Annotated in this window: 52 protein-coding genes (2 of these 52 cut by a window edge); 2 read left to right on the top strand and 50 right to left on the bottom strand. The window is 41.6% G+C overall.

Annotated elements, in window-relative coordinates; all coding sequences use genetic code 11:
* The 22 genes from groES to truA form a co-directional block, all read right to left on the bottom strand.
* Positions 1–80, bottom strand: the 5' end (the start) of a protein-coding gene (gene groES / locus DWX96_RS04420; protein ID WP_022242508.1) for a co-chaperone GroES. The gene continues 205 nt to the left of window position 1, outside the view; only the first 80 of its 285 coding nucleotides appear in the window; it begins with the start codon at positions 78–80; its stop codon lies off the left edge, out of view.
* A gap of 232 nt (positions 81–312) precedes the next feature.
* The gene (locus DWX96_RS04425) at positions 313–1,101 is read right to left on the bottom strand and encodes a Cof-type HAD-IIB family hydrolase (RefSeq protein ID WP_118056848.1); all 789 of its coding nucleotides are present in this window, start codon (positions 1,099–1,101) and stop codon (positions 313–315) included.
* 213 nt (positions 1,102–1,314) lie between these two features.
* Positions 1,315–2,808: a glutamate synthase subunit beta gene (locus DWX96_RS04430; protein ID WP_118056849.1), complete on the bottom strand. Its 1,494-nt coding sequence runs from the start codon at positions 2,806–2,808 to the stop codon at positions 1,315–1,317.
* Between the two features lie 14 nt (positions 2,809–2,822).
* Entirely contained in the window at positions 2,823–7,376 is a 4,554-nt protein-coding gene (gene gltB / locus DWX96_RS04435) for a glutamate synthase large subunit (protein WP_118056850.1), read from the bottom strand.
* A 537-nt stretch (positions 7,377–7,913) separates the two neighbouring features.
* Positions 7,914–8,453: a thioester domain-containing protein gene (locus DWX96_RS04440; protein WP_118056851.1), complete on the bottom strand. Its 540-nt coding sequence runs from the start codon at positions 8,451–8,453 to the stop codon at positions 7,914–7,916.
* A 298-nt stretch (positions 8,454–8,751) separates the two neighbouring features.
* Positions 8,752–9,525, bottom strand: a complete 774-nt coding sequence (locus tag DWX96_RS04445) for a hypothetical protein (RefSeq protein WP_118056852.1) — start codon at positions 9,523–9,525, stop codon at positions 8,752–8,754.
* A 54-nt stretch (positions 9,526–9,579) separates the two neighbouring features.
* A complete protein-coding gene (locus tag DWX96_RS04450; protein ID WP_022242502.1) occupies positions 9,580–9,915 on the bottom strand; it encodes a type II toxin-antitoxin system HicB family antitoxin in 336 nt (111 codons plus the stop codon).
* Positions 9,912–10,163 (bottom strand): type II toxin-antitoxin system HicA family toxin, encoded by a 252-nt coding sequence (locus DWX96_RS04455; protein ID WP_118056853.1) that lies wholly within the window; start codon positions 10,161–10,163, stop codon positions 9,912–9,914. Before DWX96_RS04455 ends, DWX96_RS04450 begins: the two co-directional genes overlap by 4 nt.
* A gap of 92 nt (positions 10,164–10,255) precedes the next feature.
* Positions 10,256–10,645: a hypothetical protein gene (locus tag DWX96_RS14230; RefSeq protein ID WP_118056854.1), complete on the bottom strand. Its 390-nt coding sequence runs from the start codon at positions 10,643–10,645 to the stop codon at positions 10,256–10,258.
* Positions 10,608–10,862, bottom strand: coding sequence for a helix-turn-helix domain-containing protein (locus DWX96_RS04465; protein WP_118056855.1), 255 nt, complete (start codon positions 10,860–10,862; stop codon positions 10,608–10,610). The genes DWX96_RS14230 and DWX96_RS04465 overlap by 38 nt, the downstream gene beginning before the upstream one ends.
* Before the next feature lie 266 nt (positions 10,863–11,128).
* Positions 11,129–11,872 (bottom strand): CPBP family intramembrane glutamic endopeptidase, encoded by a 744-nt coding sequence (locus DWX96_RS04470; RefSeq protein ID WP_158561814.1) that lies wholly within the window; start codon positions 11,870–11,872, stop codon positions 11,129–11,131.
* Positions 11,859–13,322 (bottom strand): 2-amino-4-hydroxy-6-hydroxymethyldihydropteridine diphosphokinase, encoded by a 1,464-nt coding sequence (gene folK, locus DWX96_RS14800; protein ID WP_330416145.1) that lies wholly within the window; start codon positions 13,320–13,322, stop codon positions 11,859–11,861. The genes DWX96_RS04470 and folK overlap by 14 nt, the downstream gene beginning before the upstream one ends.
* On the bottom strand, positions 13,315–14,133 hold the full coding sequence (gene folP / locus DWX96_RS04480; RefSeq protein ID WP_117840851.1) for a dihydropteroate synthase: 819 nt from the start codon (positions 14,131–14,133) through the stop codon (positions 13,315–13,317). The genes folK and folP overlap by 8 nt, the downstream gene beginning before the upstream one ends.
* Positions 14,134–14,199: 66 nt before the next feature.
* Positions 14,200–14,706, bottom strand: a complete 507-nt coding sequence (locus DWX96_RS04485; protein ID WP_117840850.1) for an HD domain-containing protein — start codon at positions 14,704–14,706, stop codon at positions 14,200–14,202.
* A 13-nt stretch (positions 14,707–14,719) separates the two neighbouring features.
* Positions 14,720–15,274, bottom strand: coding sequence for a GTP cyclohydrolase I FolE (gene folE / locus DWX96_RS04490; RefSeq protein ID WP_022242494.1), 555 nt, complete (start codon positions 15,272–15,274; stop codon positions 14,720–14,722).
* The gene (locus tag DWX96_RS04495) at positions 15,264–16,586 is read right to left on the bottom strand and encodes a bifunctional folylpolyglutamate synthase/dihydrofolate synthase (RefSeq protein WP_117698167.1); all 1,323 of its coding nucleotides are present in this window, start codon (positions 16,584–16,586) and stop codon (positions 15,264–15,266) included. The genes folE and DWX96_RS04495 overlap by 11 nt, the downstream gene beginning before the upstream one ends.
* Position 16,587: 1 nt before the next feature.
* Positions 16,588–18,825 (bottom strand): DNA gyrase/topoisomerase IV subunit A, encoded by a 2,238-nt coding sequence (locus DWX96_RS04500; RefSeq protein WP_118056858.1) that lies wholly within the window; start codon positions 18,823–18,825, stop codon positions 16,588–16,590.
* Positions 18,826–18,920: 95 nt separating this feature from the next.
* Complete coding sequence (locus tag DWX96_RS04505) at positions 18,921–20,843, bottom strand: DNA gyrase/topoisomerase IV subunit B (RefSeq protein ID WP_118056859.1); 1,923 nt, start codon at positions 20,841–20,843, stop codon at positions 18,921–18,923.
* A 479-nt stretch (positions 20,844–21,322) separates the two neighbouring features.
* Positions 21,323–22,432: a DUF1002 domain-containing protein gene (locus DWX96_RS04510; RefSeq protein WP_242988733.1), complete on the bottom strand. Its 1,110-nt coding sequence runs from the start codon at positions 22,430–22,432 to the stop codon at positions 21,323–21,325.
* Between the two features lie 13 nt (positions 22,433–22,445).
* The gene (locus DWX96_RS04515; protein WP_118056861.1) at positions 22,446–23,384 is read right to left on the bottom strand and encodes an alpha/beta fold hydrolase; all 939 of its coding nucleotides are present in this window, start codon (positions 23,382–23,384) and stop codon (positions 22,446–22,448) included.
* A 122-nt stretch (positions 23,385–23,506) separates the two neighbouring features.
* On the bottom strand, positions 23,507–25,267 hold the full coding sequence (gene recJ, locus DWX96_RS04520) for a single-stranded-DNA-specific exonuclease RecJ (RefSeq protein WP_118056862.1): 1,761 nt from the start codon (positions 25,265–25,267) through the stop codon (positions 23,507–23,509).
* Positions 25,268–25,286: 19 nt separating this feature from the next.
* Positions 25,287–26,027, bottom strand: coding sequence for a tRNA pseudouridine(38-40) synthase TruA (truA, locus tag DWX96_RS04525; protein WP_117840843.1), 741 nt, complete (start codon positions 26,025–26,027; stop codon positions 25,287–25,289).
* An 89-nt stretch (positions 26,028–26,116) separates the two neighbouring features.
* Between truA and DWX96_RS04530 the strand changes: the two genes are divergently transcribed.
* Both DWX96_RS04530 and DWX96_RS04535 read left to right on the top strand, forming a co-directional pair.
* Positions 26,117–27,379, top strand: a complete 1,263-nt coding sequence (locus tag DWX96_RS04530) for a peptidoglycan-binding protein (RefSeq protein WP_118056863.1) — start codon at positions 26,117–26,119, stop codon at positions 27,377–27,379.
* Positions 27,380–27,490: 111 nt separating this feature from the next.
* Complete coding sequence (locus DWX96_RS04535) at positions 27,491–27,997, top strand: flavin reductase (RefSeq protein WP_118056864.1); 507 nt, start codon at positions 27,491–27,493, stop codon at positions 27,995–27,997.
* Positions 27,998–28,175: 178 nt separating this feature from the next.
* Here DWX96_RS04535 and DWX96_RS04540 read toward each other — a convergent pair whose 3' ends face one another.
* From DWX96_RS04540 to lepB, 28 genes are all read right to left on the bottom strand, one after another.
* Complete coding sequence (locus DWX96_RS04540) at positions 28,176–28,832, bottom strand: FadR/GntR family transcriptional regulator (protein ID WP_118056865.1); 657 nt, start codon at positions 28,830–28,832, stop codon at positions 28,176–28,178.
* A 46-nt stretch (positions 28,833–28,878) separates the two neighbouring features.
* Entirely contained in the window at positions 28,879–29,571 is a 693-nt protein-coding gene (locus tag DWX96_RS04545; RefSeq protein WP_118056866.1) for an LrgB family protein, read from the bottom strand.
* Positions 29,564–29,929 (bottom strand): CidA/LrgA family protein, encoded by a 366-nt coding sequence (locus tag DWX96_RS04550; RefSeq protein WP_118056867.1) that lies wholly within the window; start codon positions 29,927–29,929, stop codon positions 29,564–29,566. Before DWX96_RS04550 ends, DWX96_RS04545 begins: the two co-directional genes overlap by 8 nt.
* An 83-nt stretch (positions 29,930–30,012) precedes the next feature.
* Complete coding sequence (locus DWX96_RS04555; protein WP_118056868.1) at positions 30,013–30,843, bottom strand: delta-lactam-biosynthetic de-N-acetylase; 831 nt, start codon at positions 30,841–30,843, stop codon at positions 30,013–30,015.
* A gap of 80 nt (positions 30,844–30,923) precedes the next feature.
* Positions 30,924–32,231: an O-acetylhomoserine aminocarboxypropyltransferase/cysteine synthase family protein gene (locus tag DWX96_RS04560; RefSeq protein ID WP_022242480.1), complete on the bottom strand. Its 1,308-nt coding sequence runs from the start codon at positions 32,229–32,231 to the stop codon at positions 30,924–30,926.
* Between the two features lie 74 nt (positions 32,232–32,305).
* Complete coding sequence (gene cysK / locus DWX96_RS04565) at positions 32,306–33,238, bottom strand: cysteine synthase A (protein WP_118056869.1); 933 nt, start codon at positions 33,236–33,238, stop codon at positions 32,306–32,308.
* Between the two features lie 154 nt (positions 33,239–33,392).
* A complete protein-coding gene (locus DWX96_RS04570; RefSeq protein WP_117698181.1) occupies positions 33,393–33,827 on the bottom strand; it encodes an RrF2 family transcriptional regulator in 435 nt (144 codons plus the stop codon).
* 78 nt (positions 33,828–33,905) lie between these two features.
* Positions 33,906–34,343 (bottom strand): Fe-S cluster assembly scaffold protein NifU, encoded by a 438-nt coding sequence (nifU, locus tag DWX96_RS04575; protein WP_022242477.1) that lies wholly within the window; start codon positions 34,341–34,343, stop codon positions 33,906–33,908.
* Between the two features lie 24 nt (positions 34,344–34,367).
* Positions 34,368–35,546, bottom strand: coding sequence for a cysteine desulfurase NifS (nifS, locus tag DWX96_RS04580; protein WP_118056870.1), 1,179 nt, complete (start codon positions 35,544–35,546; stop codon positions 34,368–34,370).
* A 254-nt stretch (positions 35,547–35,800) separates the two neighbouring features.
* Positions 35,801–40,375, bottom strand: coding sequence for an alpha-amylase family glycosyl hydrolase (locus DWX96_RS04585; protein ID WP_242988734.1), 4,575 nt, complete (start codon positions 40,373–40,375; stop codon positions 35,801–35,803).
* A gap of 307 nt (positions 40,376–40,682) precedes the next feature.
* Complete coding sequence (locus tag DWX96_RS04590; protein WP_118056871.1) at positions 40,683–41,753, bottom strand: PucR family transcriptional regulator; 1,071 nt, start codon at positions 41,751–41,753, stop codon at positions 40,683–40,685.
* A gap of 239 nt (positions 41,754–41,992) precedes the next feature.
* Positions 41,993–43,105, bottom strand: a complete 1,113-nt coding sequence (locus tag DWX96_RS04595; protein ID WP_118056872.1) for an ABC transporter ATP-binding protein — start codon at positions 43,103–43,105, stop codon at positions 41,993–41,995.
* 229 nt (positions 43,106–43,334) lie between these two features.
* Entirely contained in the window at positions 43,335–43,976 is a 642-nt protein-coding gene (locus DWX96_RS04600) for a phosphoribosyltransferase (protein WP_022242471.1), read from the bottom strand.
* Between the two features lie 24 nt (positions 43,977–44,000).
* Positions 44,001–44,435 carry a dUTP diphosphatase gene (locus DWX96_RS04605; RefSeq protein WP_118056873.1) on the bottom strand — a complete coding sequence of 145 codons (435 nt, stop codon included), beginning with the start codon at positions 44,433–44,435 and terminating at the stop codon, positions 44,001–44,003.
* A 22-nt stretch (positions 44,436–44,457) separates the two neighbouring features.
* Positions 44,458–45,468 carry an NAD(P)H-dependent glycerol-3-phosphate dehydrogenase gene (locus DWX96_RS04610; protein ID WP_118056874.1) on the bottom strand — a complete coding sequence of 337 codons (1,011 nt, stop codon included), beginning with the start codon at positions 45,466–45,468 and terminating at the stop codon, positions 44,458–44,460.
* Positions 45,469–45,483: 15 nt separating this feature from the next.
* The gene (gene plsY, locus DWX96_RS04615; RefSeq protein ID WP_022242468.1) at positions 45,484–46,140 is read right to left on the bottom strand and encodes a glycerol-3-phosphate 1-O-acyltransferase PlsY; all 657 of its coding nucleotides are present in this window, start codon (positions 46,138–46,140) and stop codon (positions 45,484–45,486) included.
* 4 nt (positions 46,141–46,144) lie between these two features.
* Positions 46,145–47,467 (bottom strand): ribosome biogenesis GTPase Der, encoded by a 1,323-nt coding sequence (der, locus tag DWX96_RS04620; RefSeq protein ID WP_118056875.1) that lies wholly within the window; start codon positions 47,465–47,467, stop codon positions 46,145–46,147.
* The gene (locus DWX96_RS04625; RefSeq protein WP_022242466.1) at positions 47,460–48,788 is read right to left on the bottom strand and encodes a DUF512 domain-containing protein; all 1,329 of its coding nucleotides are present in this window, start codon (positions 48,786–48,788) and stop codon (positions 47,460–47,462) included. The genes der and DWX96_RS04625 overlap by 8 nt, the downstream gene beginning before the upstream one ends.
* A gap of 89 nt (positions 48,789–48,877) precedes the next feature.
* Positions 48,878–50,791, bottom strand: a complete 1,914-nt coding sequence (locus DWX96_RS04630) for an ABC transporter permease (protein ID WP_118056876.1) — start codon at positions 50,789–50,791, stop codon at positions 48,878–48,880.
* Complete coding sequence (locus tag DWX96_RS04635) at positions 50,766–51,665, bottom strand: ABC transporter ATP-binding protein (protein WP_118082969.1); 900 nt, start codon at positions 51,663–51,665, stop codon at positions 50,766–50,768. Before DWX96_RS04635 ends, DWX96_RS04630 begins: the two co-directional genes overlap by 26 nt.
* Positions 51,649–52,035, bottom strand: coding sequence for a GntR family transcriptional regulator (locus DWX96_RS04640; RefSeq protein ID WP_117840827.1), 387 nt, complete (start codon positions 52,033–52,035; stop codon positions 51,649–51,651). The genes DWX96_RS04635 and DWX96_RS04640 overlap by 17 nt, the downstream gene beginning before the upstream one ends.
* Before the next feature lie 250 nt (positions 52,036–52,285).
* Complete coding sequence (locus DWX96_RS14725; RefSeq protein ID WP_117840826.1) at positions 52,286–52,867, bottom strand: methyl-accepting chemotaxis protein; 582 nt, start codon at positions 52,865–52,867, stop codon at positions 52,286–52,288.
* Positions 52,868–52,952: 85 nt separating this feature from the next.
* Complete coding sequence (gene pgeF / locus DWX96_RS04650; protein WP_118056877.1) at positions 52,953–53,813, bottom strand: peptidoglycan editing factor PgeF; 861 nt, start codon at positions 53,811–53,813, stop codon at positions 52,953–52,955.
* Between the two features lie 114 nt (positions 53,814–53,927).
* Positions 53,928–54,287 (bottom strand): YraN family protein, encoded by a 360-nt coding sequence (locus DWX96_RS04655; protein WP_022242460.1) that lies wholly within the window; start codon positions 54,285–54,287, stop codon positions 53,928–53,930.
* 68 nt (positions 54,288–54,355) lie between these two features.
* Positions 54,356–54,700: an EscU/YscU/HrcU family type III secretion system export apparatus switch protein gene (locus DWX96_RS04660; RefSeq protein WP_117698192.1), complete on the bottom strand. Its 345-nt coding sequence runs from the start codon at positions 54,698–54,700 to the stop codon at positions 54,356–54,358.
* Positions 54,701–54,703: 3 nt separating this feature from the next.
* The gene (gene fliK / locus DWX96_RS04665) at positions 54,704–56,416 is read right to left on the bottom strand and encodes a flagellar hook-length control protein FliK (RefSeq protein ID WP_158561815.1); all 1,713 of its coding nucleotides are present in this window, start codon (positions 56,414–56,416) and stop codon (positions 54,704–54,706) included.
* 38 nt (positions 56,417–56,454) lie between these two features.
* A complete protein-coding gene (locus DWX96_RS04670) occupies positions 56,455–57,225 on the bottom strand; it encodes a ribonuclease HII (RefSeq protein WP_118056879.1) in 771 nt (256 codons plus the stop codon).
* A gap of 35 nt (positions 57,226–57,260) precedes the next feature.
* Positions 57,261–57,671 carry the 3' portion of a signal peptidase I gene (gene lepB / locus DWX96_RS04675; RefSeq protein WP_117840820.1) on the bottom strand. Its footprint extends 153 nt past the window's final position, so only the last 411 of its 564 coding nucleotides appear in the window; the start codon falls outside the window, past its right edge; the stop codon is at positions 57,261–57,263.

Consider the following 57,671-nt stretch of genomic DNA (forward strand, 5'->3'; position numbering starts at 1 on the left):
AAGATAATTCCGGATTTGGTTTTTTCCTCTGCTTTTAACTGTTTTAATACAACTCTGTCTGATAATGGTACTAATTTCATGATTCATTGCCTCCTTGATTCGGTCTCTTTGTTTTCTTTCTTTTTTATTAGCACTCATTCAAGCCGAGTGCTAACCGATAGTCATATAATAGTTTCTGCGTCTCTTTTTCGCAAGCCTGACCATTTTTTATTTTTCTCTTGTTTCCTTATATTTACTCTTAATATCTCGTTTTTTCTCTCGTTTTCTCACTTTCTGCAATTTGTAACGATTTAATACTTTTTTTAGATTTGTTTATGAAATCAGTCCAAAATGCTCCAATCCCTTATAAATGCCGTCTTCGTGCAATGGTGCTGTGATATAATCCGCTGCTTCTTTTGCTGCTTTGGTACCATTTCCCATGGCAATTCCATGCTGCACATGCTTTAACATTTCCACATCATTGATACTGTCTCCAAATGCATAGGTATCTTCTTTCTCAATACCAAGAAGCTCACAGGTTTTTTCGATGCCGGACGCTTTGGAAAATCCTTTTGGAACAAACTCTGCGCATGCCGCATCATGCACCAGCGGTGTGAAATTCTCTTCCAGATGGGAAAGTACCTTAAGATAAGCATCATCCGGTGTGGAGCAGGAAAACTTACTGATTTCCATAATTGCTTCATTTCCCGTTACCGGCAGCAAATCCTCTCCCAATGTCTCTTTTAGTCTCAAGCCATAAGGGTCTTCTTCAAATTCTTCCAGATCCATATACAAATTCTGGCTTCCCTCATATACCGTAGGAATTCCATACTCTTTTAATATATGTATGGTATCCTCTATCAATTCCTGTTCTAATTTTTTATAAAAAAGTGTTTTTCCATCCATCTCTATCCAGGTACCGCAGCCTGCCACAATTCCGTCGAATCCCAGTGCCAGCAGTCTTTCATCCTGAATAAATGCTCTGGTTCTTCCGCTGCAGAGAAATGCCAGATGTCCATTTTCCCGCAGCTTCCGGATTGCTTCCTTTGTGCTCTCCGGTATCAAAAAATGTTCGTCCCACAATGTTCCGTCAATATCAAAAAATACTGCTTTCCTGCTCATTCTCTTTATGTCCTTTCGCTGTTTCTTCTTCTCGTTCTTTTTGTCACAAGGATTATTTTATGCCCCGGATACAAGATATGTCAACTACGGGAAACACTCTTTGTGATTTTCTCTCGCTGCTAACGTAAATTCAAAAAAGCCGCCTGCCACAGCTCACCTTCCGGCGTCACCATAGTCAGACGACTTTCTTCTATCATTATATTGTAATTTTCATTACTGTACGGAAAGATAAGAATATCCCATCAGACTTTCGTCTACTTCACGGGCTGCTTCTCTTCCTTCACGGATTGCCCATACAACCAGGGACTGTCCACGATGCATATCTCCTGCTGTAAAGACATTTTCCACGTTGGTCTTGTAATGACCGGCTTCTGTTGCCACATTGGTTCTGGCATTTAAGTCTACGCCGAATGCTTTGGCAATGTAATCTTCTGTTCCAAGGAAGCCTGCTGCAATCAGAACCAGATCACAATCTAACTTGCTTTCAGAGCCTGGTACTTCCACCATCTGCATCCGTCCGGTCTTTTCATCCTTTTTGCCCTCTAATTTTACGGTTTTTAATCCGCAGAGCTTACCGTTCTTGTCTTTTAAGAACTCTTTTACGGTTGTCTGGTAAATACGAGGGTCGGAGCCGAACATGGCAATTGCTTCTTCCTGACCGTAGTCTGTCTTGCAGACTCTCGGCCACTCCGGCCATGGATTGTTCTCAGCACGTTCATCCGGTGCCTTTGGCATCATTTCAAGCTGGATGACACTGGCTGCGCCGTGACGGATAGAAGTTCCGACACAGTCATTTCCGGTATCTCCACCACCGATGATAACTACTTTCTTTCCCTTGGCAGAAATATATTTGTTATCTTTAAGCTCGGAATCTAAAAGGCTCTTGGTAGTTGCCTTTAAGAAATCTACTGCAAAGTAAATGCCTTCTGCATCTCTGCCCGGAGCTTTGATGTCTCTTGGATTCTTTGCTCCACAGGCTAAGATGACACGGTCATATTCTTTTAAGAATTTTGCCGGCTTGATGTCTTTTCCAACATTGGCATTGGTAATAAACTCGACACCCTCTTCTTTCATTATATTAATCTTACGGTCAATAACCCATTTTTCCAGCTTCATATTCGGGATTCCATACATCAAAAGTCCACCGACACGGTCATCTCTTTCAAATACGGTAACGGAATGTCCTCTTTTATTCAACTGGTCTGCTGCTGCAAGTCCGGCAGGACCGGAACCGATGATTGCAACCTTCTTTCCGGTACGGACTCTTGGCGGTTTTGCTGCAGCATATCCTTTTTCATAGGCATTTTCAATGATTCCATGCTCATTTGCCTTACAGGTTACCGGGTCTTCCCAGTGTCCACAGGTACAGGCTGCTTCACAAAGTGCCGGACATACTCTTGAGGTAAATTCCGGGAAGTTGTTGGTCTTAGTCAGACGGTTATATGCCTGCTCCCAGTTGTTGGTATACAAAAGGTCATTCCACTCCGGTACCAGATTATGCAGCGGACATCCGCTGGTCATTCCCATGATATTCATACCAGCCTGGCAGAACGGCACGCCGCAGTTCATACAACGTGCTGCCTGTACTCTTTGTTTCTCTTTTGAGAGAGGGGTATGGAACTCGTTAAAGTTCTTGATACGCTCCTTTGGTGCAACCGCTGCTGCATTCTCTCTGTCATATTCCATAAATCCTGTTGGTTTTCCCATTTTGCGTCCCCTCCTTAATTTCTTGTATTCGCATAAAATGCTTCAATCTGTGCCTGTTCGGAAGACAATCCTTTTTCTTCCATCTGAACAATTGCCATTAACATACGGTTATAATCGTATGGAATTACTTTCTTGAACTTCGGCAGATACTCACTGAAGTTATCTAAGATTTCTTTTCCCTTTTCAGAATTGGTCAATGCTACGTGTTCTTTAATCATATCTTTTAATTCCATAACATCATATTTGTTTCCGACTTCTTCTGAGAATACCATTTCCTTATTGATTCTGGTATAAAGGTCGTTGTCCTCATCTAATACATAAGCGATACCACCGCTCATTCCGGCTGCAAAGTTTTTACCAGTCTTACCAAGGATAACCACACGGCCACCGGTCATGTATTCACATCCATGGTCACCGACACCTTCTACTACTGCAGAAGCTCCGGAATTTCGTACGCAGAAACGTTCTCCTGCCACACCACTGATAAATGCTTTACCACTGGTTGCACCGTAAAGTGCTACGTTACCGATGATAATATTTTCATCCTTCTTATATTTCACACCTGCCGGAGCGTAGACAACCAGTTTTCCACCAGAAAGTCCTTTTCCGAAGTAATCGTTGGAATCTCCTACCAGCTCTAAGGTAAGTCCCTTTGGAATGAATGCGCCAAAGCTCTGTCCGCCGGCACCGGTACATTTTACGATAAAGGTATCTTCCTCTAAAGTATCGTCATATTTCTTTGTAATCTCGGAACCAAAGATGGTACCAAAGGAACGGTCTGTATTGCTTACTTCTACATCAATGCTTCTCTTCTGTTTCTTATCCAGTGCAGAAGAAAGCTGTTTTAACAGTACAGTTTCGTCCTTGGTCTTCTCCAGTTCGAAATCGTATACATGTTTTGGATCAAATGTAACTTTCTCCTTTGGTCCTGCAAACGGGTTATTCAAAATCTTGGAAAGGTCGATTTCTTTTTCCCGGTCTGTCAAATCCTCTCTTACCCGGAGAAGGTCACTTCTTCCTACCATTTCATCAATGGTACGGCAGCCTAACTTCGCCATGATTTCTCTTAATTCTTCTGCAATAAACCGCATGAAGTTCTCTACATATTCCGGTTTTCCCGCGAAACGTTTCCGAAGCTCCGGATTCTGTGTTGCGATTCCGGCAGGGCAGGTATCCAGATTACATACACGCATCATCACGCATCCCATGGTTACCAGCGGTGCAGTTGCAAATCCGTACTCTTCTGCTCCAAGCAATGCAGCAATTGCTACATCACGACCGCTCATCAGCTTACCATCTGTCTCGATTCTTACCTTATTACGAAGTCCGTTCATAATCAGAGTCTGGTGTGTCTCTGCAAGTCCAAGTTCCCAAGGAAGTCCTGCATTATGGATAGAACTGCTTGGTGCTGCACCGGTACCACCGTCATAACCGGAAATTAACACTACCTGTGCTCCTGCCTTGGCAACACCGGCTGCGACTGTACCAACGCCTGCTTCTGATACCAGTTTTACGGAAATTCTTGCATCACGGTTGGCATTCTTCAAATCGTAAATTAACTGCTCCAAATCCTCGATGGAGTAGATATCATGATGAGGTGGCGGTGAAATCAAGGATACACCCGGTGTGGAAAGTCTTGTCTTTGCAATCCAAGGATATACTTTCTTGCCCGGAAGGTGTCCACCTTCACCAGGTTTTGCACCCTGTGCCATCTTAATCTGAATCTCTTCTGCACTGACTAAGTAACGGCTGGTTACACCAAACCGGCCGGACGCTACCTGCTTGATTGCAGAACATCTGTCTAAGCTTGTATTTTTACTTGCGATACGGTCCGGATCTTCTCCACCCTCACCGGTATTGGATTTACCATGTAAATGGTTCATGGCAATTGCCAGTGTTTCATGGGCTTCCTTGGAAATAGAACCATAGGACATCGCACCTGTTTTAAATCTTGTTACAATAGAATCTACGCTTTCTACTTCTTCAATCGGAACACCTTTTTTCGGGAAATTGAAATCCATCAGTCCACGAATATTGGCATCACGTTCTTCACTGTTCACAAGGTCTGTGTACTGTTTGAACAGGTTGTAATCTCCACGTTTGGTTGATTCCTGTAAAAGGTGGATGGTTGCCGGATTATAAAGGTGAACATCTGCGCCACTTCTCATCTTGTGACGTCCCTTGCTGTCTAAAGTAAGGTCTGTCTCTAATCCCAATGGATCATAGGCTGCAGAATGCAGAGTATCTACATCTTTTGCAATGTCTTCCAGTGTAATTCCACCGATACGGCTTACGGTATTTGTGAAATATTTATCAATTACTGCGGAGTCAATACCAATTGCCTCAAAAATCTTAGAACCCTGATAAGACTGAATGGTTGAAATACCCATTTTGGAAGCAATTTTTACGATACCACTGATAATTGCCTGATTGTAATCATGGATTGCTGCATAGTAATCCTTGTCTAACATATGCTCGTCTACTAACTGCTTTACGGTATCCTGTGCCAGATATGGGTTGATTGCACAGGCACCATAACCAAGCAATGTTGCAAAATGATGTACTTCTCTTGGTTCACCGGATTCCAGAATCATGGCAACTGCAGTTCTCTTCTTGGTCTTTACCAGATGCTGCTGCAAACCGGATACTGCCAGAAGGGATGGGATTGCCACATGGTTCTCATCAATGCCACGGTCGGAAAGAATCAGGATATTTGCACCGTCACGGTATGCACGGTCTGCTTCTACAAACAGATGATCCAATGCTTTTTCCAGGCTTGTATTCTTATAATATGTAGTAGGAAGAACCACAACCTTGAATCCTTCTACTTTCATATTTTTAATTTTCATCAAATCTGTGTTGGTAAGAATCGGGTTATCTACCTTTAATACCTGACAGTTAATCGCCTTTTCTTCCAGCAGGTTACCATCTTCTCCGATATATACGGTAGTGGATGTAACCACTTTCTCACGAATGGAATCAATTGGCGGGTTTGTTACCTGTGCAAATAACTGTTTGAAATAATTAAACAGTGGCTGATGGTCTCCTGCCAGTGCTGCCAGCGGAGTATCAATACCCATTGCAGAAGTTCCTTCTCCTCCGTTTAATGCCATCGGAAGGATTGCTTCACGCAGTGATTCGTAAGTATAACCGAATGCTTTCTGCATTCTCTGACGCTCTTCTTTGGTATATTCCGGAACACGCTGATTTGGAATCTTTAAATCCTCCAGTTTAATCAGGTTACGGTCAAGCCATTCACCATAAGGCTGTTTGCTTGCGTAATACTCTTTTAATTCATCATCATTGATGACTCTTCCCTGAATAGTATCTACCAGAAGCATTTTACCCGGGCGGAGTCTTTCTTTTACGACAATCTTGGTCGGATCAATATCAAGCACTCCAACCTCGGAAGAAAGAATCAGCTGGTCATCATCGGTAATATAATATCTGGAAGGTCTTAATCCGTTACGGTCAAGAACGGCTCCCATGACATCTCCATCTGAGAAAAGTATGGATGCCGGTCCATCCCAAGGCTCCATCATGGTCGCATAGTACTGATAGAAGTCTTTCTTCTTCTGGGACATGGTATTGTTATTTGCCCATGGCTCCGGAATCATAATCATAACTGCCAGTGGTAAATCCATTCCACTCATTACCAGGAACTCTAAGGTATTATCTAACATTGCTGAGTCAGAACCTTCGGAATTAATAACCGGAAGGACTTTCTGCAGTTCCCCTTTCAGTTCTTCGGACTCCATGGTCTCTTCACGGGCAAGCATCTTATCTGCATTACCTTTGATGGTATTAATCTCTCCGTTATGTACAATGAAACGGTTCGGATGTGCTCTCTCCCAGCTTGGATTGGTGTTGGTTGAGAATCTGGAGTGTACGGTTGCGATTGCAGATTCATAATCTTTATCCTGAAGGTCTGCAAAGAACTGACGCAGCTGGTCTACTAAAAACATTCCTTTATATACAATAGTACGGCTGGAAAAGGATACTACATAAGTATCATCATTAGACTGCTCGAATACCCGTCTTGCCACATACAACCGGCGGTCAAAATCAAGTCCCTTGGCTACTTCAGCTGGACGTTTTACAAATCCCTGCATGATATATGGCATACAGTCTACTGCTTTCTGTCCCAGTTTATCCGGGTCAGTCGGAACTTTTCTCCATCCTAAGAATTTCATTCCTTCCTTTTCCACGATAACCTCAAACATTTTCTTTGCCTGATTCCGTTTCAGCTCATCCTGTGGGAAGAAAAACATTCCGACACCGTAATCTCTTTCTCCACTAAGTTCAATATCTGATTCCTTTGCTACTTTAGAGAAAAATTTGTGTGATACCTGAAGCAGAATACCAACACCGTCACCGGTTTTTCCTTCTGCATCTTTACCAGCTCTGTGCTTTAAGTTTTCTACAATCTTTAAAGCATTCTCTACTGTAGCATGGGATTTGATACCTTTGATGTTTACCACAGCTCCGATACCGCAGTTATCATGTTCAAAATTCGGATCATACATACCCTGTGCTACTGCTGTACTTTCATTCCACTGTTCTGTCATAATCGTTCCCTTTCTGCTTTCTCTTTATTTTCTGTCTTACTTTGTTACCTGCACTCTGCTGCTTTAAAGTGCTTTTATTTTCTGAACTAAGTTTACACCCGGCGTAATATACTTTGCAATAGTTTTTTTCTTGCTATTGTCTGATTATTAGACAATTCATTTTATATTCTTTTATTGTATTTATATTTATCATTTTTTTGCATATAAAAAAAGCTTATGAAAACAATTCAACGTGTTTTTTGTTGAAAATATTTTTTCATAAGCCTTTTGAATTTGCCTGTTATTTTAAATTGTGTTTGAATTGTTTCTCAGTTGTACTGGGATTTCTTGGGAAGGTTTTGAGTGTATCTGCCTTTTCATCGAATACGGATATTACATAAGGACTGTAAGGGGCACTGGGAATTTCGATATACTTTTTTGCCTATCCGGCAACCGGTGCAAATTCACATCCATGTTCATATGCACCTCGCCGGCACATCCCTGTGCCAGCGTTGCCAGTATATCAAACGAAATTCCAAGTGCCCCTAACAGCCCTTATTATATATCTGTATTTCGATGAAAAGGCAAATAAGCATCAATATCCATAAGATTTACCATGTTTTTAATACCCTTATCGCTTTCATATCGCGGTCCACCATATCCATAGTAGGCTACTGCTGAAAGCAATGCATCATTGGATACCGAAGCGGTATATTGTCCATTGCTCGGATTTGCTTTACCTGGTTCCAGACAATAAACTACGGTTCCATCCGAAAGACTATACTGGTGTGTCTGATAACCATTGTAGTTAATCGTCTTTCCTACGGTTAAATCTACATTAAAATCATAGTTTCCAGAACTATAAGTCTTAACCATCAGCCCTTCATCGGCACTGGTTAACGCTGCCTGTTCTTCTGCATGCTTCTGATTCTCTTCTTCTGCCCTGCGTACCAGTTCATCAAAGTTATCAGAAAGAATTGATTCTTCCTGTTCCAGTAAACTCTCCGCAAACGCAGTCAGCGGACTGGCTGCCATACAGAAACATAATGCTGCAGCCATGAACGCTTTTAATTTCTGTTTTACTTTAAATCTCTTCATACTTTCTGTTTTCCTCCTTCCATCTGCTAAAAGAAAGCATATCCTTGTGAAAATACTTTTCACAAGATGTTACGGTATTCGTCAAAGTCCTATACAAGTACAGACTTTTCCTCATTACACGCACAAAAAAAGAACCGATATCATTATCAGTTCCCAGTTGCCTTTATATTTTGTTTTCTATCCTCCCTTCCACTAAACTATATGTACCGAATTCCGGTACAAGTATCTATAAAAAAAGGACTCAAAGTGAACTTACCTTGAATCCTTCTCTTACCATCTTTATACAAAATTTATCTCATTAATTAATGGATATGCCGGAACCTACCGGTCCGATTTCTCCACATCCACTGCACTGTGCATAAGGTGCCACATCCTGTACCCATACCTGCTTTGTTTCCGCATCATGGTGTTGTGTTCCCGTTTGAACTTGTACCCAATCTGTATGATATCCTCCACAATCCAGTCCATTTTTTATTGCATTTTTAAAATGACCAGTTGGGTCATCCGTTATATCTGCTCCACACTGATTGCAAATATCTCTAGCCTGCATCTCATATACCGGCTCGTCCCATGCTTCCTTAACAACCTGTGTCTCATAATGACCGCTGCCCTCATGCAGCACCCAGGTATGAACATGTGCCGGAGCTACACTATTGTCAGAAGTATTGGTGTTATTGCTGCTTCCAGTTGTTCCACCGGCATTACTGGTCGTTGTTCCGGCTGATGCAGTGCTGCCTGCACTTGCCTTATTGCCGGAATTGCTGTTGCTCTTATTTGATTTGCTTGTATTATTGTCAGATGGCTGTGCTGCAGTATTCTCTGCACTGGAAGTATTACTCTCCAGTTTTCCAGTGGTCTCCTGCTCTGCTGCTTCCTCTATTACCGGCTCTTCTGTCTCTGTAACTTCTTCTACTTCTTCGGTTTCCGGCTCTTCTGTTTCTGCCACTTCTTCAGCAGCTTCTGTATTTATAATAGTTTCTTTATCTGCGGTCGTATCTTTTTTCCCGCCACAGGCTGCCATACTTACTGTTATTATCAACATTGTTGCAATCATCGCTAATCTTTTCTTCATAATGATTTCCTCCCATCAGCTTTTCTTTTTTTGTCAATTATAATATAACAAACTCTACAGCTTAACCATATTGTCGATTGCCTCTTCCACCGCAGCATTTAAACTTTTTCCATGCTCCATAGCATAGATTGCAATAGTTCTATGCAATTCCGGACTAATTCTTACATTAAAAGTCCCCTTATAAGGTTGCTCTGGCTCAATATTTCTCTCCTTACAATCCTCAAGATATTCATCCACTGCATTATGGAAATCCTGCTCTAATTCCTTTACGGATGCCCCTTCATAGGAAATCAGCGATTTAATACCGATTACTTTACCAAATAAGCAATTATCTTCTTTCGAAAACTCTACTGTACCATTATAATTTTTGTATGATAGTAAGTCACTCATAATACGCCATCCTTTCTTAGTTTTTCAATCACCTGGTCTAAAATATAGTGTTTTAATGTCCCATTAGGATGAGGTCTATGAAAATTTATCACTTCATTAGAACCATCCTTTATAAATTTTACCCCTGAACCAGTGCCTCCCTGTTTTAATTCATATCCCAAATAGGAAAGTAATGATACCATTTCATCAAAGGTAAAATCTTTTGGCTTCTGCAAAAGTTTCTCTAATAATTTATCCTTTCTGCTCATAAATTTCTTCTCCTTTTATATTATACTCCCTGCTCACAGCAGATGCAACTAAAATTAGTTGCGCTCACATATATACCTTTTATACCTTGCCATTAAAAACATTCTGTTCTGACATCATCCCAGCAAAACTCTGGATGTATTCTTTTCTGATGTTCATCTATTTCACATATTCTTAAATAGATTTTATTACGTACCTCGGCTATAAGTGTATTAATATTCTTTTCTAATGGATATTTGTTTTGCGTATCCGAAAGATATGCTGTTTCGTTATTAAATATCGGGCAATATATATAACATCCATCCTCTTTCCGAATTAACGAAATATCGAAAAAATTTCGGTTCACATTTAATGTATAAATATTTAATTCCAATAAAAAAGTTAAATACTTTCCAAAATCATCCAATCTTGTAATACTTTTTACATCATCCACAAATTTTTCTATTCTATTGGACCTCTGCAACATCTTTCCCCGGTTCTTCATACTTAGAAAGTCTCTCCTCCAGCTCCTTTACTCTTTTCTCAAGATGAAGTATATAACTCATCATTTCCGGAATATATGGAGCTGGCGTATTTTCTTTCTGTTCCCATTTTTGATACGTTCTTGTTGGTATTCCAAAGTATGCGGCAAACCGGCTCTGACTTAATCCTGTTTCCTTTCTCATCTTTGTTATCTCCACCAGTATTGTATCTTCTTTCATAATATAGTGTACCTTCCAGTCCTATTATTTTTTCTATCTAGACTATACCCTATTAGGGTACATTCGTCAACAAGCAATCCAGGATTGTTATCATATCCATCAACAAATATCTTCTACCTTTTTAGCTTCTCATATTTCCAGTTTCTCTCCATTTTTTCAAAAAAATTCCCCTTAAGCAGACTAAGAACATTTACCTTATCTACCAAAGGGGAATTTTATCAAATTAGATTCCTTTTATTTTTACATTTTATTCAATTAACCAGATTTTACTTCTCTTTTCCACTACGGAAAGCCAGCAGCAATAACACCACAATCAGCACGCTCTCCACCACGGTGCATATGACACTTCCCGTCATGGATGCATCCATGAAATGAAACAGCTTTGTCTCACTTCGAAGTACCGATACCAGATTCGTTACCATATGGGCTGCCATGGCTGCGCCAAGCCCTTCCTGTTCCATGATGACTGCCAGCAAGAGTCCTACCGCTGTGGCATATAGGAACTGCACCAGATTAAAATGCATGGCTCCAAATAATACTGCCGATAATACAATTGCCGTCTTCACTCCCAAAAACGCTTTCAAACGCTGGTAAACGATGCCGCGGTAAAGAAGTTCCTCTAAGAACGGAATTATGATACAGGTTCCAAGTATTTCCAATGCCAGGCTGCTGCCGTAAAATGCAGCACTTACTTCCTGATAGCTCTGCGATGTTTCTTTTAAGCCGGTATATCCGATAAGATTATTTAACACTACACCAAATAAGCCTGCAGCTGCTGCAAATAAAAAGGTTCGTAGCAGATTTGCCATTTTCCCGCCATCCTCTTTCCGATAGAAAGCATAGATAAAGGGAAATGCTATCACCGTTGCAATAATCTGATAAATCATATAATTTTCATTGGTCATTGCATGGATGATATTTAACACAAACATCACAACGTTGGTTACTACAAAATAAATACCAATGGGATAAATCACTTCCCAGATGCGAAGTAGCTTATAATCTTTCAATATATTCTGCCGCCTCCTCAATACTGTCACAGATTGCTTTTGCACCAGCCTCCTGCAACTCTTCTTTCGTTCCGAATCCATAAGTGATGCCGATGCAGTCCATATGTGCTTCTTTGGCTCCTGATACATCAAATCTGGTATCTCCAATCAATACTGCCTCGGTAGTATCATAAATATGCATCCGCTTTATCGTTTCCTGCAACACCTCATATTTGCTGTCTATTCTGCCATCCATTGTGGCTCCCACCACTTCATCAAAATAGGAGAGGATGTGGAAATGCTCCAAAATACGCCGGCAGGATTCTTCCGGCTTGCTGGATGCCAGTCCGATACGATAGCCTTTTCGCTTGAGAGATTTCAAAGCATCCTCAACACCATCAAAAAGGCTGCATTCAAAGATACCGGTTGGATGATAGCGTTCCCGGTACTTGGCTACTGCCGCTACTGCGGTCTCTTCATCCATGCCATAATGTTCCATAAAAGTATTTTTAAGTGGCGGTCCGATAAAGAATTCAAGCTTATCTGCATCCGGTTCGTCAATACCATATGCCTTTAGGGCATACTGGGCACACTTTGTTATTCCTTCCTTGGAATTGGTAATGGTTCCATCCAAATCAAATAAAACAATGTCTTTTCTGCCCTTCAGTTCCTGTTTCATCTGAAGCACCGTCTTTTTTAACACCGGATGCCAGAGATATGGTGCGATTTCACACAACGGTTCTAACACAAACAGGCGGTTTGCCATATCAATATGCGGAATCGTAAGTTCCGGGGTAGATATCACTTCATCATCATAAAATAAAATATCAAGGTCTATCGTTCTTGAGCCCCAGCGCATCTTACGCTCCCGGTTGCCATGAGCTTCTATAGCATGAAGCTTCTCCAATAATTCTTCCGGTGTATACAGGGTTCGAAGTTCCAGACATCCATTAAAAAATGCGCCTTCTGCCACGCCGCCATAAGGTTCTGTCTCGAGGATATCAGATACCTTTCCTACCTTGCAGTCTTCTAAGTTCCGCAGTTCTTCAACGGCATCTTCAATATATTTTCTCCGGTCGCCCATATTGGAACCAAAGGCAAGATATACCTTATGCCAGCCCCGTTCTATTTCCACTGCCACATCTGATAAAGGCAGTCCCACCGGTGCCCATGGTTTATGTATGGAAAATTTTAATTTCTGAATCAATGGAAAATGCAATAACACTGCCCGTGCTGTCTGCTCTGCTGCAGCTTCAATCAGCTTATAGGTATGTGTCGTCAGAAATTCTGTTACAAAATGGCTGACTTCTCCATAATTTACCGATTCTGTCAAATCATCCGAATATCCGGCTTTTCTGGTTGGTAAATAAAGTTCCATATTGATTAGAAACTTCTGTCCAAGCTTTGTCTCCTCCGGAAACACTCCATGATTTGCAAATAGTTCAAGATTTTCTATGATAATCTTATCCATGTAATCCTCCATCCCTGATTGCTTCTGCCATCTTAATTGCCTCTGCATTGGCACGCACATTGTGTACGCGGACAAATCCGCAATGTGCCCATACGGCATAAGCACTGGTTACTGCTGTGGCTGTATCACGTTCCTTTGCCGGAACATCCAGTGTCAGACCGATTACTGACTTCCGGGATGTGCCAAGCAGCACCGGATAGCCCAGTTCATTCAGTTCTCCCACACATCGGATGGCTTCTAAATTATTCTCATAAGTCTTGCCAAATCCTACACCCGGGTCTGTCATGATGCCATCTTCACGAATCCCCGCTTCCTTTGCAAGACGTAATGTTTCCCGTAAATCATTTTTCATATCTTCCATAAAGTTCTTATAATCTGCTTCGTTGCGGTTGTGCATCAGACAGCATGCGGCATCATATTTTGCAATCACGCCAGCCATTTTATCATCTGCTTTCAGTCCCCAGATGTCATTTAAAAGATGTGCTCCTGCCGCAAGGTTAGCCTCTGCCACCTTACTTTTATAGGTATCTACGGAAACCGGCACATCAAAACGGCTTACAATTGCTTCTACCACCGGAACAGTACGCTCAATTTCTTCTTCATCAGAAATCTTTGTATAACCCGGTCTTGTGGATTCTCCACCCACATCGATGATATCTGCCCCCTGTTCCATCATTTCTTCTACATGCTTTAATGCAAGGTCTAACTGGTTATAACTTCCCCCATCCGAAAAAGAATCCGGTGTTACATTTAAGATTCCCATTACATAAGTATGATTTGCTGTGTCAAATGTCCGATTGCCTATTCTCATTTTTCTTCTCCTTTTATGCTGTCTGTAGAACCTGCTACCAACAGCTTCTTGCGGATGCCTGGCAGCTTAAAACCAGGTCTCCGGTTTATTTTTCTCTTCTTCACTCCACTTGCAGCTGTCTGCTGCTTCACAGGCAAAGCACATACGGGATGCCTTATCCGCCCATTTCATAAGCTGTGTAAATGCTGTCTGCCATAATTTCTCCCCGTGCAGCTCACTGCAGGTCTCCCTGCGGTGAGCCAGAATTGCCTGGCAGATGATAGCTCCTTTTTCCTTCGGATAGCCTATAGTCGCAAAAATCTCTCCTGCAAATTCGGCAGATGCCGCTGCATGAGAGATTCCCTGTTCATATTCTTTCATACGACCGATATCATGAAGCAGGGCATAAAGATATATCATCTCTTCATCCAAACCAAGCTGCTCCTTTAAATTGCGAATCTGTGCCAGACGTGCCACATCCATAAAATGTTCCATATTATGTCTGCAATAGATTCTGTCCGCTTCCAGACGGGCAATTTTCTTTACGGTTTTCCGGTATTGCTCCTGATGCAAAAGTCTCGCTACATATTCCATTTCATCACCATATCTAACGCACCATCTGGAAAAATTTATTTACCAGACGCTCATCCTCATTAAAGATACCACGGGTCACATAAGTAACCGTCCTGCTGCCCGGCTTCTTAATACCACGCATCGTCATACACATATGCTCTGCTTCCATCATGACCATAACACCCTTCGGCTTTAACTGCTCCATCAGTGCATCTGCCACCTGTGCCGTAAGCTGCTCCTGAATCTGAAGCCGTCTTGCATAGATTTCCACGGTTCTTGCCAGCTTGCTGATGCCGACTACTTCTCCATTTGGAATATAAGCAACGTGGGCTTTTCCATAAAATGGAAGCATATGATGCTCACAGGTAGAATAAAAAGTAATATCCTTTTCTACTACCATCTCATTGTTGCTGGCATGAAATCTTTTCTTTAAAGGCTCTGCGGCATCCATGTCCATTCCGCCAAAGATTTCTTCATACATCCGTGCAATACGATCCGGAGTCTCAAGTAAGCCCTCCCGGTTCACATCTTCGCCAATGCCTTCTAATATCAGCCGTACTCCTGCTTCCACTTTCTCTTTATCTATCATTCTTCTGTCCTTCCCGATACTGTATGACAGCCTGCTTTGCCTCTGCAAGATATGACAAGGAGCCAAATATCAGCACCACATCTTCTCTCGAGCTCTCAGCAATTGCATGTCTTACCGCATCTTCAATCAAAGGTTCTGTTATTACTGTTTGATAGCCTGCTGCCTTCGCTTCCTCCGCCAGCTTCTCTGCCGGAAGTGCCCTGCCATTATGCGGCGTTACCGCATATACAGTTTCCGAATAAGGACGCATTATCTTTAAAATCTTCTCATGTGCCTTATCAGCAAGCACCCCTATTATATAGGTTATCTTACGATTTGTAAAACAGTTTTCCAGCGTTTTTGCAAGTTGCAGTGCTGCGCCCTCATTATGGGCACCATCCAGAATGCATAATGGTTCCTCTAAAACACGTTCAAAACGCCCATTCCAGCAGACCTTCTGAAAGCCATTTTGTATCACCGATAAGGTAAGCTGCGGAAATGTTTTCTCTTTCAATACTTCTATTACTTTAAGCGCACAGGCTGCATTGGCTGCCTGATAGGCTCCGGTCAGCGGAAGCTTTATCTTCCACTGTGAATTATCTTCTCTTACATAATCAAACTGCATTCCATTCATATCATACAAAAGATTTCTTATGGCATCCTTCCTCGGCTGGTACAGCTGTGCTTTAAGCCGCTCTGCCTCCTTGACAAGAACCTCTGTCACAGCATCTTCCTGCCAGGCAGATACCACCGGGCAGTTCTCTTTTATGATTCCAGCCTTTGCAGATGCAATCTCTGATAACGTATTTCCCAGGAACTGCATATGATCCATGCTGATAGAAGTAATGACACTGCAAATGGGATGGGTAATCAGATTGGTTGCATCCTCTCTTCCCCCCATGCCGGTTTCCAATAACACCACATCACAGGCTTCTTCTTTAAAATATAAAAACGCTGCTGCAGTCTCTACCTCAAAGGAGGTCGGATGCGGAAGTCCTTTTTCTGTCAGTGTAAGACAGGCTGTCTTTACTTTTTCCATCAAGGCAGCGTATGCTTCTTCGGAAACTGCTTTTCCGTTTATCTGCCAGATTTCCCGATAGGAAAAGACTGCCGGCGAGCTGTATCTTCCCACTTTTAATCCTGCTTCTGAAAGCACCGCCTGAAGCATTGCACCCACAGAACCTTTTCCATTAGTTCCTGCAATATGAATGATGGTAAGTTCTTCCTGCACATCCCCCAGTTCTTTCATCAGTGCACGGATACTGTCCAGTCCTAATATACTGCCATATTTTTTTGTTTCTTCTACAAATGCAAGTGCCTGCTGATATGTCAATTTATTTCTTTACTCCTTTGGTTGCACGGTTTCCAATATGAAGCCGGTTCAATGCAATTTCTTTATCTTTTACCATGACCACCGGCGGTTCTTCCTCACCCAGTGCATAGATGTTGGTCAGTTCATCCCCTGCTGCAAGCTTCATTCCGCAGACTCCGATTGCCCCCTTCTTCTTCTCAGGAATCGTATCTGCTGCGATCCTAAGGAACATGTCCTTTGCCGACTGCATAACAATAGTCATATTTTCTTCTACCGGTGCTACGAATATAACTGCATCATCATCTGCAAGCTTCGTGGCAGCTGTGGTACGTTTTGCTACGTCAAATTCTTTTCCATCCACCTGTTTTAACATGGCTGTCTTCGTTCCAAATAAAAGCTTCTGCGTACACAGTGCTGCCAGATCCGTGATATAAATCAACTGCTCTTTAGAGCTGTCATAATTACTTACATTATCAATCGGCTGTCCCTTGTCACGGAATTTTCCAAACGGCAAATCGACTACCTTCAGCAGATGCATCTGTCCGGTATTGGTAAAGATGCAGATTTTTCCGGTATTCATACAATGAAGTACATAACGGTTCTCGCTGTCTGCTGCTTCTTTATTACGCTCATAAGCCGCCACATCAATGGTTTTCGCATAGCCAAAACGATCCATCAAGAAGACTACTTCCATCTCTTCCATCTTCTTTTCTTCATAAACGGCAGCTTCCACATTGTCGATATGGGTACGGCGTTTTCTGGAATAGTTTTTCTTAAGACCATCCAATTCCTTCATAATTACCTTCGCCATTGTACTGCGGTTGGTAAGAATATCTTCGTATTCTGCGATATTCTTTAATGTGGTATTATGCTCATCCATCAATGCTTCCACTTCCAGACCAATCAGCTTATAGAGGCGCATCTCTAAAATTGCTGTTGCCTGACGTTCTGTAAAGTTTAACTTCGAAGCTTTCTTTTCGGATTCTTTCGTTTTGAATTTAATATTTTCGGTCACACCGTTCATCAGACAGTTTTTCGCATCCTTGATATTACGGCTTCCTCTTAAGATTTCAATAATTAAATCAATGACATCGCAGGCACGGATTAAGCCTTCCTGAATCTCTTTCTTATCCAGTTCTTTTGCCAGTAATGTCTTATATTTTCTGGTAGCAAGCTCATACTGGAACTTTACATGGTGGCGGATAATCGGAACCAGTCCCAGAGTCTCCGGTCTTCCGTCTGCTACTGCCAGCATATTGACACCAAAAGTATCTTCTAATTTTGTCTTCTTATAAAGGAGATTGCAAAGATTCTGTGCATCTGCTCCTTTTCGAAGTTCGATAACAATGCGGATTCCCTCCTTGGATGACTGATTGGAAATATCCACAATATCATTTGTCTTCTTGGTCTCAACCAGACTGTAGACATCATTTAAGAATTTTCCAATATTGGCTCCAATCATGGTGTATGGAATTTCCGTAATAATCAGGTGCTCTTTTCCGCCTTTTACTGCTTCAATTTCTACTTTTCCACGAACCTTAATCTTACCGATTCCAGTCTCATAAATGGAAAGCAGTTCATCCTGGTTGGTCACAATTCCACCGGTCGGGAAATCCGGTCCCTTGATGTATTTCATCATTTCTTCTGTTGTAATATCCGGATTCTTCATATATGCTTTGACACCATCAATGACTTCGCCAAAATTATGCGGTGGAATGCTGGTTGCCATACCAACGGCAATACCCTCTGCTCCGTTTACCAAAAGGTTCGGCACCTTTACCGGAAGTACTTCCGGTTCTTTTTCTGTCTCGTCAAAGTTTGGCACAAAATCTACTACATCTTTATCCAGATCCGCAAGGTATGCTTCCTGGGTAATCTTCTGCAGGCGAGCCTCGGTATATCGCATCGCCGCCGCTCCATCTCCCTCGATGGAACCAAAGTTACCATGGCCATCTACCAGTGGCAGGCCTTTCTTAAATTCCTGAGCCATTACCACCAGTGCATCATAAATGGAGCTGTCACCGTGCGGATGATATTTACCCATGGTATCTCCCACGATACGGGCACATTTACGGTAAGGTTTATCATAACGGATGCCAAGTTCGTGCATATCATAAAGTGTTCTTCGCTGTACCGGCTTCAGACCATCTCTGACATCCGGCAATGCTCTTGCGATAATAACGCTCATGGCATAATCGATATAAGATTTCTGCATTACTTCCGAATACTCGGTGCGGATAATCTGTTCTTTCGTTTCCATAATCTATCCAATTCCTTCCTGATTTTCTGCTTCTATCATTTCCCATACATCCATAAAAATATGCTGTCAGCAATTCCTTACGGATTCATAGAAATTTATATGTCAAGTTCTGCATCCTTTGCATTATCATAGATGAATTTACGACGCGGCGGTACATCCGTTCCCATCAGCATCTCTGTTACATCCGATGCCATTCTGGCATCTTCGATTTCTACCTGTTTTAACATTCTTGTTTCCGGATTTAAGGTTGTCTCCCATAGCTGGTTTGCATCCATCTCTCCAAGACCTTTGTAACGCTGCAGGGTAAAAGAACCTTTATGTGTTTTACGATAACGTGCCAGTGCTGCATCATCATAAAGATATTCTTCTTCCCCTTTGCTTGGCATCGCCTTATATAATGGCGGCATCGCAATATAGACATGTCCTTCGTAAATCAGTTCCGGCATAAACCGGTAAAACAAAGTCAGAAGCAGCGTTGAAATATGTGCTCCATCCACATCTGCATCTGCCATGATAATTATCTTATCATAACGAAGCTTGCTGATATCAAAGTCATTTCCATATCCTTCGGAAAATCCGCAGCCAAATGCATAAATCATAGTTTTTATCTCTGCATTAGCCAATACTTTATCAATACTTGCTTTCTCTACATTTAATATCTTTCCACGAATCGGAAGAATTGCCTGGAACATTCGATTTCTTGCAGTCTTTGCAGAACCACCCGCAGAATCTCCCTCTACGATGAAAATCTCGCATTTGGATGCATCACGGCTCTCACAGTTTGCCAGTTTGCCATTGGAATCAAAAGAAAATTTCTGCTTGGTCAGAAGATTCGTTTTGGCTTTCTCTTCTGTCTTACGAATCTTGGCAGCCTTCTCGGCACAGCTGATAATTGCCTTTAAAGTATCCAGGTTACGGTCAAAGTACATCTGAATTTCATCATTGGTTACTTTTCCGGTGGCTCTTGCCGCATCCTGGTTATCAAGCTTGGTTTTCGTCTGCCCCTCAAATCTTGGGTCCGGATGTTTCACAGAAATAACGGCAGTCATTCCATTTCTTACATCTGTTCCGGTAAAGTTTGCATCCTTTTCTTTTAAGATGCCAAGCTCTCTTGCATAGGAATTAATCACCTGGGTAAAGGTTGTCTTAAAACCGGTCAGATGGGTTCCGCCCTCTGCATTGTAAATATTATTACAGAAGCCCAGCACATTCTCATGGAATTCTGTTGTATACTGGAATGCCACTTCAACAGAAATGCCCTCAGATTCTCCTTTGTAGTAAATCACATCATGAAGGCACTCACTGTTCTGGTTCATCTCCTTTACAAAGCCAATGATTCCATCCGGTTCATGATATTCAATATGTTCTGTTTCTTCTCCGCGCTTATCTTCGTAAATAATGGTCAGTGCCGGATTCAGATAAGCAGTCTCATGCAGACGGCTCTTTACCTCATCCTCTTTGAATCTTGTTTTCTCAAAGATTTCCGGATCCGGCAGGAAATTAATCTTTGTTCCGGTCTTTTTCGTCTTCCCAATTGTCGGCAGAAGTCCATTTATCAGCTCTACCGTTGGCACGCCACGCTCATAGCGGTCATGATGCACATAACCATCTCTGCTTATTTCTACATCCATATAAGTAGAAAGTGCATTTACAACAGAGGAACCTACTCCATGAAGACCACCGCTGGTCTTATATGCTGCATTATCAAATTTTCCGCCGGCATGCAGAGTAGAAAATACCACACGGGCTGCCGATACGCCCTTCTTATGCATTCCCACCGGAATTCCCCGTCCGTTATCTTCTACGGTACAGGAGCCATCTGCCTCTAATGTAACACGGATGGTATCACATACACCAGCAAGATGCTCATCTACCGAGTTATCCACGATTTCATATATTAAATGGTTCAATCCTTTTCTTGAGACGCTTCCAATATACATTCCCGGTCTCTTCCGGACAGCTTCCAGTCCTTCCAGTACGGAAATACTGCTTGCATCATATGTTTCCTGTTTCGCCATTGTTCCATTCCTTTCTTTCTAAAAACTGCTTCAAAAGAAGCCCTGCGGCTAGTATAACACATGGAGATTTTTTTGGCAAACATGTGTTTTCTATTTTGTTTGATCAGGAAGGAAATGGGCTTCTCATATATTTTATTTGGCAAATTGGTCAAAAGCATATCTATTTGTTCCACTGTATGCAAATAAGATGTTCTAAATGTACCTGATTAAATATAGAAATATCACGCAACTGTCCTAAACGAGCCATCCGGGCTCTTTAGGACTCATTCTGACATCCATGTCAGAATGTTGCTGTATCATGGCAGGTACATTAAGAACTTCTAATTTGCTTCCAAAGTCACAAATAGATATGTTTTTGTACAATTTTGCCATATCCAAAATTTGATTTCTCCATTTGGCACCTGACCTTTCAAAAAAAACAACTACCGGGTGAACCGGTAGTTGTCTGAAATCTCTTTTATAAAATTGTCCTGTCTTATTTAATTGAACAGATTCTTAAAGAAATCTGCAATAGAGGAAAACAGGTTGGAGAAAAAGCTTCCTATCTTATCAAAGATGCCGTCTGCACCAAGGTTTTCAATCTTGTCATAAATGGATTTTGCCTGATTTACAAGGCTGTCTACATCAAGATCCAGATTGCCAATCTTCTTTAACAGGTCTAATAACTGCTCTTTCTGCTCTTCTGTCAGTGCAACATCAAATTTATCTGCTGCTTCATCAATGGCATCACGGATACTTGCATCATCCGTAAGATTGTTTTCTGCCATCTGCTGTTTTAAGTATGCAACCAGTCCTTCTACGGATTCTGCATCTGCACCAGTGCTGCTCTCTAACTGTCCGGTTAAAACCAGCTCATTTAATGCAGTATCTACATTTTCCTGTGGAAGTTCTTTTCCGGTAATCTCCTGGTATGCCTTAAACACACCTACCAGAGCTGCTGTTCCGGAAATATTCTGTGGTCCTGCAACAATTATGTCCGCATCTTCAATTCCGGCTGTTACCAGTGCATTCTTATACATACCAACTGTACAGTATGAAATATTCTTGGTGGAAATATTGATTCCATTTCCTTTATCTTTCTTTACGATTACTACAGAAGACCAGGATTTACTTCCAATCTGTGAAGATGGAATATATGCATCCAGATACTGGTGTTCTTCGGAATTGTTTACTGTAACTACATCATAATTATCAAGCTGTGCAGGATCAATGCCCATCAGACTTAATACTGTATTCTTCTGCTCCTCAGACAGATCAGCACCCAGTGCCAGATATGGTTTATCGCTTTCTTTGATCACGACATTGTCATCTGCCTTATCTTCTGCCGCTGCCGGATTATCTGCAGCTGCTCCACTTTCCGGAGTGCCGGCTGCTGCTCCACTTTCCGGAGTGCCGGCTGCTGCTCCACTATCTGTATTGGCTGCTGCATCGGAACCGTTGTTCTCTCCGCCTGCTGCAGTACCATTTTCCGATGATGTCTCTGTAGACAGTGTTCCTGTCACTTCTGCTGCGGATGCCTGAAATGGCACTCCAAGAAACAGCATACATGCCAATCCCATTCCCATTATTTTTTTGATATGTTTTTTCATTTTTTCCTCCTTTTCAGGCAAGGTGAACATTCATCCATGCCAGAATATCATGATATACAACATCACGGTCTGTCTCATTTAAGATTTCGTGACGGTCGTTGTCATATAATTTCCAGGTAATATCCTCTTTGCCGGCTGCGTCAAATTTATTATATACCTTCTTTACGCCGCTGCCGCAGCCTCCCACCGGATCCATTGCTCCCGATACAAAGAATAACGGAAGACTCTTTGGAACTGCTTCAATATTTTCCTGCTGGTTGTCAAAAAGAACTGCCTCAAACAGTCCCATATAAGCATTTACCGTAAATACAAACGTGCATTTCGGGTCTGCATAATAGGTTTTTACTATTTCTTCATCCTTGGTCAGCCAGCTATTGGAAGCATCTTTTCCTGTCAGGTCAAACTGATGATAGTATTTATCATAAGATAATTTCTGTAATAATTTACTTCTGTGATGCCAGCCGAAAAATGCTGCCTGCAGCTTTGCAATAAACATGGCAAGCTTTGTGGTATTGTCCGGAATACAGCCAGTTCCCATAATTATAGCACCGGTAAGCCCCTCTCCATGTATCGCCAGATATTTCCGAAGCATATAAGAACCCATGCTGTGTCCTAACATAAAATAAGGCACACCCGGATGCTCTTTCCGTGTTATCTCCCGGAGTGTATGCATATCAGCAACCACCGTATCGCTGGGATGCTCTGCAAAATATCCCCATTCATCCTTAGATACAACGGATTCGCCGTGTCCGATATGATCATGACCTACCACCAGAAAACCATTGTCATTTAAAAATTCTGCAAAAGCCTGGTAGCGCTCAATATATTCCACCATACCATGTGTTATCTGTAAAATTGCACGATACTTTCCATCTTCCGGAGTCCATCGTACTGCATGAACTGTGGTTCGTCCATCTGCGGAAGGGAAAGAAAATACTTCCTCTTTCGTCATATAATATACCCCCTGTATGTTATAAATCCCTTATATTTTACAATGATTCTGCACTTTTTACAACCGAAGCGTCCTGCAAAAACCATAATACTCTATTAAATTTTTCTTAAATCCCTAAAGTTTTACCTAAAACGCCGTATTATTGCCTGCACACTTTCTCTTCCACTGTAAGTGTCCACTGCCGGCTCATAAACGGCTGCAAACTGTATGCTGTTTTCTTTTCCATGCATAGCTGCATCCACTTCTTCACTGCCAAACTTTTCACTGAGAAATGTAAGAAATTTTTCCACTTCTCCAAAATAGACTCCTGCCACCGGATTCCCCTTTGAATCCAACAAATGAAGCTTTAACACATTCCGGTTTACGCCCACTATACCGGCTCTCGTAATCTTAATATTACGGTCTGCAAATACCGGTCTGGTATTGGACTTTCCGCAAGGCTCCAGCACACTTAACTGCCGGATGGTATCTACCGTAAAATAGGACATCGGAAGCACCGCATCCAGCCTTACCACCTCTGCCATATCTTCTTCAGAAAGTTCTGCCTTCTGATTAAGCTGTTCCCGCAATTTATCAATATCTTCTTCCCGCATGGAAAGTCCTGCTGCCATAGGATGTCCGCCGTATTTTGTAAACAGCTCCACCACTTCCGTCATTTTATCAAACATGGAATAGGCTTCGATGGAACGACCGGAGCCTTTGACTCCTTCTTCTCCTCTGGTCAGTACAAATACCGGTCTCTGATAGGCTTCCCGGATTCTTCCGGCAATGATTCCTGCAAGACTCTCATGGCATTCCGGCAGGTAAACCACTAATACTTTATCTTTTTCCCGGCCTTCATTTTCAATCTGTTCCAATGCCTTCTGTGTCTCCTGCTGTGTCATATATTTCCGGCTTTCGTTAAGCTCCACCAATTCGCCTGCCAGTGCAGAAGCCTTTACTTCATCCCGCTCAAGCAGCAGCTCCAGGGAACGTTTTGCCGTATCCAGTCTGCCGCTGGCATTGATACATGGTCCCAATACAAAGCCGATATGATATGCACTCAACGGCTTGTCGGATAGCTTGTTTTTTGCAATCAACGCTTTCATGCCGGGATTCTTCGTATGCTCTAACGCTTTTAACCCAAGCTTTACCAAAATGCGGTTCTCTCCGGTTAAATCCATGACATCCCCCACCGTTGCAAAGCCTGCATTTTCAATAAAAATATCCGCTTCTTCCACCGGAATATCCATTCTCTCATAAAGCACCTGCACCAGCTTCCATGCCACTACTGCTCCGCAGATTCCTTTGCATGGATACAGGCAGTCTTTCTGTTTAGGATTTACAATGGCATCCGCATTACTCTGCAGAAATTCCTTTCCCTGCTCTGTATTGCAATAAGGAATCTCATGATGGTCCGTTACTACAACCGTCATTCCTTTTTCCTTTGCAAAATTAATCTCGTTGATTGCAGCAATTCCATTGTCGCAGGTAATCAAAAGTTCTTTTCTATCGGACAATGCCTGCTCGATTAAATGCTCATTGATTCCATAACCATCCTTCATCCGGTCCGGGATTGCAGCATCCACATTGCCGCCGCACCGGCGGATTCCCTCTAATAAAATATAAGTCGCATTGACACCATCGATATCATAATCACCAATGATACGCATGGCCTTTTTCTCTGCAATGCCCTCTGCAATAATTTCTGCAGCTTTATCCGCATCCTTTAATAAATGGGGATTATGTAATGCCTCTTTTCCACCATACAAATATTCTGTAATTTCTTTTTCATCTGTTATATCCCGGTTTCTTATAATCCGGGCAATCAGCGGGTCAATTCCATATTTCTTTGCCTTTTCCATGAAATTGCCGCCTTTTCTGATTTCAATCCATTTCTCCATGAAGCTTTCTCTGCCTTATCTATTCATATTCCACATTTATGAGCACCAGTCCCTTTGCTGCTGCCATTGGTCCTGCCAGACTGCGGTTTCTGCCCTCTAATATTTCTTTCATCTCACGAACTTCCCGCTTTCCCGTTCCAACTTCTAACAGTGTTCCGGTAAGGATTCGCACCATGTTCTGTAAAAATCCATTTCCGGTAAAAGAAATGTCAAGTTCATCCTTTTTCTCTTCCAAGCGAATCTCATAAATCGTCCGTACTGCCGATTTTTTGAAATGACGGTTGCCGCAAAAAGAAGTAAAATCGTGGGTTCCAATCAGCACTTCCGCCGCTGCCTTCATTTTGTTAATATTCAGGTTTTCTGCCACCGGTGTTACATATTTTCTCCGGAATACATCCGGCTTCTCTCCTAAAAAAATGCGATAGCAATAAGTCTTTTTTACTGCGTTTAATCTGCTGTGAAACCGGAGTGGTACTTCGGATACCTCCAATACCACAATATCCTCCGGCAGATACTGGTTGCAGTACCTCTTTATCTCTTCCGGTTCATATGCACTCTGAAGTTTAAAATTTGCCACCTGTCCCATGGCATGCACGCCCGCATCCGTTCTTCCGGAGCCATGTATCTCTATTTCTTCTCCTGTCATTTTCTCCAATACCGACTGCAGCTTTCCCTGAATGGTCTGCTCCGTATTTCCCTGCACCTGCCATCCGCTGTATCTGCTGCCATCGTATTGCAATATCATTTTATAATTTGTCATGTTATTTCTCCATTCATTATGCAACAGTATAACACGTTTTTCTCCATTCCGGCATATACTTTATGGAATAAATATCATGAGGTTTCCATATGTCAAACCTTTCTTATATGCAAAAAACCACGGACATGGGGCAACTGCGGATTCATGTCACCACAGAGCGTGGCTTTTTCCCTATTAAAGATGCCTCCATCCGTCTTTCCTATACGGGAAATCCTACTGAAATCATTGAAGAACTATCAACTGACATTTCCGGTCAGACTGCAGCAGTTGAACTGCCGGCTCCCCCCTTAGAATATAGCATGGAACCTTCTGAATTCCAGCCTTACTCGGAATATACCATTCAGGTAAATGCGTCCGGCTACCGTCCCATCAACATTTCCGGAATCTCCGTTCTGCCGGATAAAACTTCCATCCAAAATGTCCGGATGGAAACTGCCACCGTGGAAAATCCCCCGGAACGAAATATTGTTATTACTGCCAACACTCTCTATGGGAATTTTCCGCCGAAAATCCCAGAGGATGAAATCAAGCCGATGAATGAAAGCGGCGAAATTGTCTTAAGCCGTGTTGTCATCCCGGAATATGTTATTGTCCATGACGGACCGCCAAGCGATTCTTCCGCCAACGACTACTATGTCCGCTACCGGGATTACATCAAAAATGTTGCCTCCAGCGAAATCTATGCTACCTGGCCGGATGCAGCTCTCCGTGCAAATATTTTAGCGATTATGTCCTTTACCCTGAACCGGGTGTATACGGAGTGGTACCGGAACAAAGGCTATGATTTTACCATTACTTCTTCCACCGCCTTTGACCACAAATTTGTCTACGGCAGAAACATCTTTTCCAACATTTCCAATATCGTCGATGAGATGTTTAACAGCTACCTTTCCCGTCCGAACGTCCGCCAGCCGATTCTGACACAGTACTGTGACGGGCAGCGGGTAAGCTGCCCGAACTGGATGACTCAGTGGGGGTCGAAATACTTAGCCGACCAGGGATATTCCACCATTGAGATTCTGCGCTACTATTACGGCAGCAGTATGTATATCAACACGGCGGATGAAATCAGTGGTGTACCTGCTTCCTGGCCGGGCAGCAACCTTGAGATTGGTTCTATCGGGGATAAGGTGCGGATGCTACAGGAGCAGCTGAACCGGATTGCACGTAACTATCCTGCGCTTCCGACTATTACCGTGGATGGCATTTATGGTCCTGCCACCAAAGCTGCCGTAGAAAAATTCCAGTCCATCTTTGGGCTTCCAGTTACCGGAATTGTGGATTTCCGTACCTGGTACCGTATTTCCGAAATTTATGTGGCAGTTTCCAGAATTGCAGAATTGTATCAATAAATTTCATAACTTAAACCTTTTCGGGAATTCTTTTTACCGCAAACCCATAGTAATTATAAAAATACAATGCTATACTAAATTCATATTACGAATTTACTGGAGGGAAAAATAATGCATACATTTCAACCATATCCAATTGACCTTATGGAAATGAATCCATTTACTAAAATCGGCAAAGAATGGATGTTAATCACAGCAGGTGATGCGAAGAAAGCAAATACAATGACTGCAAGCTGGGGCGGTGTTGGTGTCCTCTGGGGAAAAAATGTTGTCTACATCTTTGTAAGAGATACACGCTATACCAAAGAATTTATTGATAATGGAGAGACATTCTCACTGACCTTTTTAGATGAGTCCAATAAAAGAGCTTTAAAATATCTTGGAGCTGTTTCCGGACGTGATGAAAATAAAATTGAAAATGCAAGAATGCATCTTGATTACTGCAAGGACACACCTTATATTGACGAAGGAAATCTGGTATTTATCTGCCGTAAATTATCTGCTACAAAGATGACTCCGGACCAGTTTATTGATTCTTCTATCGAAAGCAGCTGGTATGCCGATGGCAACCTTCACACCATGTATGTGGGTGAAATCTTAGAAATACTTGCCCGCTAAGCTACTTGCGTAACCATAGGAAACATGATTTGCAAGTTTCTACAGTTATCGCGGTGCTCGCCAAATCTGCATATGCAGGCATGCGATTTTTCTCGCTACTCATGTAAAATACCCGGCGGCGGTTCTTTTCAGACTCATCTAAAAAGGAACCACTGCCGGGCATTTTTTTACCATCATTTTACTTATGAATAATATCATAATGTGCCTGTACGGCAGCATCGATTTTTCTCTGATCTCCCGTTTCGATTGCTTCTGCAATTTCTACATGAAGCTTCCACATTTTTTCAAATTTCTCGGCATCTGCATTTTCCCAGCCTTTTCGGATACTTTCCTTATAAATTTCAGAAAATACCTGCATAATCGCAATCATGAAGCGGTTGCCGGAACCTAATATTAATTTCTGATGGAACTCCCGGTCAATCTCATAACTTCTCTGCTGGTCAGCATTCTGCATAGATTCTGCCAGTGCTTTTAACTCCGCAATATCCTGTTTACTCATGTTTTTAGCTGCCAGAAGACCTATCGCATGTTCTAAAAGGCAGCGTGCCTCTGCAAGCTCATCCTTATCTATCTGCTGCAATAGCAGCATCATATTAATTACTTCTGAAAGGCTTTTTTCCATGTTGCAGCAGATATAATTGCCGGAGCCCTGCTGGCTTTCAATCAATCCGATATTCTCCATACTCTTTAATGCTTCCCGGATAGATGGACGTGACATACCAAGTGTTTCTGCCATTTCACGTTCTGTTGGCAGCTTGCTTCCTACCTGAAACTCCCCACTCCGTATTCCATCTTTTACGAATGCCATTACCCTCTTATACTCTCTGTCCTTCATCTGAATCTCCTTTCATCCCTTGCAAAATTATTGCATCATAGATACATCAATAAAAATTAGCAAATACAGTTGCTGCTGCTACCGTCAGAAGTCCTGCTACTGCAATGGCAAGACTGCTCATTGCTCCTTCTACTTCTCCCATTTCCATGGCACGGGCGGTTCCGATTGCATGGGCGGAAGTACCGAGTGCCAGTCCCTTTGCCACCGGCTCTTCTATATGAAATACACGGCATACCACTTCTGCGATCATATTTCCCAAGACTCCGGTAATGATAATTACTGCCACCGTAATCGTTACGATTCCTCCAAGTTCTTCAGATACTCCCATTCCAATTGCTGTGGTAATGGATTTTGGCAGAAGGGTTACATATTCCTCATGATTCAGATGAAATATCACCGCAAAAAGAAGCACACTTCCCACACTTGCAATGACACCGGATATAATTCCTGCTACAATGGCACTTTTATGTTTTTTTAACAATTCCAGCTGCTCATACAACGGAACAGCAAGACATACCGTTGCCGGGGTTAAAAGGTAGCTTAAATATTTTGCACCTTCATAATAACTGTCATAGTCAATCCTGCATACACTTAATACAGCAATAACAAAAATAATAGAAATCAAAAGCGGATTAAACAGTGCCAGCTTTAATTTGCGCTTTAACAGCGCTCCGATTTCATATCCAATGAGACTGATCACCACACCAAAGAAAAGGGTATCTCCTGCAAAATTATTCATTTTCTTCTTTCTCCCTTCCCTTTCGTATCACATGCTGCGTCACTCTTCCGGTCACAGCCATAACAATAATCGTCGTAAGTACTGTAATGACAATCACCGGCACAATAGTCGGACGCAGAACGCTCCAGGAGTCCAGAAGTCCTACTGCTGCCGGAATAAACATCACCGGCATAATTTCAATCAAGAATACCGCAGTGTCCTTCACCTGTTCTATCTTAACGATACCTGTTACCAGCGCAAGCAGCATTAACACCAGTCCGTAAATGCTTGCAGGCACTGGTAACGGCAGCGCCATATGCAGAATTTCTCCAGCAAAAGAAATTGCCAGAATTAAAAAAAACTGTCTAAAATACTTCATTTCTAAATCCTCCGATTGGTATTACCAATCAAAGAGTATAATACAAAAGAAGTAAAAAGACAAGTTTTATTTAAGAATTTTTTCTAAGAATTAGAACCTGCGATTAACTCATCCAGAGTACCAAAATGGTAGCCCATCTCTTCCCACTTTGTAAGTAGTTCATCTAATATTTCACCATTGGTCTTCGAAGTATTGTGCAGCAGCACAACAGCTCCCGGATGAATACGTCCGGTGAGTTTTTCAAAGGCCTCTTCTTTTGTTGGCTGATTATCCGGATCCCAGTCCACATAGGCAAGACTCCAGAAAAAAGTATAATAGCCTAATTCTTTTGCCATTTTCAGATTTGATTCACTGTATTTCCCCTGAGGCGGCCGGTAAAATTTAACCATCTCCTTGTCTGTAATCTCTTCATAAAGTAACTTGACATCTTCAACTTCCTTTTGAAATGACGATACATCTGCAATTTCTGACATATCCGGATGATGATAAGTATGGTTTCCTACGGTATGACCTTCTTCCACCATTTTCCTTACCAGATCCGGACTGGTCTCTAAGAAATGCCCTACTACAAAGAATGTTGCCTTTACATCATGCTTTTTCAATGCTTCCAGTATCTTCTCCGTATTTCCATTCTCATAGCCGCAGTCAAAGGTCAGGTAAATCACCTTATCATCGCCATTACCAATAAAATATGTATTATATTTCCGCAATTCTTCCGGTGTGGCATTTCCGGTTGGCTGTGTCCCCGATTCACCAAATCCAAGTCCCCAGTTCTCTGTTGTAAATGCCACTGCATTTACTCCCAGTAAGTCGCCATTCTGCCAGTTTTTTACCAGCACTGCACTCCCACGGCCTGCACAAAATACCAATGCCAGCATTACCGCCACTGCCAGTATCCTTTTCCATTTTTTCATAAAAAAAGCCTCATATACTCTTTCTAAAGTATATGAGACTTCTTTTATCTCATGCTTTTCATTTTAGTTCTTTCAGTCATTTACTCTACTGCCTTGAATGCTTCCTCTAAGTCTTCAATAATATCGTCGATATTTTCTGTTCCGATAGAAAGGCGGATGGTATTCGGTTTGATTCCCTGCTCTTCTAATTCTTCTGCGCTAAGCTGGGAATGTGTGGTTGATGCAGGATGAATCACCAGGGATTTTACATCTGCAACATTTGCCAGTAAGGAGAAGATTTCCAGATTGTCGATGAAATCTTTTGCCTTTCTGTCATCACCTTTGATTTCAAAGGTAAAAATAGAACCGCCACCGTTCGGGAAGTATTTCTTATATAATTCCTGCTGCTTTGGATCTGTACTTACTGCAGGATGATTTACACGCTCCACCTGTGGATGGTTATTTAAGAACTCTACTACCTTCAATGCATTCTGTACATGACGTTCTACTCTTAAGGATAATGTCTCTAATCCCTGTAAGAAGATAAATGCATGGAACGGAGATAAAGTTGCTCCGGTATCACGAAGTAAGATTGCACGAATCTTGGTTACAAATGCTGCCGGTCCTACTGCCTTGGTAAAGCTGATGCCATGATAACTTGGATTTGGCTCAGTTAAAGATGCAAATTTTCCACTTGCCTCCCAATCAAATTTTCCGCTGTCTACGATAACTCCACCAATTGTTGTTCCGTGTCCACCAATGAATTTTGTTGCAGAATGTACCACGATGTCTGCGCCATACTCAATCGGACGAACCAGATAAGGTGTTGCAAAAGTGTTATCTACGACTAATGGAATCTTGTGTGCATGTGCTACTTTTGCGATGGCTTCAATATCAGCTACGTCTGAGTTAGGATTTCCTAATGTCTCAATATATAAAGCTTTTGTATTATCTTTGATTGCTGCTTCAAATGCTTCCGGCTCCGGCTCAACGAAGGTTGTTGTAATGCCGTACTGTGGAAGTGTATGCTCCAACAGGTTATAAGAACCACCATAGATATTCTTTGCAGCTACAATATGGTCACCATTCTGTGCAAGATTTTCAATCGTATAAGTAATTGCTGCTGCTCCAGATGCTACTGCCAACGCTGCAACTCCACCCTCTAATGCTGCAATTCTCTTCTCAAATACATCTTCTGTCGGATTCGTAAGTCTTCCATAAATATTTCCTGCATCTGCAAGACCAAATCTTGCTTCCGCATGGTCGCTGTTGCGGAATACATAGGATGATGTCTGATAAATAGGGACTGCTCTTGCATCTGTCACCGGATCCGGATTTTCCTGTCCTACATGTAACTGTAAAGTTTCAAATTTTAAATTACGTTCTGCTCTGCTTTTCTTTGTGCTCATCTTCTTTTTCTCCGTTCTGTTATTTATTTCTGTCACTCTGATGTTACATCAGATTTTTTCTATTCTACTGCAAATTACTCTGTAAATAAAGCTGTTGAATAATATCTGTCTCCATTGTCCGGTAATAAAGCTACAATTGTTTTTCCTTTATTTTCAGGTCTCTTTGCCAGTTCAATTGCTGCATAAGCTGCTGCTCCGGAAGAAATTCCTACTAATACGCCCTCTTTGTGTGCAATTTCTTTTGCCACACGAAAAGCATCTTCGTTCTCTACCGGAAATACCTCATCATATACTCTGGTGTTTAATACATCCGGTACGAATCCTGCACCGATACCCTGAATCTTATGTGCTCCACTCTTACCTTCGGATAATACCGGTGAAGATGCCGGCTCTACTGCTACAACTTTAACATCTGCTTTCTGCTCTTTTAAGTATTCACCGGTTCCTGTTACGGTTCCACCTGTACCAACTCCTGCTACGAAGATGTCTACTGCTCCGTCCGTATCTTTCCAGATTTCCGGTCCTGTTGTCTCTTTGTGTACTTTTGGATTCGCAGGGTTTACAAACTGTCCAGGGATAAAGCTGTTTGGAATCTCTTTTGCAAGTTCATCCGCTTTTGCAATTGCACCTTTCATTCCTTTGCTTGCTTCTGTCAGAACAATTTCTGCACCGTAAGCCTTTAAGATGTTTCTACGTTCAACACTCATGGATTCCGGCATAGTAAGAATGATACGGTATCCCTTGGCTGCCGCAAGTGCTGCAAGACCAATTCCTGTATTTCCGGATGTCGGCTCGATAATAACAGAACCTTCTTTTAACTGTCCTTTTGCTTCTGCATCTTCAATCATTGCTTTTGCGATACGGTCCTTTACGCTTCCTGCCGGATTGAAATATTCCAGTTTGAAAAGTAATTTTGCTTCTAAGTTATACGCCTTTTCTAAATTAATTGCCTCGATTAATGGTGTATTTCCAATCAGTCCTAATGTTCCTTTATAAATGTTTGCCATGATAATAATCTCCTTTTCCCTAAATTCATATTTTTCCTATCTGTTTGATATGGATTAAGTATAATATAAAACGATGTGTACCAATTGTCAAGACTTTTTTCAAATAAATTATTTAAAATATTTTGTTTCATTGGTACACACCGACCTCGTCCATTTAAATGACATAATCGCTGCTGATATCCTGCTGCCATTCCATCAAATCCTCTAACGTATACTTGTCTACTACACTCTTAATCGCATCGTTTAATTCTTTCCAGATACGAAGTGTTACACATTCTGACTGACGCTCACAGGTGTTCACATCATCCTCAAGACACGATACCGGTGCAAGGCTTCCTTCTACCTGACGCAATATCATCCCTATTGTATATTCCTTCGGTGTCTTTGATAAACGATATCCTCCCTGGGGGCCTCTGATGCTCTTAACAAACCCTGCCCGTACCAGTGTAGAAATAATCTGTTCCAAGTATTTCATGGAAATATCCTGACGTTCCGCAACATCTTTAAGACGTACCGGTTCAACTTCATCATTCATTGCTATATCAAGAAGAAGTCGGACAGCATAACGTCCCTTTGTTGAAATCTTCATACTGTACCTCCATTTCTATATGTCCATAGATACAGTATATTCCTTTTTTCCTACTATGTCAATATGAATATATTGTTTTTAATATTCTTCCTCTTCTTCACCCTCAGAGATGTCGTTCTTCGGCTTCTTTAAGCCTTCAATGACAATGCCATTCTTCTCAGCATAATCCCAAAGTGCAGCATGAATACCTTCTTCTGCCAGAAGGGAACAATGCACTTTAACCGGTGGTAGTCCGTCTAATGCTTCCATTACTGCTTTATTGGTTACAAGTAATGCTTCCTGTACGGTCTTTCCCTTTACCAGCTCTGTTGCCATACTACTGGTTGCAACTGCAGCACCACATCCAAAGGTCTTAAACTTGCAGTCCTGAATCACACCATTATCATCAATATCAAGATAGATTCGCATAATATCACCGCATTTTGCATTTCCTACCGTTCCTACTCCGCTGGCATTTTCAATCTCTCCTACATTTCTCGGATTCTGAAAATGATCCATAACTTTTTCACTATACATAATCGTTACTCCTTTTCTTCTCTATTACTGCTGGTTCTTTACAAAATCTTCGTATAACGGTGACATGCTGCGTAAATGTGCAACAATCTCTTTGATTGCGTCTACCGTGGTGTCAATCTGCTCTTTGGTGGTATCTGCGCCTAAAGTCAGGCGGAGTGAGCCATGTGCAATCTCATGTGGCAGTCCAATTGCCAGCAATACATGAGACGGGTCTAAGGAACCAGAAGTACATGCTGAACCGGAGGATGCACAAATCCCCTTCATATCTAACATAATCAGCATGGATTCTCCTTCCACAAAACGGAAGCATGCATTGACATTATTGGCAAGACGATGCTCTCTGTCTCCATTGATTTTCACATATGGGATTTCCTTTTCAAAACGGGAAATCATGTAATCTCTCAATTCTCTTTCTCTTGCAGTACGCTCTTCCATGGAAGCAAATGCCAACTCTGCAGCTTTACCGAAACCTACGATTCCCGGTACATTTTCCGTTCCGGCTCTTCTCTTTCTCTCCTGTGCACCACCATGTACAAAGGAGCGGATTTTTACACCTTTTCTGATATAGAGGAAACCGATTCCCTTTGGTCCGTTTAATTTATGGCCACTGCTGCTTAACATATCAATATTCATTTCATCTACCTGGATTGGCTCCTGACCAAATGCCTGTACTGCATCAGTATGGAATAAAACTCCATGTGCCTTGGCAATTGCACCAATCTCTGTAACCGGCTCAATGGTGCCAATCTCATTGTTGGCAAACATAATAGAAATCAGAATGGTATCCGGACGGATTGCTGCTTCTACATCTGCCGGATTGATACGTCCATTCTCATCCACATCAAGATAAGTTACCTCAAAGCCCTGTCTTTCCAACCATTCACAGGTATGAAGAATTGCATGATGCTCAATCTTACTGGTGATGATATGTTTTCCTTTTTCTTTATAAGCTTCTGCTGTTGCTTTCAGTGCCCAGTTATCAGATTCACTTCCACCTGCCGTAAAATATATTTCTTCCGGTTTCGCACCGATTCCTGCTGCAATAATATCTCTGGCCCTTGTTACTGCCTTGCGGCTTTCCTCACCTAATGCATAAATGGTAGATGCATTTCCATAATACCGGGTAAAATAAGGAAGCATTGCCTCCACTACCCGCTCGTCCGTTCTTGTTGTTGCCGCATTGTCCAGATAGATTAATTCCATCGGTTTTCCTCCTTTATCAATTTGCTTTATCAGCTATTTTCGTCCTATTTCCAAGTAATTCAGTCGGAACTAAGAATAACACCTTAGGAATAGTATGTCAATCTTCTGTCCTGATTTATTCCTTTTGTACTTTTATTTATCCAAGAGGGACAAAAGGGGAAAGGGCAGCTTTCGCTGCCCTTTCCATCTATCCTCTTATTTCAGACGATATACATTATAAAAACTAAACTCTCCTGTTTGCAGTTTTTCTCTGCTTAGACTCTTTTACGTCTTCTGTAAAGTACAACTACCGCTGCTCCTGCAACGAATAACAATACTACCATGCAGGCAATCGGAGTATTATCTCCTGTCTTAACCTGCTTCTCTGCTGTTACAACAGGTGTTGCATTCGGAGTTGTAGATGCTGCTGGTTTCATATCTGTATTGCTAAGTACAATAACATACTCAGATGCATGTGAGAATTTGAAATCAACGGTTCCGTCTGCATTTACCTTTACAGCCTGAACATATTCTAATGCTCCGGTCTTTTCATTGTAATAGTAAAGGTTTGCATATTTTCCACTGTTCTCTGCACCAACGTTGACACGAAGTGTAGCATCAAATCCAAATGCTCCGTCATGTGCCAGTGAAAGTTCAATGGTCTTGTTGTCTCCAGCTAATGCTTTAATCTTATCAGCCGGGATGCTGCTCTTACCTACGGTTACACCGAGGTCTATTGCATCTTTTAATTTACTTACAATGTTCTTTCCGTTTACAATCCAGCTTACGTTGTCGTTCAGCTTGAAGGTAATGGTAATATCTTTTCCAATCATGCCATTGAATACTGCTGCTGGAACTTTTGTGGTATCTGGCATTGTAACATTAATCTTTGCTGTATCTCCCACAGCATCAATGGTATCAATTACTTCCTGAAAATCTTTACCCGGAACAGTAATGTCAAGATTAATCTTTTTATCTGCTCTCAGCACTACAGTACCGCCATCCTTTGCTGCCGGAATGGTAACTGTTACTGTCTTATCAGAAGAAACAGTATATGTTTTACCATCATAAAGATTTACAACTGTATTTCCTGCATATGCATTAACCGGAACTTTTACTTCTTTTGCGGTATCCTTGATATTCATACCAACATATAAGGTTGTTCCTCCATAGGATCTTGAAACTACATCATAGCCTTCCTCATCAGAACTTGCCACAACCTTTCTACTTCCTCTTGCAAATACATCTGTGTATGCATTACGGATGCTCAGCAGATTCTTATAATGCTGATAAGTTACATTGTCCTCTGTTGCCAGAGAGAAATCCATGTCATATCTATTAGTCTGGTATGGATAATTATTTAATCCGCTTAAACCAACTTCTTCACCATAATAGATCACCGGAATACCCTTTGCAGTAAGCTGTAAGGTAGCTGCAACTAACGCTGCTGATGTTGCCTCATCCTCGGTATATCCTTTTCCGTTCATTAAGGACGCCTTAAATCCATCTTCATCATGACTGCTTAAGAACTGACCTGTCATGTATGCGTTATTAAGTGCTGTATTTCTGGAAGAAAGGAAGCTTTCTACAGAAGAAATATTACCACTGACAAAGCTTGTTGCCTGGTCATTAAAATCAAAATCAAGGTCTGCATCCATCTGACCGGTACCTAAGGTACTACCATTTGACGCATATCCTGCGCCATAATATTCTCCAATCATCTTGAAAGACGGATTTACTTCTGTTGTAGAATTTTTAAGTGCTGCCCATGTTGTGCTGTCAACATGCTTTACTGTATCTACACGGAAGTAGTCAACACCATAATCCTTCATCCATGATGTCTGCCATTCTACTAATTTTGCTCTGACATCTGCCTTCTCTGTTGCAAAATCCGGCAAGCCAGACTGCCATGATTTAATATCGCCTTCACTGACACTCTTATCCCTTAGCATATCAGCAAATGTTGATTCTGTACCATATCCGGCATGGTTTACAACAATATCAACCATAATACGCATGCCACGATTATGTGCTTCGCTAATCATAGTTTCAAATTCTTCTGTTGTACCAAGTGTAGGATTCAATTTTGTAAAATCACTTGCCCAGTATCCATGGTATGCTGCATTATAAGGAACATCTTCTGAACCTTCATCTGTTACAGCTACACCTTTCACATTCTCTACTATTGGTGTAATCCAAATTGTATTTACACCTAAATCCTGTAAGTAATCTAACTTAGCTGTTACACCTGCAAAATCTCCACCATGATACAGTCCCGGATTGTCTCCATATGTATCTGCACCACTTGCTGTATTATTAGATTCATTACCATCAAAGAAACGGTCTGTCACCATAAAGTAGACAACAGATTCATCCCAGTCGAAATCATTTTTGTTTTCCTTCACACGGTCTGTAATTTCAACATCCACTGTAGTACTGAATTTATTACCGTACTGGTCTGTTACAGTAATTGGTAATGTCTTAATTCCTAATGTTGTATCTGTTGTAGCAGAAATGGTAACTGCCTGCAATTCCGGTTCAATCGGCATTGCATTGCTTCCGCCAAGGGAAGAAACATCGATACTTGCGCTAGCTACTTCAAGTTTCTGAGTGTCTGTATCAGCCTGTTCAACCTTAAACTTAACAACATCATTTTCATTGTAGTTAAAGGATTTATTCATAACTTCTGCTGTAACTGTTGCATTTAATTTATAGTATTCAAAATATGAGTAATCTGCTTTCTTGTACTCTTCACTGTTTGAATTGAATGCATCTACAACATAAGTTCCATTTGCTTTGTAACGATAATGTGTTTTGCCATCTGTCAAGCCGCTCTTTACATACTCAAAACGCTTTGTTGTATCATTGTATGTCATTGGATACTCTGTTCCGTCTACATCAACAGATACAGTCATATCCTTTAAGGTGCCATCTACAAATGCTGCATCATCACGATAGTAGTATGATACCTGTTGTTTTTCTGCATCTACTTCATAGCCAACATTATATGGCATAGCAATTTCCGGCTCACTGCCGGCTTTCATGCTGGCGTATATAACCTTCTGGTCAGAAGGGAATGTAACGGAATGGTCTCCACCATCTTTAATCCACGGATCAACTGTTGAATCTAATGCGATACAAAAATCAACCTTTGTACAGGATGGTTTTGCTGGAATTGTTATTGTCCATTTATCTCCACCTACGTATGTAAAATCGGTTAATGCTGAAGCATATCCTGATGACCATGTATAGAACTGTGGTGTAATTCCTTTTTCTTTTAATCCTGGATTCTCATAATCCAATACAAGGTATCTCTTTTCCATTGGTACGATTACAGGCTTCTCATGAACCGGATCTGAACCATCCACATAATATAATACTTCATTCTCATCACCGCTTATTGTAAAAGAACGGTCTGCGGTATCAGAGCCGCCATCCCATCCCTGTGTTATGTCATAACGTGCCTTTAATCCTACTGTTTTTCCCACATTACTGCCGGCAACTGTAATGGTCTTTTTAAACCATGTCACATTATTTGCAGCATCATATTCTGTTTCATCAAAAACATATGATCCATTTAATCCGGCATTCCACATCCACATATCAACTTTTCCCATGTCTGTGTCTGTTGATAAATCTTCATTGTAATAATACATTGTAAATGTATGGTCTGGAACCGGTGCCTCCCAGCTGTCCGGTGCTGTTTTATATACAGTTGTATCACCACCAGCTTTGGTTCCGGTAACCCAGAGCTCAGTACTTGTTGATGTTACAGAGACATCAATATTATCCGTCTGTGCCCCACTGTTATTATTGAAAATGCAGCTGAAATTCTGTTTTACATCCTGTGTATATACTACATCATACCATCCTGAATGGTCAGCATTTTCTGAAATCTGTCCGCCCGGCCATTCTTTTCCAACACCGGCTCCTGTTGCAGAGGGATCTGCTCCCCACATATGATTGTAAATAGTGCTTCCCATTCCTGATGCAAGATAATGAATGGTTGTAACATATTTCCAATCAGCAGGTTTTGTCTCTGACAAAGAACCATCGAACCAGTACTCTGCTTCTGCCTTTCCTTTTGTAGAAAGTGTTACTCCGTCTAACTGGTTTCCATGTCCATCATCATTTAAAATGAGATCATAATCTGTGCTGTTATCTAATGTCAGATGCATTGTATACCAGCCTTCATGACCTTCTGCTGCAGTCATGGTTTTTCCCGGCCATTCACCTGCCGGCTTATTGGTCTCATGATATATATATGCCGCAACATCATCGCCTAATGTGCTCTTATAATTAATTGTCAGATCACATTCTGTTGGTACAGACTCTGGAATCAATGTTTCATTCTTTGAAGCATCCTTATACCACTGATATTTTCCCTTATCATCCAATAAACAATAAATGCTTGTATCAGAAGTAAAAGTCTTTATCTGCTCAATTGCAGCTCCTTCTGTCTTTATCTCCGGTGCAGCCTTCTCAGTAGAACCTGCATCAACAAACTGAAAACCTGTCCACTCACTGCTCTGTACATCTACATAATAGAGTCCAGAACTCTCCTCATATGCAAGCTTTGGTTTTTCCTGATCGCCCCATTGTGAAATGGCGGCATTTCCTGCGTCATGGTTATTTACCGTAGCACCGGCAGCCCAGACATTGACAACCGGTGTATTCCATGTACTTGGTTTGTCCAGGTACAACCGGATTGTCGGGCTCGCAGCATATGCAGTGGTTGCACCACCGATTGCCGGAACCATGGTCACAATCATGGCAAGTGCAAGTATCATACTGAAGATTCTGCTTACAATACCATGTTTCCTGTGAAAGCGTTCTTTTAACTTTCTCATCTTTCCCTCTCCTTTTCATCGTTTCATTTTATATTTTCCTGCGATTACGTTTTCCCTCCGATTACGTTTTCGCAGTTTTTCGATAATTAATTATATTCTAATTTTTTTACTTTCGCTATCCGCAAATAAACTAAAAAAGAAATTCTTTTTTGTGCATTTTAACTAATTTCTGTCTTGAAGTGCATTTTTACAATTCATTTTATACAATTTTCGCATGATGTTTTTTTCGAAAAAAGGACAGCACCGATTGGTACTGTCCCCTGCAATTTACATAATTGAATTTTCATGATTCTGCAAAATAAGGCAGCTAATTCTGGTAATCCATATGCGCAATGACCATCATAGCAATCTTAAAAGTCATGGCATCCTCGAATTTGCGGATATCAAGTCCAATCATCTTTTCCAGGCGTTCTAAACGGTATACCAGAGTATTCCGGTGGATGTACAGCTGCCTTGCTGTTTCTGAAATATTCAGGCTGTTCTCAAAAAATTTCTGGATTGTCACCATCGTTTCATCATCTAAATCAATATTCCGCTCACCAAAAATCTCTTTGATAAACATTTCGCAAAGGCTCATCGGAAGCTGGTAAATCAGTCTGCCGATGCCAAGCTTTCCGTAGGAAATGGTTTCCTCTTCTACATTAAAGATTCTTCCTACTTCCAGTGCCATCTTGGCTTCCTGATAAGATTTGGCAATATCCTGCAGGGTATTTACCGTATTGCCATAACCCACGCGGACACGCACCATCGCTTCTGCATGCAGATTGTCTACAATTGTTTTCGCCAGATTCAGTGCTTCCTCTTCTGTTTTCAAATCTGTTGCATCCTTAATCAGGATAATGTTCTGCTCGTCTAACTCTGTCACAAAATCCCGGTTGCGGTCTGCAAAAAGATTCTTCACCATTTCTACAATAACAGAATCTTTTCTGCCATCTACTTCTATGACATAAACCAGACGCTTTGCCTGCTCAATATGCAACTTTTTTGCCTTATTATACATATCTACAACCAGCATATTGCCAAGAAGGATATTCTGCATAAAGTTGTTCTTATCCGACTGTTCCCGGTTGAAGGCAATCAGATTCCGAATCTGGCATACTGCAAGTCTTCCCACCATATATGCTTCATCATTAGTGGAGCGTGCCAGAAGAATATATTCCACTTCCTGTTCAGCAATTACTTTAAAGAAATGAAAGCCCGACAGCATCTGGCTTTCTGCCATGGATGCTGCAAAATTCACAACCTCTGCACACATATCTGTCTCAATCTGAAATGTTGCTGCAACCTGCTTCCCGTTTTCGTCATAAAGGGCAAGTCCGATTTTGGATATATCACTGATTTCTTCTAATGTTGTCTGTAGCTTATGATTTGAAAGCATTCTGCGCACTCCTTATTTATATATAATGTGAGAAAAGACTTTTACTGATGAACAAAGAATGTGCCTTGGCACATTCTCGTGCCTGCGGAGGTCGCTTGCGACATCTACCTTATACGCCGCAGTGCGCATCCTCGCGGAGCGTTTTTTACTTTACAGGAAAGCAATTTCCTGTAAAGTAAAAAACCCGGATGCATATAGCACCCGGGTTATTGCACTATATTCAGTTCGATTGTACCGAATTAGTTAGTAATTGTCAATTCAGTCTCTTTGTCGAATACATGAACCTTCTCAGGATCGATAGCAAGTTTGATATGGTCGCCTAAACGAGCCGGTGTTCTGGAATCAACCTTAGCTGTCATCTGAGCTCCTGCAGTTTCGAAGTATAATAATACTTCAGAACCAAGTAACTCATATCCGGTTACATCTGTCTCAATAATGCTGTCTTTAAAGGTTTCAATTGTAATCTGGGAATCATCGATATCTTCTGGTCTGACACCCATAACAACTGTCTTTCCGTTGTAGTTGCCTTCGATTAATTTCTTAGCTTTTGCTGGCGGTAATACAACAGTTGTATTGTCAAATGTAAGGGAAACTTTCTCTCCTTCAATATTACATTTAGCATCTACGAAGTTCATCTGTGGGGATCCGATGAATCCAGCTACAAATAAGTTATCTGGCTCATTGTATAATTTCTGTGGAGAATCAACCTGCATGATAACACCATCTTTTAATACAACGATTCTGGTTCCTAATGTCATAGCCTCTGTCTGGTCATGTGTTACATAGATAATTGTAGCGCCTAATCTATGATGCAGAGCGGAAATTTCGGAACGCATCTGTACTCTTAATTTTGCATCCAGGTTGGATAAAGGCTCGTCCATAAGGAATACCTTAGGATTACGAACAATTGCACGACCCATAGCAACACGCTGTCTCTGTCCACCGGAAAGAGCCTTTGGTTTACGGTCTAATAATTTTTCAAGGTCAAGAATCTTAGCTGCTTCTTCAACTTTTCTCTTAATTTCATCCTTCGGAACTTTTCTTAATTTTAATCCGAATGCCATATTGTCAAATACAGTCATATGTGGATACAGAGCGTAGTTCTGGAATACCATTGCGATATCTCTGTCTTTTGGTTCTACGTCGTTAACGAGTTTTCCGTCGATGTATAATTCTCCGGAAGAAATCTCCTCAAGACCTGCAATCATACGAAGTGTAGTAGATTTACCACATCCAGATGGTCCTACGAAGATGATGAATTCCTTATCTTCTACTTCAAGGTTGAAATCCTTAACAGCTTCAAAGCCGTTTGGATAAACTTTACAAATGTTTTTTAATGATAAACTTGCCATTGGTTTAACCTCCTAATGTTTTGTTCGTTTTTAACTGTCCTTATCATACAGGATATTGCGCACTTTGGCTATGCGAGGATTCCACAAAGATTTTTCTTTTTTTTGTATGTTCTGACTGATATTCTGTGCATTTTTTTATCTCTTCGTCAGAGTGACGAAAACCCATCTCTTTCTTGTACAATCCGACGAAAGAAATGGGTTTTCACTTTAGAAAATGTTTATCTTTTCTTTATAATTTAGAGTATCCGTAACCATTTACCATGGCCTCTAACTTCATGCCTTTTGCACAATACGGACAGTCATGCTGCTCATATGCCTGATAGCCCGGTACATCTTTCTCGGTAAAGAGACTTTCTACTCTGTGACCGTCTACTTCCTTAACAGTGGAGAAGATTGCTACTACATCTTCAATAATTCCACCGTAATACCGGATGCACTCTAAGCATCTTCTGATTGTCTCACCGGTTGTTGTTGTATCCAGCAAAAGCACGATATGTTTTCCGGTAATCATATTTTTGGTATTATCACGGAAAATCATCTGACCGCTGCTGTTCATCTCCGGAGAAATAACATAAATAGTCTCATGCAGATTGGTTGACATAAAATCTCCCTGTTCAAAACGCTCTGCTAAAAATCCGCCAATCATTTCTGTTCTGTCCATACATACAACGGTATCTACATAGGATGGATTACCGGTCTTCTGGTAAAGCACTTTTGCAGCTTCTTTTGCCTCTTTCACGCGGGCTTTCATACTGGTTACATCAATATAGTAATTGATGTGCGAATGACTGGTGGCAAAATGCCCCGGTATTGCATGTAATGCAAGATTGTTGTTTTCCTTTGAATAAAATTTGACCATACGTTCTTCCATTTGATTTACCCCCTGTTTGATAATTTACTGGATTCCGGTACTTCCGAAACCACCTCTGTCCTGGTTGCCCAGTCTTTCTACTTCTTCAAAATGAATCTGCGGCTGATTCTCTACAATACGGAACTGTGCGATACGGTCATTAACATGAATCACGGTATCACGCATTGCAATTGCAGGCAGTCTCCACATATCATTGTCTCCGCAGTAGGAACCGTCTACAATTCCGCAGCTGTTTGCCTGAATAATTCCGAAATTCTTATAAGTAGAACTTCTTGGCATAATGTGTGCTTCATATCCCTTTGGCAGCTCCATTGCCACACCAAGAGGAATCAGTTTAAATTCTCCTGCTTTCATTTCGACTTCTTCGGATGCACGAAGATCAATCCAGTCGGATTTGCCATCGATATATGTAAGCTTTTCGATTTTATCTGTAAAATATTTGATACGAATCTTTTCCATTCTGCTAAAAACTCCTTTTCTCCTACTGCCATTCCAGGTCGTCATGCTCTACTTTTTTATCTCTGAGCATCAGTTCTTTTACTGCTTCTTTCGCAGGTTTATCTTCAAACAATACTTCATTGACCTGTTCAATAATCGGCATATCTACATGATATTTCTTTGCTAAAGCAATTGCTGCTTTGGCAGAATAGACACCCTCAACTACCATCTTTACTTCATCCATTGCCTGCTGCATGGTATATCCCTGTCCCATCAGATATCCGGCACGACGGTTTCTGCTGTGCTTGCTGGCACAGGTTACGATTAAATCACCCATTCCGGTCAGTCCGCTTAAGGTCTCATATTTTGCTCCCATGGCAATAGCAAGTCTTCCCATCTCGGAAATTCCACGGGTAATGAGTGCTGCCTTGGTATTATCTCCATAACCTAGTCCGTCTGCCATGCCGGCCGCCAGTGCAATGACATTCTTTAAGGACGCTCCGATTTCCATACCCAGTACATCCGGACTGGTATAGACACGCAGTACTTCGCTCATAAAAGTATTCTGAACCAGTTCTGCTGTGGCACGCTTCTTTGCTCCTGCTACCAGGCTGGTCGGGATTTCTTTTCCTACTTCTTCCGCATGGCTTGGTCCGCATAAAACCGCCACCTCACATTGTGGAATCTCTTCCATAATGATTTCAGATAAAGTCATTAACGTATTCTCTTCAATTCCCTTTGCCACGCTGACAATAAGCTGTCCCTCTGCTACGAACGGGCTCATTGCTTTTGCTGTGCTTCTGGTAAATGGAGAAGGCACTGCTAAGACGAGCATGTCTTTTCCCTCGATTGCTTCTTTTAAATCTGTTGTGAACATAATATCATCCGGTAAAATAACGCCCGGAAGTTTTTCTGCCTGCTCATGCTTTTCCTTTAACATTTCAATTTCCGGTGCAAGTGCAGACCAGATTGTAATCTTATGACCGTTTTTATGTAATACCACCGATAAAGCAGTTCCCCAGCTTCCGGCTCCAATGATACTGATATCAGACATTTGTTTTTTCCTTTCCTATGCTTCCTGTTTCTTTGAATGGAAACTGAATTTGTTCTCGGTTCCCTTAAGAAGTCTTCCGATGTTGGCATGATGTAAAATGATTGCCAGTCCCGCCACAAAACCGAATACAATATACACCTCCGTCAGATACTGCTCCGGTACGGAAAGCAGTCCCATCTGTCCGAATACGATAATCTGTATTTCAAGACTGATTACACCAAGTATGGAACCCAAGGAAACATACCGTGTGATTGCTACCACAAGAATAAAAATTCCAAGGCTTATTGGCACTGCCAGCGGACAGAAGCCAATCAGAAGACCACCGGTACAGGCAATTCCCTTTCCGCCTTTAAATTTCATATAAGCCGGGAAATCGTGACCTAAGATGCAGCCCACACCAGCATAAAGCTCTAAGACCTTCACACTGTCCGGATAACGGTTCCGGAAAATGAGCCATACAATGACCATTGCCATAAATACCTTGCACACATCACCGATCAAGGTAAGAATGCCTGCCTTCACGCCGAGGTTACGCATGGTGTTGGTAGTTCCTACATTTCCACTGCCCACCTTACGTAAATCCACATTTTCTTTCTTTCCATATAAGAAGCCGGATAAGAACATACCGCATAAATATCCGATTCCTACTGATATTACACGTCCGAATAACATTTTATTAATCTTCCTTTCTTTCCCTTATAATGAATTTCAGGGAAGTACCCTTAAAGCCAAATGCTTCCCGAATCTTATTTTCCAGATATCTTGTATAGGAAAAATGCATCAGGTTCTTGTCATTTACAAAGATAACAAAAGTTGGCGGTTTTACCGCTGCCTGTGTAATATAATATAATTTTAAGCGTTTTCCCTTATCCGTTGGTGGCTGCTGCATGGCAACTGCCTCTGCCATAATCTCATTTAATACACCGGTTGCCACACGCATGCTGTTATTTTCAAGCACTACATCAATGGTCTCAAAAATCCTGCCGGTACGCTGTCCGGTCTTGGCTGAAATAAATAAAATCTCTGCATATGGCATGAAGCTTAAAATCTGACGGATTTTCTCTGTATGCTTGTAAATGGTCTTATCATCCTTTTCAATGGCATCCCATTTATTCACTGCAATGATAATTCCTTTGCCTCTTTCATGGGCAATTCCAGCAATCTTGGCATCCTGCTCCGTTACGCCTTCTGTAGCATCAATTACAATAATGACCACATCTGCACGTTCCACTGCTGTTACTGCCCGGATGATACTGTAACGCTCTAATTCTTCTTTAATCTTATTCTTTCTCCGGAGTCCTGCCGTATCAATAAATACATATTCTCTGCCATTATATTTTATATCGGTATCAATGGCATCTCTTGTAGTTCCGGCAATATCAGAAACAATCACACGGTTTTCACCCGTCAGCTTGTTAATCAGTGATGACTTACCTACGTTCGGCTTACCTACAATGGCAATACGCGGTCTGTCATCTTCTGTTTCTTCTAACATTTCCTGGGTAAAATGCTTTGCCACTTCATCTAACAAATCACCGATTCCAAGTCTGGATGCTGCAGATACCGGAACCGGGTCACCAATTCCAAGATTATAAAATTCATAAACATCCGGCATATATTTTTTAAAATCATCTACTTTATTTACTGCAAGAATAATTGGCTTCTTGGAACGGCGCAGCATGTCAGCTACTTTCTGGTCTGCATCTACAAGCCCCTGTCTTACATCCGTAATAAAAATAATGACATCTGCGGTATCAATGGCTATCTGTGCCTGCTCCCGCATCTGGGATAAAATAATATCTCCGCTGTCCGGCTCAATACCGCCGGTATCAATTAAGGTAAAGTTATAGTCAAGCCAGGATACTTCGGCATATATACGGTCACGGGTTACACCCGGAGTATCCTGTACGATAGAAATTCTTTCACCTGCCAACACGTTAAAAAGTGTTGATTTTCCTACGTTTGGTCTGCCTACAATAGCTACTACTGGTTTACTCATTCTGTCTCCTTCCAAGGACTGCATTCAGCAAATCCTGCCCGCTTGATTTTACAATATCTGCCTGTACTTGTAAAGTTCTTTTCAGCTCCGTCAATGTGATGTCATCTAAGAAAACATCCTCTCCCATACGCAATACATTGCATGGCAGCAGTATCTCATCTCCCAAATCTTCGTCCTTAAGCTGTGCGATAATATCCTGTCCGGTCAGAAGTCCTGCAACGGTAATCCGTTCTCCGAAGAAATCGTTTCGGATCACGCGGACCCGTATCTTTACATTTGGAAACTTCTCCTTCATTTCTCCTGTCAGTTCCTCCAAAATCGGTCCTGCCAGCTTTCCGGTTACCAGCGTAACTGTCCTTTTCAGATTGGCATCACCTTTTTCTGCTGCAAGTGCCTCCCGGAATTCATCCCGCAGCAGTGTAATCATTCCCACGCCATTTTCCAGCTGGATATACCCATCATAGTTTTCTGCAGACGGAAGAGGCTGCTCTGCCAGAAGATACCACTCGTCTCCTCCATGCACAAAGTGTGTACCGAAATGCTCCATGCAATAATCCTGCCAGCGGTGAATCTGCTCTAAGACTTTTCCTGCATCCTCTTTTTCAAAAGCTTCCAAAGGATATAAGCCCTCCCGGTATTTTGTCAGGCCGACCGGTACAATAGAAAGGCTCTGCATATTTGGAATGTATTCTGTCAGATCACGGATGGTCCGCTCTAACTCTTCGCCATCATTGACGCCCTTGCAGAGTACAACCTGTCCATTCATTTCAATTCCGGCATCTGATAAGCGTTTGATTTTCTTTAAGGCTTCTCCAGCGAAACGGTTGTGCAACATGGTACAGCGAAGCTTCGGATTCGTGGTATGCACCGACACATTAATCGGTCCAAGATTGTAGTATATGATACGTTCAATATCCTTATCCTTCATATTGGTCAGCGTTACATAATTCCCCTGTAAGAAGGAAAGTCTGGAATCATCATCTTTAAAATAAAGTGTCTCACGCATGCCCGGCGGCATCTGGTCAATAAAACAGAACATACACTTATTGGAACAGGATTTGTAATCGTCCATCAGCCCATTTTCAAATTCGATTCCAAGGTCTTCATCATAATCTTTTTCAATTTCCAGTTCCCACTCTTCGCCATTATTCTTTCTTACTACCACCAGAAGATACTCGTCCTCTGTCAGGAACTGGTAGTCAAATACATCTTCTATTTCTTTGCCATTAATGGAAATCAGTTCGTCTCCCGGCTCAAGCTCAAGCTCCATGGCAATACTGTCCGGTTTTACTCCACTGATGACATGTTTCTTTGTATGCATAAATTATTTTCTCAATCTTTCTATATTATAATACCTCTCTAGTTTACAATAAAAAGGGCAGAATAACAACAGTTATTCCACCCTTCCACTTATTCCTGCTCCATGCTCATGCTTCTGTCTTCCATTTCCTGTAATGTCATCAGTTCATCCTCTGACTCAATGATATGTAACTCCAGCAGTTTGTTAATCGTGTATACACAACGATCATTCAAATTCAAATTGAAATAATAATCTTTACTGTTTTCCATTCCCCACATCCGTTGTTCTCTCCTGGTAAGCTGGATTCCCTGACTGTTATAGACATGCAGATACAGTCCATTGATATACGTATGTTTATAGTAGTTATCATTTACTGTATTCAGATAAATATGTCCTGCCCGGATGTCCTTAAGATAAGCATCATATATTTCCTGTGCCCGCTCATCATTTATATTAATGCTGTCATATTCCAAATTCTGGTCATAGGCATCAAACTCCATTGAAATAATATGATTATTCGGATCATCATAATTCACCATCAGATTCCCCTTGAGATAATTCTCTGGATCCATAGACATAGCATAAATTCTTGAAACAACCGAATCTGCATTTTCATAATAATTTTTAGCAGCCGGTACATCATAGCTTCTTACCATAACGCTTCCGTCCGCAAGCTGATAATCAATCTCCACCCACTGCAATGCCTTATCTAAATCAGACGAGCCCTGATATGCCTGAAATTCCTTCTTTGAATCAATAATCTGCTGATGAATACTCATAATTTCATCAATTCCGCTTTCTGAATTTTCTTCTATATCAAAATAGCAGTTAATATTTGCTGCGACAATTTCCTTCTTATCCGGGATTTTATTTTCCAGTCCGAAAGCATTCCATTTGATGCAAAAAAGAAATACGACTGAAATTCCTAACATGACGCCGCATTCTAATAATCTCTTTTTGGTCACTACACGCAGCTTCTTCGTCAAAATCATTTCCGCAATGAAAAATGCCAGAAAACCTGCAATCAATGTTGTAAATAAAACCATCAGGAAATTGCCCAGTGATGTATGTACCAGCACGCCAAACAGTCCGCTCAGCAGAATTGCAGTAAGAAAAGCCACACAAAAAGCCATTCCCCAGCGGAACACCGGGCGGGTTGCCGGAATTGTAAGCACATCTCCCGTGGTTTCCAGTTTACGTTTCTGATAAAGCATGCAGGATATTACTATCAGCACCACTCCCACCAGCACATAGATCCCTACAACCGAAAGGCCAAACATATGGTATTCTATCCTGTCCTCTAAATAGTCATACTCTACTCCCACCTTATTTGAAAGATATATCACCGGTGATAAAATACTATTCATACGGTCAGCATAAGAATTCGCCATACCATAGCCAATTGTACTAATCATACATGTAATCACATAGCGGCATCCTATATATAATACGTTCAGAATAATCGTAAATACCGGCATTGCCAATAACTGACCGGTAAACATGCCAACGAAAATTGCCATACTGTAGAAGAAAAAGCCCTCTCCCGTCAGCATCAGTGCCCACGCCAGCAGATACTGCAGACTTGTAATTCCCTGCATAATGCAGCATACTGTTCCAATAATAAACGCCAATAGTACAGGAACCACAATCATGCAGAATCCTGACAGGAAATTACTGATAAAAAGTTCTGTTCTTTTCAATGGCAGTGAATGAAACAGATGTGAGCTTCTGTTATTATAAAGATAATAAAATACTGCCATTGCTACAATAATTCCAATTGCCAGACTAAGGAGTGCAATAAGCGCACCGCTTCCATCCGAAAACAGAATCTGCATAAAATTATTCATTTTTATTTCTTTAATTTCCTGTGCTGAATAACCTTCATAAGAAATCCCGGAATTCACTAACAGCCGCAGAGGAACCATACATAGCAGCAATATCGTATAAATCAACCAGACAGGCCAGAAATGCGTAATATTTTTCCAAAATACCGTCTTATTAAAGTAAGATGTCTTTGACCGCATAATCCGCACCTCCTAATTCGTAAATAAAAATTTCTTCCAATGTCAGAGGCAGCACATCAATCAGCATCGGCGAAGTCTGTTCTAACCGCAGCTTTGCCTCTTTGGGATTGCCTTTTACAATCATGGTATATACCCTTCCTGTACTGGACATATGTAACACTTCAAAATCAGCCGGAAGCTTCGGCATTCTTTCCTGATATGCCACCTGAATCTTACAGACACTTCCCTGCAGTTCGCTTAAGGAACGTTCCAGCATTACTTTTCCATGATGCATAATGCCCACATGGTCACAGACATCCTCCAGCTCTCTTAAGTTATGGGAAGATACTAACACCGTAGTTCCATGTTCTGCCACATCAGACATGATAATGCTCCAGATCTGCCTTCTCATTACCGGGTCTAGTCCATCTACCGGCTCATCTAAAATCATAAGCTCCGGTCTGCAGCTGATTGCCAGCCAGAAAGCCGCCTGCTTCTGCATGCCTTTCGACATTCTCCGGATAGACATCTTCGGATCAATATTCGAAAACGCATCCCGGATCCGGAAAAACAAATCTTCATCAAAAGTTTTATAGATTCCCTTATAAAAGCGTTTCATTTCCATGACATCTGCCTGCTGGAAATAGAAAAGATCATCCGGAATATATGCAAATCTGGCCTTTGCCTGAGGATTCTCATACACCGGCATCCCGGCTATTTCTATTTCGCCGGCATCCGGCTTATAGATTCCGGTAATATGTCTTATTATCGTAGATTTCCCGGCTCCGTTTGGTTCTACCAGTCCATAAATTGCTCCATCCTTTACATGCAGGTTTACACCGTCTAACGCCCGGAAATCTCCAAATGTCTTCACTACATTATTTACCCGTATCATGAATATATTCTCCTCCTTCCAGTTCCGTTATCCGATGTTTTAACTGCTCCGGCTCTACTGCCAGATACAGTAATTCTGATACGATTTCATCAAAATGTCCTTTTAATTCCACAGTTCTTGCATCCTTTACATGCTTCTGGGCAGCCACAAATGTGCCTTTCCCGGAAATGGTATAGACATATCCTTCTTTCTCCAGATCCCGGTATGCCCGCTGGATGGTATTCGGATTAATTGCCAGTGTTGCTGCCAGTTCACGCACAGATGGCAGTTTTTCATCCGCTGTCAATGCATTGGAAATCACAAGATGACGCATTCCATCTTTAATCTGTTCGTAAATAGGCTTTGCATCCCTGTAATTAAGCTGTATCACTTCGCTTCCTCCTTTTGGAATATCGTAGGTGTATTATCCGTATTACTTCAATTGATACGCACACTATAACATCCCAGCAGATGAGACACAAGAAAAATATCTGTATGATTTTATTAATAATTCCTTAATGCTGCTCGCGGAGCGTTTTTTACTTTACAGAAAAGCAATTTCCTGTAAAGCAAAAAAACGAAACCAGTTTGCACTGATTCCGTCTTTTTACACGATTCTATCTTCCTTTCATCAGGAAATATTATTCACATTTTTCAATTGCTGCAATTACTTCATTTAACTTCTGTAATTCATCTTTGATTTCGCGGTTGTTATTACCAAAGTCTGTTGCCAGTGCAGATACATTGGTTGCAACAATTGCGAATCCTTTTCCAGCCTCTCCTGCACGAGCAGCCTCAATAGAAGCGTTTAATGCAAGAATCTTCTGGTTCTTTTCAATCTTGTCCAGCTGTTTGGTAATATCATTAATCTTCTGGATGTATTCTGAGGTCTTCTGTACATTCTCATGAATATCAGAATTCTTCTTCTCTTCATCCATTCTCTTCTCTTCAGATGCTGCAAGCTGTGTCAGAACGATAGTCAGAGCTGCTATCTTAGATTTAGCTTCGTTTTCATCCTCTGCGTCTTCCTTCTTCGCATAAGAAAGATATCCAGCAATTTCAATTCCGGCTTTGATCACATCTCTGTATTCAGATGCTTCACCTTCCCCGATTGCTACACTTCCATCAGAATCCAGAAGTAATGGTTTTACTCCTGTTACGTTTTCCCATTGTGCAAAAAGTACCTCTATATCTTCTGCATTAAATATCTCATTCAACTGCATATTTCTGCCCTCCTAAATTATTTATCCTAATTATATCACATGTTTGCTTTGTGAACAAAAAAATTTTTCATTTTTTGACATTTTTCTATTTAATGCACAAAAATGCCCCAAGATTTCCTCTTCTTCCATGGCTTGCTCTATGCGAAAATAACAGTTCACTGTTACAGCAGGTACACACATTCGGTAAGATTAGTTTTTCCGGCAGGATTCCCGCATCTAAAAGCACTCTTTCATTGGCTTTCCAGAGATTTAACTGATACTTTCCATTTTCTTTCCGGTACATAATTTCACTGCCATGACCGGAAAACTCCTGCTCAAATTCCAGTGCCACATCTTCACTTACTTCATAACAGTCCTGGCAGATAGATGGGCCTATCGCACACCATACATCCTCCGGTACTGTTCCATATGCTTCTGCCATTGCTTTCAGCGTGGCTCTTCCCATTCTGTTAACCGTGCCCCTCCAGCCGGAATGGCTCAGTCCGATTGCCCTATGCTTTGTATCCACAAAGTAAAGCGGCACACAGTCTGCATAAAAGGTTGCAAGCATCAGCCCCGGCACATCGGTAATCAATCCATCCACATCATGATACGGCCGTTCCTTTGTCAGTCCGCTTCCTGCATCCTCTGCTGTTACTTTTCTTACATTGGTGGTATGGGTCTGGTCAGAGCAGACAACCTGCCCTGCTGGAACTTCCATTGCCTCAGCTACCCTGCGGAAATTTTCCTTTACTGCCTCTATGTCATCTCCACGGTTAAAGCTTAAATCCAGCGAAGAAAATTCATTCTTACTTACTCCACCCATTCTTGTGGTAAAGCAGTGTTTTACCATATCAAGTGCCTGCAACTGTGGATACTGCAGTAACACTAATTCTTTTTTCCCCGCATGGGAAAATACGGACGGTATCATGGTTCGTCCATCCTCTTTTATCTGAAATTCTGTCATTTTTCTTTTCCTGTTCTTATTTTTCCAGTTCCAACTCCATGCTGTAACGGATTCCATGCTGTAACTGGTTCAATTCTCCAGCATTCTTTTTCCTGTATCAAGTCTCATCTGTCACTAATAAGGCTCTATATAGGGGAAAGCATCCTTCAGCCACTGTATGTCCTCTCCTAATATTGCAATCACATCAAACCTGCAGGGCAGTCCCATCATATGTTTACACATCAGGTAATAATCTGCCACTCTTGATATTTTCCTTTGTTTGCGGTAATCTACCGCTTCCTGTGGAAGTCCCTTTCCGGTATCACTGCGGTATTTTACTTCTGCAAAAACAAGATATTTTCCATCTCTTGCAATCATATCAATTTCTCCGAACCTGCAGCGGTAATTCATCTCACAGATGCTGCAGCCGGATGCCTTTAAATACTCTGCCGCCTTTTTTTCATACTCACTGCCCATGCTGCGTTTATTTTCCATCCCTGCTCCCCTTTCTGTTATTCCTGCTATTTGGATTTCCACTATCCCGTTTGCCGTTACAGCTATTTTTATTCCAATTTACTGCGCAGCTTATCCATATCATCGACAAAGACAAGTATCTCTGCCACTACTTCATATAATTCCGGCGGAATCATATCTCCAATTTCAAGCCTGGATAAGGTATTTGCCAGCTGATTATCCTGATACAGCGGAACGTCTTCCTCTTTGGCTTTCTCAATAATTTTATCCGCAAGATACCCCTTACCGGTTGCCAGTATCTTTGGTGCCCTCTCTCCCGGCTCATATGCGATGGCAACTGCTGTTTTTTCTTTTGTTTTCTCTTTTTCTTTTGTTTTAGCTTCTCCGGCATTTTTCCCATCAAAGTCTGCCGGATGCCAGATTCCATTTTTCATAAATTACGCCCTCATATCAAAGGAATACCGATGCAGGATTCCGGCTGACGGATGCTCCTGCTGCATAAAATCTTCAACCAGATTTTTCTTTCCGGACTGGTTCTCCACCTGTACCGTACAGGAATATCCTTTCTCCTGCAGCCGCTGCATCAGCTCAGCCATATGTTCTTCGATTAAATCATAGGATTTCTCATCCTCCAGATAAAAATTCGTATGCACCTTTCTATCCTTCATCCGCACAGACACATCCGTTGCACCAAGGTTATCCATATCAAGATGTAAAAAGGCACTCAGTTCGCCATCCGGTCTGTCCACACCACTCTTATTAGTATAGACAAATAAATCTCCATGGGCATTCTGATTTGACATCCGAAGGGGAATCTGCACATAATGATAGGCATTATTAATCTGATTCATAAATTCAATATTCCCCTGCAGATTACTTACTGCTTTCGCAAGGGAAGTATTGCTCTGACCGGATTCCTGCACCAGCTCCTGCATCTTCTGCATCTGATTTTCCATCTTCTCATAAAGATGCTTGACAGCATCCCCTTTGATTTCTTCCGGTTTTAGTGTCCACTGCTGTTTTACCTCATATTCCAGCACTTTCTGATACTCTTTACTGGAAAACAGTTTCTTTGCAGAACCTCCGGTTAAACCCATTATCTCATCCAGTGCCTGATGCAGTTCTTTTAGAAATGCACCCGTAGAAAGATTTCCATTTAAAGCCCCCTCTGCGGTAAATAATTTACTGCCTGCAAGCTGTGGAAATTCTTTCAGAAGATTTGAAAAATCCTTCATCTGCCCCTCTGTAAACAATGCACCGACACTGCCCCTGGCATAATACTGCACGCCATCTAATGTTTCTTCTATGGATCCTGCTATCGTTTCAGCTTCTGCTAATTCCGTTCCTGTGATTTCTGTGGCAGCAAATTCTGACGCTCCTTCCAGTATGGCTCCTTCCTGAAGTTCCACCGGACTCCAGCTTCCTTTCTGTACTCCCTCTTTTACAATTACAGACATATCCAAAGAACCATCCTGCTTCAACACCTGATAGATTCGGCTTCCCAGTTCCAATGCCTCTGTCTCGGAAAGGTTTTCGTTCTGATATAATTTTCCGATGCTTTCCAAGACATCATCAAACTGTGAAGTGATTGCCGCCTGATCAGATTTATAATTTTCAAACTGCCGGATAAATTCTTCTGACATCGGAATGTCAAGCTTATGCATCAATACCAGTGACTTAATATCCGCATCCGGATACGCAGAAATACTGCGTGCCATATCCATCAGGCTTTCCCTGCCAATGGACATCTGCTCTTCCATCATGGAATTGACCATATCTATCATTCTTGGTTCTGCCGGAATGCCTGCTGCATCCAGTGCCTTTAACAACGTCGGATTATTGAGATTTCCATTGGTATAAGGTCGAATTTCAACGGTAGTTCCATCATTGGATTTCACCTGGAAAAACATCGCCTGACCAACGGCTAACTGTACGCCTGCTGCTATTCTCGCCTGAACAGTCTGGCCATTTGCCAGTCCAAGCGTAACCGTTCCGTTTTTGATATCATTTACGGTTCCTTCAAATACATTTCCTACCGTCATTTCCCGTACGGCTGATACCAGCTGCTGAACCCCCTGCTGCGGGGCTGTTGCTGTAGCTCCGGTAGCCGAACTTCTGTTGTATTGTGCTAACATGTCTGAAATCTGCATATCAATCACTCCACTCTGCATCGCCAATTTCTTTGGAATTATTCACTGTAAAAATTCTTAATAAAGGTTCTCCGGTGAATTGGTGTTGGTCCATATTCTTTGATTGCTGCAATATGGGCTGCGGAGCCATAACCCTTGTTATCCGCAAATCCATATTCCGGCATAATTTTCGCATATTCTTCCATCATGCGATCCCTTGTTACCTTTGCAATGATACTGGCTGCTCCAATGGAAATGCTCTTTGCATCTCCTTTGATAATCGGAACCTGACGGATATCTACTCCCGGTATTGTCACCGCATCATTTAATAATATATCGGGTTTTACTTTCAAATTCGTTATAGCCTGCCGCATAGCTTCATAAGTAGCCTGCAAAATATTAATTTCATCAATCCGCCCCGGACCTGCCATTCCAATTCCTGTTGCCACTGCCTTCTCCATAATTTCATCATAGAGTTTTTCACGCATGGATGCACTGAGTTTCTTGGAATCATTGATATATAAAATGTCACAATCCTTTGGCAGAATCACAGCTCCTGCCACAACCGGCCCCGCCAGCGGACCTCTTCCCACTTCATCTATACCGCAGATATAACCGGCATCCGCATATTCTTTTTCATACTTTTTCAGATTTTCAATCCGGGCATACTCTGTCTCAAGCTTCTGTATCCGCTTTCGTGCTTTTTCCACAAGGGTCTTTACGCCGCTTCGTTCATCTTTTTCATATCTTGCTATAAAATCAGGCAGCATACTGTCTTCTGCTGCCTGTAACTCTTCTTTGATTGCTCCGATTTTCTTCTCTTCTGCCATAATCACTTTATCCTCTGACTGCTCTTTCGTTTTTATTACTGATGCCGGATAAATCCAATTTTATCAAATGGATAGATTCTAAGCCATGCTTTTCCTATGATATCCGCCCGCTTGATATTTCCAACATCCGGGAACCTGCTGTCCTTGCTGTAATTGCGGTTATCTCCCATCACAAAATATTCATCCTCACCTAATGTAATCGGGTCTGATGCAAGTCCCGGGTCTTTAATAACCTCTCTTCCATAAGATTCTACCAGTTCTTCTCCGTTAATCAATATCTCTCCCTTATCGGTAATCTGTACCGTTTCTCCCGGCATTCCGATAATCCGTTTGATAAAATAAGTGTCTTCCTTATACTGATACGGAAATACAATAATATCAAAACGTTCCGGTTCATGAAACCGATAGGATATCTTATCTACAATCAGATTATCTCCATTGGTAAG

Origin of the sequence: Roseburia sp. AF22-2LB (assembly GCF_003461125.1) — a bacterium.
GTDB lineage: Bacteria > Bacillota > Clostridia > Lachnospirales > Lachnospiraceae > Roseburia_C > Roseburia_C amylophila.

Coding starts and splice junctions, on each gene's coding strand:
- DWX96_RS04425 (WP_118056848.1), bottom strand. CDS start 1,101: ATGAGCAGGAAAGCAGTATTTTTTGATATTGACGGAACATTGTGGGAC.
- DWX96_RS04430 (WP_118056849.1), bottom strand. CDS start 2,808: ATGGGAAAACCAACAGGATTTATGGAATATGACAGAGAGAATGCAGCA.
- gltB (WP_118056850.1), bottom strand. CDS start 7,376: ATGACAGAACAGTGGAATGAAAGTACAGCAGTAGCACAGGGTATGTAT.
- DWX96_RS04440 (WP_118056851.1), bottom strand. CDS start 8,453: ATGAAGAGATTTAAAGTAAAACAGAAATTAAAAGCGTTCATGGCTGCA.
- DWX96_RS04445 (WP_118056852.1), bottom strand. CDS start 9,525: ATGAAGAAAAGATTAGCGATGATTGCAACAATGTTGATAATAACAGTA.
- DWX96_RS04450 (WP_022242502.1), bottom strand. CDS start 9,915: ATGAGTGACTTACTATCATACAAAAATTATAATGGTACAGTAGAGTTT.
- DWX96_RS04455 (WP_118056853.1), bottom strand. CDS start 10,163: ATGAGCAGAAAGGATAAATTATTAGAGAAACTTTTGCAGAAGCCAAAA.
- DWX96_RS14230 (WP_118056854.1), bottom strand. CDS start 10,645: ATGAAGAACCGGGGAAAGATGTTGCAGAGGTCCAATAGAATAGAAAAA.
- DWX96_RS04465 (WP_118056855.1), bottom strand. CDS start 10,862: ATGAAAGAAGATACAATACTGGTGGAGATAACAAAGATGAGAAAGGAA.
- folK (WP_330416145.1), bottom strand. CDS start 13,322: ATGGATAAGATTATCATAGAAAATCTTGAACTATTTGCAAATCATGGA.
- folP (WP_117840851.1), bottom strand. CDS start 14,133: ATGAGAATAGGCAATCGGACATTTGACACAGCAAATCATACTTATGTA.
- DWX96_RS04485 (WP_117840850.1), bottom strand. CDS start 14,706: ATGGAATATGTAGCGAGACTTTTGCATCAGGAGCAATACCGGAAAACC.
- folE (WP_022242494.1), bottom strand. CDS start 15,274: ATGATAGATAAAGAGAAAGTGGAAGCAGGAGTACGGCTGATATTAGAA.
- DWX96_RS04500 (WP_118056858.1), bottom strand. CDS start 18,825: ATGGAAACGAAAGAACAGATTATCCGCACCGAGTATTCGGAAGTAATG.
- DWX96_RS04505 (WP_118056859.1), bottom strand. CDS start 20,843: ATGGCGAAACAGGAAACATATGATGCAAGCAGTATTTCCGTACTGGAA.
- DWX96_RS04510 (WP_242988733.1), bottom strand. CDS start 22,432: ATGAAAAAACATATCAAAAAAATAATGGGAATGGGATTGGCATGTATG.
- DWX96_RS04515 (WP_118056861.1), bottom strand. CDS start 23,384: ATGACGAAAGAGGAAGTATTTTCTTTCCCTTCCGCAGATGGACGAACC.
- recJ (WP_118056862.1), bottom strand. CDS start 25,267: ATGGAGAAATGGATTGAAATCAGAAAAGGCGGCAATTTCATGGAAAAG.
- truA (WP_117840843.1), bottom strand. CDS start 26,027: ATGACAAATTATAAAATGATATTGCAATACGATGGCAGCAGATACAGC.
- DWX96_RS04530 (WP_118056863.1), top strand. CDS start 26,117: ATGTCAAACCTTTCTTATATGCAAAAAACCACGGACATGGGGCAACTG.
- DWX96_RS04535 (WP_118056864.1), top strand. CDS start 27,491: ATGCATACATTTCAACCATATCCAATTGACCTTATGGAAATGAATCCA.
- DWX96_RS04540 (WP_118056865.1), bottom strand. CDS start 28,832: ATGAAGGACAGAGAGTATAAGAGGGTAATGGCATTCGTAAAAGATGGA.
- DWX96_RS04545 (WP_118056866.1), bottom strand. CDS start 29,571: ATGAATAATTTTGCAGGAGATACCCTTTTCTTTGGTGTGGTGATCAGT.
- DWX96_RS04550 (WP_118056867.1), bottom strand. CDS start 29,929: ATGAAGTATTTTAGACAGTTTTTTTTAATTCTGGCAATTTCTTTTGCT.
- DWX96_RS04555 (WP_118056868.1), bottom strand. CDS start 30,843: ATGAAAAAATGGAAAAGGATACTGGCAGTGGCGGTAATGCTGGCATTG.
- DWX96_RS04560 (WP_022242480.1), bottom strand. CDS start 32,231: ATGAGCACAAAGAAAAGCAGAGCAGAACGTAATTTAAAATTTGAAACT.
- cysK (WP_118056869.1), bottom strand. CDS start 33,238: ATGGCAAACATTTATAAAGGAACATTAGGACTGATTGGAAATACACCA.
- DWX96_RS04570 (WP_117698181.1), bottom strand. CDS start 33,827: ATGAAGATTTCAACAAAGGGACGTTATGCTGTCCGACTTCTTCTTGAT.
- nifU (WP_022242477.1), bottom strand. CDS start 34,343: ATGTATAGTGAAAAAGTTATGGATCATTTTCAGAATCCGAGAAATGTA.
- nifS (WP_118056870.1), bottom strand. CDS start 35,546: ATGGAATTAATCTATCTGGACAATGCGGCAACAACAAGAACGGACGAG.
- DWX96_RS04585 (WP_242988734.1), bottom strand. CDS start 40,375: ATGAGAAAGTTAAAAGAACGCTTTCACAGGAAACATGGTATTGTAAGC.
- DWX96_RS04590 (WP_118056871.1), bottom strand. CDS start 41,753: ATGCTTTCAAATCATAAGCTACAGACAACATTAGAAGAAATCAGTGAT.
- DWX96_RS04595 (WP_118056872.1), bottom strand. CDS start 43,105: ATGGCAAGTTTATCATTAAAAAACATTTGTAAAGTTTATCCAAACGGC.
- DWX96_RS04600 (WP_022242471.1), bottom strand. CDS start 43,976: ATGGAAGAACGTATGGTCAAATTTTATTCAAAGGAAAACAACAATCTT.
- DWX96_RS04605 (WP_118056873.1), bottom strand. CDS start 44,435: ATGGAAAAGATTCGTATCAAATATTTTACAGATAAAATCGAAAAGCTT.
- DWX96_RS04610 (WP_118056874.1), bottom strand. CDS start 45,468: ATGTCTGATATCAGTATCATTGGAGCCGGAAGCTGGGGAACTGCTTTA.
- plsY (WP_022242468.1), bottom strand. CDS start 46,140: ATGTTATTCGGACGTGTAATATCAGTAGGAATCGGATATTTATGCGGT.
- der (WP_118056875.1), bottom strand. CDS start 47,467: ATGAGTAAACCAGTAGTAGCTATTGTAGGCAGACCAAACGTAGGAAAA.
- DWX96_RS04625 (WP_022242466.1), bottom strand. CDS start 48,788: ATGCATACAAAGAAACATGTCATCAGTGGAGTAAAACCGGACAGTATT.
- DWX96_RS04630 (WP_118056876.1), bottom strand. CDS start 50,791: ATGCGGTCAAAGACATCTTACTTTAATAAGACGGTATTTTGGAAAAAT.
- DWX96_RS04635 (WP_118082969.1), bottom strand. CDS start 51,665: ATGATACGGGTAAATAATGTAGTGAAGACATTTGGAGATTTCCGGGCG.
- DWX96_RS14725 (WP_117840826.1), bottom strand. CDS start 52,867: ATGCAGTTGAATGAGATATTTAATGCAGAAGATATAGAGGTACTTTTT.
- pgeF (WP_118056877.1), bottom strand. CDS start 53,813: ATGACAGAATTTCAGATAAAAGAGGATGGACGAACCATGATACCGTCC.
- DWX96_RS04655 (WP_022242460.1), bottom strand. CDS start 54,287: ATGGAAAATAAACGCAGCATGGGCAGTGAGTATGAAAAAAAGGCGGCA.
- DWX96_RS04660 (WP_117698192.1), bottom strand. CDS start 54,700: ATGAAAAATGGAATCTGGCATCCGGCAGACTTTGATGGGAAAAATGCC.
- fliK (WP_158561815.1), bottom strand. CDS start 56,416: ATGCAGATTTCAGACATGTTAGCACAATACAACAGAAGTTCGGCTACC.
- DWX96_RS04670 (WP_118056879.1), bottom strand. CDS start 57,225: ATGGCAGAAGAGAAGAAAATCGGAGCAATCAAAGAAGAGTTACAGGCA.